Annotated in this window: 51 protein-coding genes (1 of these 51 running past the window's edge); 29 read left to right on the top strand and 22 right to left on the bottom strand. The window is 71.3% G+C overall.

Translation table 11 applies throughout. From position 1 onward, the window contains the following. The 10 genes in view from K8556_RS36225 to K8556_RS36180 are tightly spaced (at most 10 nt apart) and all read right to left on the bottom strand, a layout consistent with a single transcriptional unit that may run on beyond the window. Positions 1–163, bottom strand: partial view of a MerR family transcriptional regulator gene (locus K8556_RS36225; RefSeq protein ID WP_223744696.1) — the start only. The gene continues 698 nt to the left of window position 1, outside the view; 163 of the gene's 861 nt are visible here — the first part of the coding sequence; its start codon is at positions 161–163; its stop codon lies beyond the left edge, outside the window. Next, positions 160–837: a lysophospholipid acyltransferase family protein gene (locus K8556_RS36220; protein WP_223744695.1), complete on the bottom strand. Its 678-nt coding sequence runs from the start codon at positions 835–837 to the stop codon at positions 160–162. Before K8556_RS36220 ends, K8556_RS36225 begins: the two co-directional genes overlap by 4 nt. After that, positions 834–1,181: a lycopene cyclase domain-containing protein gene (locus tag K8556_RS36215; protein ID WP_223744694.1), complete on the bottom strand. Its 348-nt coding sequence runs from the start codon at positions 1,179–1,181 to the stop codon at positions 834–836. The genes K8556_RS36220 and K8556_RS36215 overlap by 4 nt, the downstream gene beginning before the upstream one ends. Continuing rightward, on the bottom strand, positions 1,178–1,561 hold the full coding sequence (locus K8556_RS36210; RefSeq protein ID WP_223744693.1) for a lycopene cyclase domain-containing protein: 384 nt from the start codon (positions 1,559–1,561) through the stop codon (positions 1,178–1,180). The genes K8556_RS36215 and K8556_RS36210 overlap by 4 nt, the downstream gene beginning before the upstream one ends. Next, a complete protein-coding gene (locus K8556_RS36205; protein WP_223744692.1) occupies positions 1,558–2,676 on the bottom strand; it encodes a glycosyltransferase in 1,119 nt (372 codons plus the stop codon). The genes K8556_RS36210 and K8556_RS36205 overlap by 4 nt, the downstream gene beginning before the upstream one ends. Further along, a complete protein-coding gene (locus K8556_RS36200; protein ID WP_223744691.1) occupies positions 2,673–3,632 on the bottom strand; it encodes a carotenoid 1,2-hydratase in 960 nt (319 codons plus the stop codon). The genes K8556_RS36205 and K8556_RS36200 overlap by 4 nt, the downstream gene beginning before the upstream one ends. Next, a complete protein-coding gene (locus K8556_RS36195) occupies positions 3,629–5,080 on the bottom strand; it encodes an NAD(P)/FAD-dependent oxidoreductase (protein WP_223744690.1) in 1,452 nt (483 codons plus the stop codon). The genes K8556_RS36200 and K8556_RS36195 overlap by 4 nt, the downstream gene beginning before the upstream one ends. Further along, positions 5,077–6,111 carry a phytoene/squalene synthase family protein gene (locus tag K8556_RS36190; protein WP_223744689.1) on the bottom strand — a complete coding sequence of 345 codons (1,035 nt, stop codon included), beginning with the start codon at positions 6,109–6,111 and terminating at the stop codon, positions 5,077–5,079. Before K8556_RS36190 ends, K8556_RS36195 begins: the two co-directional genes overlap by 4 nt. After that, positions 6,108–7,646 (bottom strand): NAD(P)/FAD-dependent oxidoreductase, encoded by a 1,539-nt coding sequence (locus tag K8556_RS36185; protein ID WP_223744688.1) that lies wholly within the window; start codon positions 7,644–7,646, stop codon positions 6,108–6,110. The genes K8556_RS36190 and K8556_RS36185 overlap by 4 nt, the downstream gene beginning before the upstream one ends. 10 nt (positions 7,647–7,656) lie before the next feature. Beyond that, positions 7,657–8,745 carry a polyprenyl synthetase family protein gene (locus K8556_RS36180; RefSeq protein WP_223744687.1) on the bottom strand — a complete coding sequence of 363 codons (1,089 nt, stop codon included), beginning with the start codon at positions 8,743–8,745 and terminating at the stop codon, positions 7,657–7,659. Positions 8,746–8,870: 125 nt separating this feature from the next. Between K8556_RS36180 and K8556_RS36175 the strand changes: the two genes are divergently transcribed. The 6 genes from K8556_RS36175 (at position 8,871) to K8556_RS36150 (ending at position 14,287) form a co-directional block, all read left to right on the top strand. Continuing rightward, positions 8,871–9,434 (top strand): peroxiredoxin, encoded by a 564-nt coding sequence (locus K8556_RS36175; RefSeq protein ID WP_223744686.1) that lies wholly within the window; start codon positions 8,871–8,873, stop codon positions 9,432–9,434. After that, positions 9,431–10,339, top strand: coding sequence for a TIGR01777 family oxidoreductase (locus tag K8556_RS36170; RefSeq protein ID WP_223744685.1), 909 nt, complete (start codon positions 9,431–9,433; stop codon positions 10,337–10,339). The genes K8556_RS36175 and K8556_RS36170 overlap by 4 nt, the downstream gene beginning before the upstream one ends. A gap of 21 nt (positions 10,340–10,360) precedes the next feature. Then, positions 10,361–11,413, top strand: coding sequence for an alpha/beta hydrolase-fold protein (locus K8556_RS36165; protein WP_223744684.1), 1,053 nt, complete (start codon positions 10,361–10,363; stop codon positions 11,411–11,413). A gap of 257 nt (positions 11,414–11,670) precedes the next feature. Beyond that, complete coding sequence (locus K8556_RS36160) at positions 11,671–12,279, top strand: hypothetical protein (RefSeq protein WP_223744683.1); 609 nt, start codon at positions 11,671–11,673, stop codon at positions 12,277–12,279. Positions 12,280–12,366: 87 nt separating this feature from the next. Then, positions 12,367–13,623, top strand: a complete 1,257-nt coding sequence (locus K8556_RS36155; protein ID WP_223744682.1) for a metallophosphoesterase — start codon at positions 12,367–12,369, stop codon at positions 13,621–13,623. Positions 13,624–13,642: 19 nt separating this feature from the next. After that, positions 13,643–14,287 (top strand): TetR/AcrR family transcriptional regulator, encoded by a 645-nt coding sequence (locus K8556_RS36150; RefSeq protein WP_223744681.1) that lies wholly within the window; start codon positions 13,643–13,645, stop codon positions 14,285–14,287. Positions 14,288–14,425: 138 nt separating this feature from the next. Here the strand turns inward: K8556_RS36150 and K8556_RS36145 are convergent, their stop codons facing one another. After that, a complete protein-coding gene (locus K8556_RS36145) occupies positions 14,426–19,036 on the bottom strand; it encodes an amidohydrolase family protein (protein WP_223744680.1) in 4,611 nt (1,536 codons plus the stop codon). A 241-nt stretch (positions 19,037–19,277) separates the two neighbouring features. Here K8556_RS36145 and K8556_RS36140 point away from each other — a divergent pair, with 241 nt between their 5' ends. The 3 genes from K8556_RS36140 (at position 19,278) to K8556_RS36130 (ending at position 22,448) form a co-directional block, all read left to right on the top strand. Continuing rightward, a complete protein-coding gene (locus tag K8556_RS36140; RefSeq protein WP_223744679.1) occupies positions 19,278–20,891 on the top strand; it encodes a serine/threonine-protein kinase in 1,614 nt (537 codons plus the stop codon). A 76-nt stretch (positions 20,892–20,967) separates the two neighbouring features. After that, positions 20,968–21,822: a RimK family alpha-L-glutamate ligase gene (locus tag K8556_RS36135; RefSeq protein WP_223744678.1), complete on the top strand. Its 855-nt coding sequence runs from the start codon at positions 20,968–20,970 to the stop codon at positions 21,820–21,822. A gap of 89 nt (positions 21,823–21,911) precedes the next feature. Beyond that, on the top strand, positions 21,912–22,448 hold the full coding sequence (locus tag K8556_RS36130; protein WP_223744677.1) for an FHA domain-containing protein: 537 nt from the start codon (positions 21,912–21,914) through the stop codon (positions 22,446–22,448). Positions 22,449–22,504: 56 nt separating this feature from the next. Here K8556_RS36130 and K8556_RS36125 read toward each other — a convergent pair whose 3' ends face one another. Continuing rightward, the gene (locus K8556_RS36125) at positions 22,505–23,230 is read right to left on the bottom strand and encodes a tetratricopeptide repeat protein (protein ID WP_223744676.1); all 726 of its coding nucleotides are present in this window, start codon (positions 23,228–23,230) and stop codon (positions 22,505–22,507) included. Beyond that, a complete protein-coding gene (locus K8556_RS36120; RefSeq protein ID WP_370640023.1) occupies positions 23,199–24,728 on the bottom strand; it encodes a serine/threonine-protein kinase in 1,530 nt (509 codons plus the stop codon). Before K8556_RS36120 ends, K8556_RS36125 begins: the two co-directional genes overlap by 32 nt. 407 nt (positions 24,729–25,135) lie before the next feature. On the opposite strand from K8556_RS36120, the gene K8556_RS36115 reads away from it, so the two are divergent. The 3 genes from K8556_RS36115 (at position 25,136) to K8556_RS36105 (ending at position 28,156) form a co-directional block, all read left to right on the top strand. After that, positions 25,136–25,573, top strand: a complete 438-nt coding sequence (locus tag K8556_RS36115) for a host attachment protein (protein ID WP_223744674.1) — start codon at positions 25,136–25,138, stop codon at positions 25,571–25,573. Positions 25,574–25,650: 77 nt separating this feature from the next. After that, complete coding sequence (locus K8556_RS36110) at positions 25,651–27,543, top strand: methyl-accepting chemotaxis protein (RefSeq protein WP_223744673.1); 1,893 nt, start codon at positions 25,651–25,653, stop codon at positions 27,541–27,543. Between the two features lie 13 nt (positions 27,544–27,556). Further along, the gene (locus tag K8556_RS36105; RefSeq protein WP_223744672.1) at positions 27,557–28,156 is read left to right on the top strand and encodes an HAD family phosphatase; all 600 of its coding nucleotides are present in this window, start codon (positions 27,557–27,559) and stop codon (positions 28,154–28,156) included. Position 28,157: 1 nt separating this feature from the next. Here the strand turns inward: K8556_RS36105 and K8556_RS36100 are convergent, their stop codons facing one another. Together K8556_RS36100 and K8556_RS36095 are read right to left on the bottom strand one after the other, a co-directional pair. Next, complete coding sequence (locus K8556_RS36100; RefSeq protein WP_223744671.1) at positions 28,158–28,808, bottom strand: glutathione S-transferase family protein; 651 nt, start codon at positions 28,806–28,808, stop codon at positions 28,158–28,160. A gap of 38 nt (positions 28,809–28,846) precedes the next feature. Beyond that, positions 28,847–29,458: an adenylate/guanylate cyclase domain-containing protein gene (locus K8556_RS36095; RefSeq protein ID WP_223744670.1), complete on the bottom strand. Its 612-nt coding sequence runs from the start codon at positions 29,456–29,458 to the stop codon at positions 28,847–28,849. A gap of 305 nt (positions 29,459–29,763) precedes the next feature. Here K8556_RS36095 and K8556_RS36090 point away from each other — a divergent pair, with 305 nt between their 5' ends. Continuing rightward, complete coding sequence (locus K8556_RS36090; protein ID WP_223744669.1) at positions 29,764–30,585, top strand: hypothetical protein; 822 nt, start codon at positions 29,764–29,766, stop codon at positions 30,583–30,585. A 3-nt stretch (positions 30,586–30,588) separates the two neighbouring features. Here the strand turns inward: K8556_RS36090 and K8556_RS36085 are convergent, their stop codons facing one another. Beyond that, positions 30,589–32,667 (bottom strand): S46 family peptidase, encoded by a 2,079-nt coding sequence (locus tag K8556_RS36085; RefSeq protein WP_223744668.1) that lies wholly within the window; start codon positions 32,665–32,667, stop codon positions 30,589–30,591. 130 nt (positions 32,668–32,797) lie between these two features. On the opposite strand from K8556_RS36085, the gene K8556_RS36080 reads away from it, so the two are divergent. Next, a complete protein-coding gene (locus K8556_RS36080; protein ID WP_223744667.1) occupies positions 32,798–33,940 on the top strand; it encodes a triacylglycerol lipase in 1,143 nt (380 codons plus the stop codon). Here K8556_RS36080 and K8556_RS36075 read toward each other — a convergent pair whose 3' ends face one another. After that, on the bottom strand, positions 33,941–34,432 hold the full coding sequence (locus K8556_RS36075; RefSeq protein ID WP_223744666.1) for a DUF4442 domain-containing protein: 492 nt from the start codon (positions 34,430–34,432) through the stop codon (positions 33,941–33,943). 79 nt (positions 34,433–34,511) lie between these two features. Between K8556_RS36075 and K8556_RS36070 the strand changes: the two genes are divergently transcribed. From K8556_RS36070 to K8556_RS36015, 12 genes are all read left to right on the top strand, one after another. Continuing rightward, positions 34,512–35,882, top strand: coding sequence for an FAD-dependent oxidoreductase (locus tag K8556_RS36070; RefSeq protein ID WP_223744665.1), 1,371 nt, complete (start codon positions 34,512–34,514; stop codon positions 35,880–35,882). 164 nt (positions 35,883–36,046) lie between these two features. Continuing rightward, on the top strand, positions 36,047–36,610 hold the full coding sequence (gene dps, locus K8556_RS36065) for a DNA starvation/stationary phase protection protein Dps (protein WP_223744664.1): 564 nt from the start codon (positions 36,047–36,049) through the stop codon (positions 36,608–36,610). A 91-nt stretch (positions 36,611–36,701) separates the two neighbouring features. After that, complete coding sequence (locus K8556_RS36060; protein WP_223744663.1) at positions 36,702–37,577, top strand: SDR family oxidoreductase; 876 nt, start codon at positions 36,702–36,704, stop codon at positions 37,575–37,577. Continuing rightward, positions 37,574–38,188 (top strand): glutathione S-transferase family protein, encoded by a 615-nt coding sequence (locus tag K8556_RS36055; RefSeq protein ID WP_223744662.1) that lies wholly within the window; start codon positions 37,574–37,576, stop codon positions 38,186–38,188. Before K8556_RS36060 ends, K8556_RS36055 begins: the two co-directional genes overlap by 4 nt. Before the next feature lie 18 nt (positions 38,189–38,206). Further along, positions 38,207–39,673, top strand: coding sequence for a YdiU family protein (locus tag K8556_RS36050; protein WP_223744661.1), 1,467 nt, complete (start codon positions 38,207–38,209; stop codon positions 39,671–39,673). A gap of 76 nt (positions 39,674–39,749) precedes the next feature. Next, the gene (locus K8556_RS36045; RefSeq protein ID WP_223744660.1) at positions 39,750–40,250 is read left to right on the top strand and encodes a hypothetical protein; all 501 of its coding nucleotides are present in this window, start codon (positions 39,750–39,752) and stop codon (positions 40,248–40,250) included. 76 nt (positions 40,251–40,326) lie between these two features. Continuing rightward, positions 40,327–40,866 (top strand): inorganic diphosphatase, encoded by a 540-nt coding sequence (locus K8556_RS36040; protein ID WP_223744659.1) that lies wholly within the window; start codon positions 40,327–40,329, stop codon positions 40,864–40,866. A gap of 6 nt (positions 40,867–40,872) precedes the next feature. Further along, on the top strand, positions 40,873–41,760 hold the full coding sequence (locus K8556_RS36035; protein ID WP_223744658.1) for a CHAD domain-containing protein: 888 nt from the start codon (positions 40,873–40,875) through the stop codon (positions 41,758–41,760). A gap of 76 nt (positions 41,761–41,836) precedes the next feature. Further along, on the top strand, positions 41,837–42,715 hold the full coding sequence (locus tag K8556_RS36030) for a hypothetical protein (RefSeq protein WP_223744657.1): 879 nt from the start codon (positions 41,837–41,839) through the stop codon (positions 42,713–42,715). Continuing rightward, positions 42,664–43,143, top strand: a complete 480-nt coding sequence (locus tag K8556_RS36025; RefSeq protein WP_223744656.1) for a hypothetical protein — start codon at positions 42,664–42,666, stop codon at positions 43,141–43,143. The genes K8556_RS36030 and K8556_RS36025 overlap by 52 nt, the downstream gene beginning before the upstream one ends. Beyond that, positions 43,112–43,531: a DUF4114 domain-containing protein gene (locus tag K8556_RS36020; RefSeq protein WP_255653078.1), complete on the top strand. Its 420-nt coding sequence runs from the start codon at positions 43,112–43,114 to the stop codon at positions 43,529–43,531. Before K8556_RS36025 ends, K8556_RS36020 begins: the two co-directional genes overlap by 32 nt. A gap of 324 nt (positions 43,532–43,855) precedes the next feature. After that, positions 43,856–44,743, top strand: a complete 888-nt coding sequence (locus K8556_RS36015; RefSeq protein WP_223744654.1) for an RNA polymerase factor sigma-32 — start codon at positions 43,856–43,858, stop codon at positions 44,741–44,743. 100 nt (positions 44,744–44,843) lie between these two features. Here K8556_RS36015 and K8556_RS36010 read toward each other — a convergent pair whose 3' ends face one another. Next, positions 44,844–45,701 carry a hypothetical protein gene (locus tag K8556_RS36010; RefSeq protein ID WP_223744653.1) on the bottom strand — a complete coding sequence of 286 codons (858 nt, stop codon included), beginning with the start codon at positions 45,699–45,701 and terminating at the stop codon, positions 44,844–44,846. A 159-nt stretch (positions 45,702–45,860) separates the two neighbouring features. On the opposite strand from K8556_RS36010, the gene K8556_RS36005 reads away from it, so the two are divergent. Next, complete coding sequence (locus K8556_RS36005; RefSeq protein ID WP_223744652.1) at positions 45,861–47,117, top strand: Hsp70 family protein; 1,257 nt, start codon at positions 45,861–45,863, stop codon at positions 47,115–47,117. A gap of 27 nt (positions 47,118–47,144) precedes the next feature. Here K8556_RS36005 and K8556_RS36000 read toward each other — a convergent pair whose 3' ends face one another. From K8556_RS36000 to K8556_RS35985, 4 genes are all read right to left on the bottom strand, one after another. Continuing rightward, entirely contained in the window at positions 47,145–48,038 is an 894-nt protein-coding gene (locus K8556_RS36000; RefSeq protein WP_223744651.1) for a hypothetical protein, read from the bottom strand. Positions 48,039–48,042: 4 nt separating this feature from the next. Beyond that, on the bottom strand, positions 48,043–50,661 hold the full coding sequence (locus K8556_RS35995; protein WP_223744650.1) for a TonB-dependent receptor domain-containing protein: 2,619 nt from the start codon (positions 50,659–50,661) through the stop codon (positions 48,043–48,045). 30 nt (positions 50,662–50,691) lie between these two features. Further along, on the bottom strand, positions 50,692–51,504 hold the full coding sequence (locus tag K8556_RS35990; protein ID WP_223744649.1) for an OmpA family protein: 813 nt from the start codon (positions 51,502–51,504) through the stop codon (positions 50,692–50,694). Positions 51,505–51,625: 121 nt separating this feature from the next. Further along, positions 51,626–52,129, bottom strand: a complete 504-nt coding sequence (locus K8556_RS35985; protein WP_306799744.1) for a chalcone isomerase family protein — start codon at positions 52,127–52,129, stop codon at positions 51,626–51,628. A 297-nt stretch (positions 52,130–52,426) separates the two neighbouring features. On the opposite strand from K8556_RS35985, the gene K8556_RS35980 reads away from it, so the two are divergent. Both K8556_RS35980 and K8556_RS35975 read left to right on the top strand, forming a co-directional pair. Continuing rightward, positions 52,427–53,533, top strand: a complete 1,107-nt coding sequence (locus K8556_RS35980) for a hypothetical protein (RefSeq protein ID WP_223744647.1) — start codon at positions 52,427–52,429, stop codon at positions 53,531–53,533. Between the two features lie 107 nt (positions 53,534–53,640). Further along, on the top strand, positions 53,641–55,806 hold the full coding sequence (locus K8556_RS35975) for a molybdopterin oxidoreductase family protein (protein WP_223744646.1): 2,166 nt from the start codon (positions 53,641–53,643) through the stop codon (positions 55,804–55,806). Positions 55,807–55,931: the final 125 nt, after the last annotated feature.

Below are 55,931 nucleotides of genomic sequence, written 5' to 3'. Positions count from 1 at the left end.
GCTTCGCCACCCGGCGGACGGCCTCCAACTCGTCGCGTGAATAGACGCGGTAGTTGTTCTCGCTGCGCTCCGGGCGCGGGAAGCCATGGCGGCGCTCCCAGGCGCGCAGGGTGGCCTCGCGGATGCCCGTGAGCCGGGCGATGGTGCGGATGCGCAGGCTCATGGGCCCAGGCCTCGCGCGCGGTCCCAGCGCTCCGCCACGCCTCGCGCCCCCGACAGCTTCTGCGTGAAGCCCTCCAGGCTCGTGACCTCGGACACGCGCCGCACCACCGCCTCCAGCCCGCCCTGGAAGCGCGCGAGCGGCCCGGCCTCGTGGACCTCGCCCACCTCCAGCAACACGTCCGGCCGCTCGTGCTCGAAGAAGGCGTAGCGGATGGCGATGGGCACGCACTCCGCCTTCGCCGCGCGGGCCAGCAGCTCCACGCCGCGCTCCAACTGGAGCGGGTGGACGCCGAAGGGCCGGTGCTCGCCTTCCGGAAAGACACACACGGCCGCGTTCGGCTTGCGCAGCAGCTCCTTCGCGTACCGCAGCGAGGACAGGGACGACATCGCGTCCTGCTTGCGGATGCTGAAGGCGCCCATCTTCGTGTGGAAGGGGTAGCGGCGCAGGTTGTCCTCGTCCATGAGGCAGTAGCCGTCCCAGCCCGCCACCTGGCAGAGCTGGTGCAGCACGAAGCCGTCCCACCAGTTGGTGTGGTTCAGGTAGACGAGCCGGCCCACGCCGTCGGCGGGCAGCTCGCCGCGCACCCACAGGCCCCGGAACGTCGAGCGGACCTTCCACCCGATGTACCGGTCCACCGCCCACCCGAAGGGCCCACCCTTGGCCGCGCGAATCAAGACGCCCGAGCCTCCCTGAGCCGCAGGAGCGCCGTGAACAGCGCGAGCCCCAGCGACACCAGCACGCTCGTGATGAGGAAGAAGAGGATCTCCTCCAGCGGCACGGCGCCCACGTACACGCCCACGTGGCGCCCCTCACCGAAGTTCCAGATGCCGGTGGAGATGGCCAGGTGGTCCGCGATGGACAGGTACACGCCCACGACCAGGGCCGGGGGCAGCACCGCGCGCAACACCTCCCCCGAGCGGGCCTTGTAGTGCATCACGAGCGCCACCAACTGGATGGCAATCACCGGCAGCGTCCAGCCCAGCAGGTGGATGAGGTACGCCCAGCGCGTCTCCATCATGGCGACACCTCGGAAGGCTCCAGGGTCCGCTCCGCGCGGGCGGGCTCCCGCGATGGAGCCACGGGCCGGGGCTTCTTCGCCAGCACGCGCTCCAGCCGGTCGCGCGCCCACAGGCCCACGAGCAGCGTCTGGAGGCCGAAGAAGAGGTACTCCTCCAGCGGCAGGTAGCCCAGCTTCACGCCCCAGATGCGCTCCGGGTCGAAGCCCCACAGGCCCCACTTCACGGCCATGTTGTCCCACGGCGACGTGGCCGCGTAGACGATGATGAGCAGCAGGCCCATGGGCGCCAGCCCCCGCCATGACAGCGTGCGGCGGTAGCGCACGAGCAGGAACAGGATGGGCAGGACGACGAAGAGGCCCAGGAAGCGCGCGTAGGTCATCCCGGGCCTCCACTCCACTGCGACACCACCCGCACCATGCGTCCCCCAGCCTCCAGCGCGTAGGTATGGCCGCGCCAGGTCACCCGTCCCTGCCGCGTCAGCGAGGCCGCGAAGGCCGCGAGCAGCAGCAGCTCCCCCCGCACCCAGTCCGTCAGCGCGTGGTCCCGGTCCGCCTCCGAGGGCACGCGGCTCAGCGCGGCGAGGCGCAGCGACAGCAGCGTGCGCACGGCGACGAGCGCCGCCACCGCGCTCCACACGGCGGGCTCCTGCAGCCACGCGGCGAGCAGCAGCAGGGGCACGGTGGGCGTGAAGAGCAGCGGCACGGTGGGATACAGCGCCGGCCGGTGGCTCGCGAGCACCTGCATCCAGCGCGTGAAGCGCTCCAGCGGCACCCGCCAGGACGTCCCGTTGGCGACGGGCACCCAGGCGGGCGCGGGGCACAGCGCCACGTCCAGGCCCTGCGCGTGCAGCCGCTTCGCCAGCTCCAGGTCCTCGCCGATGTGGTCGGACAGCCCGGCCAGCTCCTCCGCCGCGCGCGGTGACAGCCCGAGCGCCTTGCCGCACACGGCCTGCGCGCCCGCGCTCATCGCGTGCAGCGCGCGGAAGCTGTGGTGCGTGTAGCGGAGCAGTCCGGCCATCGCGCGGCCCGCCGCATCCACCGCGCCCACCGGCGTGGGAGCGGCGGTGCTCAAGGCGGCGCCGGCCACGAGCGGAGCGGCGAGCCCCCTCACCAGCGCGCCCGTCACCGCCACGTCCGCGTCCACCGCGAGCACCACGCGCCCGCGGACATCGAGCGTCTCCAGCGCGTAGAGCAGGTGGCCCACCTTGCGGTTGGGGCACACCGGGTCGCTCGGGAGCCAGCGCACGCCCTCGGCCAGGCGCGGCCGGTACGGCGACAGCACCACCTGCTCCAGCGGCCCCGCGTAGTCGATGGGGAGCTCCAGGTTGTCCAGCTCCAGCGGCGTGGGCGCGTCCACGGGGCGCAGGAGCAGCACGGAGGGCAGCGCGCCCGTGGCCGTCACGGGCGCGCGGCGGTACAGCCGCGCCAGCGCCACCGCGCTGAAGCCACCGGCCATCACCGTCCACCCGAGCGTGAAGAGGCCGAGCGCGTTCATGCCGCCTTCCCCATGCGCGTGCGGAAGTGCGCCATCCAGCGGATGAACGGGGAGTGGAAGCGGCGGAAGTCCGCCACCTCGCCCATCGTGTCCAGCGTGTCCCGCCTCGACTCCAGCCGCGCGTAGAAGGGCGACGACTCCAGCAGGCGCGGCGCGCCCACCACCTCGTTGCCCGTGTGCAGCTCCGCGGGGACGCGCAGCCCCCAGCCCGTCAGGCTCGTGGGACGCGCCTCGGGGCTCGGGCCGCGCTCGCACACCACGCCATTCGCCCCCGCCACCATGCGCACCGGCGCCACGCCGTCCGGCAGGTGGTAGTCCACCACCGTGTGGTTCGCGTGGTGCGTGCGCGCCCAGTGCCAGCCGGACAGCCGCGCGCCCAGCAGCTCCTGGCCGTGGTTCGTGTCGTGGTAGCCCAGGCCCTCCGCCGTCACGCCCAGCGTGGACACCTCCAGCCGGGCCTCCGCCCGGGGCGCCAGGGGCTGCCAGTAGTGCGGCAGGCCCGGCATGAGCTGCACCTCCGTGCCCCGCCCCGTCAGCGGACGCAACGTCAGGCTGGCGCGCACCGGACGGCCCCACGGCGCCGTCCCGTCATCCACCTCCATGCGCACCGTGCCATCCACCGCGTGCGTCAACGTGGAGTTGCCGATGCGCAGCCGCCCCGGCCCCTGCAGCTCCACGCGCGGGTACTCGCTGAGCACCCACAACTTGCGCACACCCTGGTGGTAGAGCGCGAAGTTCACCGCGCTGTACGCCAGCGGGTGGCCTCCGCGCCTCGCCGCGACGGAGTAGCGCGGGGAGAACAACGACCCGAGCATGAAGATGCACACCGCGCTGTACGGCCCGGCGCTCACGTCCGCGTAGAACCAGCGGTACGCCCCCGCCATGTCCGGCAGCGCCGGCAGCGCGCAGGACTCCGCCGCGCCGGACAGGAGGTTCTGGGCAAGCACGGCCTTCATGCGACCTCCCGAAGGTGCGCGGACGCCATCTGCGCCGCGAACCGGCCCGACAGCATCACCAGCGGCACCCCTCCGCCCGGATGCGTGCCGCCGCCCGCGAAGAACAGCCCCGGCGTGCCGCCCCGGATGCGCGGCCTGCGGAACGGACCGAAGCGGCCGTGCGGCAGGAAGCCATAGATGGAACCACCCGGCGCCCCGCGCGCCGCCAGGTCCACCGGTGAGCGCTGCCCCACCACGCGCACGCGCCCCTTCAACGCCGGGTAGTGCCGGACGAGCTTCTCGAACATCTGCTCGCGCACGCGCTCCGCGCCGGACTCCCAGTCGCGCCGGGCCTGCTCCGCCCTGCCCTCCTCCAGCGGCATGGCCGGCGCGTTCACCATGACGAACAGCCCCGTGCGGCCCGGCGGCGCCATGCTCGAGTCCGTGGCGGACGGGTTGCAGACGTACACCGTGGGGTCCGCGGCGAGCTGGCCCGCGAAGAGCTCGTCGAACTCCTTGCGGTAGTCCCCGCCGAACATCACCGCGTGGTGCGGGACCGCCGTGCGCCCCTCGACCTCCAGGAGGAGCACGAAGCCGGACAGCGACAGCGGCTCCGACTCGCGGCGCAGCGACGCCAGCGGATCCGCGTTCACCACCACGCTGTCGAACAGCTCCGCGACCGGCTCCACGCGGTAGCCTCCCGTGACGCGCTCGAAGCGGGCGCGCGTGTCCAGGTGCACCGTCACACCCAGCCGCCGCACCGCCTGCCCCAGCGCCTCCACCAGCGCGCCGATGCCGCCGCGCACGTGGTGCACGCCATACGCATGTTCGATGTGCGGGATGAGCGCGAACGCCGCGCTGGACGCGTACGGCGACCCGCCGGCGTAGGTGGCGAAGCGCCCCACGTACTGCCGCAGGTGATGCGTCTGGAAGTGCTTCGCCGCCAGCGCGTGCAGCGTGTCCAGCTTCATCCCCGCCAGCATCGCGCCAATGCCCCTGCGGGCCACGCGCGCCATGAAGCCGGCCATGCCCTCGAAGGGGGCCTCCAGGTAGGGCTCGCCCGCCGCGCGCCAGATGGCCGCGGCCTCCGCGTAGAAGGAGTGCACGCCCTTGCGCTCCACGGGGCGCAGCTCCGCGGCGCTCTCCGCCATGCGCTCCAGGTCCTTGTACGCCGTGAAGCCGCACCCGTCCGTGAAGTGGTAGGTGCACTGCGGCTCCAGCTCCGTGAACGGCGGCAGCAGGTCCAGCGCGCCCAGTTGCTCGAAGGTGCCGCGCACCAGCGCCGGCAGCGTGAGCAGCGTGGGCCCCGTGTCCAGCGTGAGCCCCTCCACCGTCACCGCCTGCGCCTTGCCGCCCAGCGACGGGCCGCCCTCGAACAGCGTCACCGCGTGGCCCTCCTTCGCCAGGAGGCCCGCGGCCGTCAGCCCGCCAATGCCGCCGCCAATCACCGCCACGCGCGAGGCCTTCATCGCGAGCCTCCCGTGCCCGTGGGCAGCAGCGGCACCGGCGCGGACGGCAGGGCCAGGGGCGCGTCCGGCAGCGCGGCGCGGGGCCGCAGGAACACGGTCGCCGCCAGCTCCAGCTTGCGCCCCGTCGTCGTGTGGGCCCGGCCGCTGAAGACGTCGTAATCCCGCGCTTCGATGTCCCGCAGGATGTCGCCGTAGATGGCGCCCATCAGCCGCACCATGCGCTGGCTGCCGAAGCCGGTGAGGTAGCGCACGCCCGCCGCCGCCCGCGCGTAGTACGCCCGCGCGCGCTGGATTTGAAAGCGCATGAAGTCGCGCCACTTCGCGTCCACCCGCCCCGCGCGCAGGTCGTCCCCGGTGATGCCGAAGGCGCGCAGCTCCTCCGAGGGCAGGTACACCCGGCCGCGCTCCAGGTCCTCGCGCACGTCGCGCAGGATGTTGGTGAGCTGCATCGCGCGGCCCAGGTCCGCCGCCGGCTCCACCGCGCGCGAGTCCTCGCAGCCCAGCACCGGCGTCAGCATCAACCCGACCACACCTGCAACCCGGTAGCAGTACAGGTCCAGCTCCTGCCACGTGTCGTAGCGGACCTTCGTCAGGTCCATCTCCATGCCGGAGATGAGGTCCTGGAAGGGCTGCTCCGGGATCCGGTAGTGGTGGATGGTGTGGCGCAGCGCCGCGAACTCGCTCGGGTCCCACGGCGACGGCGCGTCCGCGGAGGGCTGGCGCGCGGACGGCGGGCCCAGCTCCTCCGAGGCCAGCTCCGGCAGCGGCAGGTACACCTGCGCCACGCGCTCGCGCGCCCGGGCCAGCCGCGTCGCCAGGGCCATGGGCGCCTCGCCCGGCAGCGCGCTCTCGCCCGCGTCCACCAGGTCGTCCAGCCGCCGGCAGAAGGCGTACAGCGCGAAGGCCGCCTTCCGCCGCTGTCCGAAGAGGAGGTACGACGCGAAGAAGAAGCTCTTCGCGTGGTGGCGCGTGACGACCCGGGCCCGCCGGTAGCCCCGGGCGATGAGCGCTGGCGACTCGGTGACGCTCATGCCGCCACCTCCACCGGGGCGCCCGCGCGAGGCGACAGCGCCACGCCCTGCTTGTGCGCCCACTCCGTCAGCCGCTCGGTGACGAGCCGCGCGGAGATGAGCACCGTGGGCAGGCCCGTGCCCGGCTGCGTGGAGGCGCCCACGAAGAAGAGGTTCTTCACGCGGGGGTCCACGTTGGCCGGACGGAAGGGGCCAATCTGGAAGAAGTTCTGCGCCAGCCCGAACGCGCTCCCGCGCGCCAGGTTGTACGTGCCCGCCCAGTCATCCGGGGTGAAGACGCGCTCCACCTCGACGTCCTTCTCCAGGTCCGGGTAGCCCAGCTCCGCCATGCGCTGGAACACCTTCGCGCGCACCTTGGGGCCCTCCACCTTCCAGTCCAGGTCCGCGTGCTGGTGCGGCACCGGCACCAGCACGTAGAGCGAGTCCTTCCCCTCCGGCGCCAGCGACGGGTCCGTGCGCGAGGGCACGTTGATGTAGAAGCTGGGGTCCTCCGGCACGCGGAAGCGCTGGAAGATGTCGTCGAACGAGCCCGCGTAGTCCCGGCCGAACATCACGTTGTGATGCAGCAGGCCCGGCACCTTCTTCTTCATGCCCAGGTAGAGCATGTAGCCGCTGGAGGTGAAGCGCAGCTTCTCCCCCCGCTTGAACGGCGCGTCCTTCGGATCCAACAGCTTCTCGTACGCGTACGGCAGGTCCGCGTTGCACAGCACGGCGTCCGCGGCCACCACCTCGCCGCCCGCGAGCCGCACGCCCGTGGTGCGCCCGCCCTCGGTGAGGATGCGCTCCACCGCCTGGCCGTAGTGCAGCGTCACGCCCTCCTCACGCGCCAGCCGCTCCAGCGCGAGCGGGATGGCGTACAGGCCGCCCTTGGGGAACCAGATGCCCACGCCCAGCTCCGTGAAGGGCAGCAGGCCGTACACCGCGGGCGACTCGAAGGGGGACACGCCCAGGTACATGGTCTGGAACGTCATCGCCGCGCGCAGCCGGTCGTCCTGGAAGTAGCGGCTGACGTCCGCGTACATGCGGCGGTGCGCGCGCGCCTTGAAGATCTTGGCCAGCACGCCGGGGGAGAAGTAGTCGCTCACGCCGTTGAAGTTGCGGCCCACGAAGTGGTCCAGGCTGATGCGGTACTGCTCGCGGCCCTGCGCCATGAAGGCCAGGTAGCGCTGGAAGCACCCCGGCTCGATTCGCTCCAGCTCGCGGCCCATGGTGCACAGCTCGGACGTGAAGGTGACGTCCGAGCCGTCGCGGAAGTGCACCCGGTAGTTCGGGTCGCACCGCACCAGCGTGAGGTAGTCCTCGATGCGGCGGCCCAGCGCGCGGAAGGTCTCCTCGAACACCTCCGGCATCAGCACGATGGTGGGGCCCACGTCCCAGGTGAACCCGTCCACCTGGAGCTGGTTGCACCGGCCTCCCGGGCCGTGCGTCTTCTCGAAGACCTGGACGTCGAAGCCCTGCCGCGCGAGCCTCGCCGCCGCGGCCAGTCCTCCCACCCCCGCGCCCACCACCACCACCCGCTTGCCCTGTGCGCTCATGACGGTGTCCTCAGGAAGCGCGGCGCGACAGCCGGGTGATGAGGGAGTCCAGCAGGTCCCTCAGGCCATGGGGGTTGGGCAGCGCCTGCAGGCTCCGCCGCGCCGAACGCGACGCCCGCTCCACCGCGCGCTCGCACGCCGCCCGGCCGCCGAAGTGCTCCACCAGCTCCCGCGCGCGGGCGAGCGCCGCGTCGTCCTTGCGCTCCACCGGCAGCGCCCACAGCCGCTCCAGCTCCTCGCGGCCCGCGGGCGTGGCGCGCACGTACGCGGCCACCACCGGGAAGGTGCGCTTGGCCTGCGTGAAGTCGCCGTCGGAGGCCTTGCCCGCCACGGCCGCGTCGCCGAACAGGCCGATGAGGTCGTCGCGCAACTGGTACGCGAGCCCCACCGAGCGCCCCACCCGCTCCAGGCCCTCCAGGAGCCCCGCGTCCGCGCCGCCCAGCATCGCGCCGCACACCAGCGGGGCGCAGAAGCCGTAGCGCGCCGTCTTGAGGTGCGCCACGCGCAGCGTCTGGAAGAGCGACATCTCCGCCAGCGGCACGCGCGCCAGGTCCAGGTCCAGGTACTGCCCGGCGGCCGTGTGCCGGCACACGCCCAGGTAGTAGCGCGCCACGCTGGACGCGCCCGCCAGCCCCGACTCCAGCATCGCCTCCAAGGAGCGCGCGAAGAGGTGGTCCCCCATCACCACCGCCAGGTCCTCGCCCGGGCGGCCCGGGGCCAGCATCCGGTGCAGCACCGGCCCGCCCCGCCGCAGCTCCGCCTGATCCGCCACGTCGTCGTGGATGAGCAGGAACGTGTGCAACAGCTCCAGCCCCGCGGCGAAGCGCCACAGCCCCGGCGGCACCGCGGTGCTCTCGCGCGCCAGCCCGTGCCCCGCCAGCACCAGCGCCGGCCTCAGCCGCTTCGCCGGCCGCAGCGCATAGGCCCTCGCCTGCGCCGCCGCGTGTGTCCAACGTGCGTCCAGGGCTTGTTCGTCCGGCAGCTCGAACAACTGGGCGAGCGCGGCCTCCACCTGCGCCTGCACGAGCTGCAGCCAGGCGTGTTCAGGGGGGGCGGCTCCGGCGGAGGTCTGCTGCACGTTGGAAAGCAGGGTGGCCATACAGCGGATCTCCGAAGTCGGGAGCACGGCGGCAGCAGCCTTCGCCCCTAGAGGTAGCGTTTGCGTCCAGAGATTGTCAAGGCTATGTCTAAGGTTTGCAAAAACCTTGTACACGGAGACTCCCAATGAAGGCGTGGATCGCAGGCGCGTTGACGGTGACCCTGGCGGCGGGGAGCGCGGGCGGCGCCCCTCCGGAGCCGGAGCCCGTGGACGCGACGTTAAGCACCTCCAGTGGAGAGCGGACCCAACTGGCGCGCTGGCGTGGGAAACCCGTCATCCTCTTCTACGAGGACAAGGACTCCACGACACTCAACGCGTCGTTGAAGGCAGAGCTGTTCAACCGGGGACGCGAGCGCGGCCTGCTGGAGAGCGCGTTCGTGGTCGCGGTGGCGAACCTGGAGAAGTACGACTTCTTTCCCGCGCGGGAGATCGCCCTGTCGTACGTGCGTGACGAGGAGAAGAAGGCAGGCGTGCCCATCCTGGTGGACCTGAAGGGCACGCTGGGCCAGGCGCCCCTGAAGCTGCCCACCAAGACGTCCACGGTGATGCTCCTGGACGCGGAGGGCACGCCGGTCTACCGCCACTCCGGCCGCATGAAGCCGGAGGAGCAGGCCCGCTTCTTCACCGCGCTGAGCCAGTTGGTGGGCCAGGACCTGACCGCGGAGCGGGAGAAGGAGGTCCACCCTTGAGGGTGACCTGCACGGGCGCCACCGGCTTCCTCGGTCCAGGCCTTGTTCAAGGTTTGTTGGAGGCCGGCCACACGGTGCACGTGCTCAGCCGGAGCGTGGAACACGCGCTCGGCCGGCTGCCCGCCGGGGTGACGGGCTCCTACTTCGACGGGAGCACGCCGCTGTCGCCGGACGCGCTCGCGAGCGCGGAAGGGGTGGTGCACCTGGCCGGGGAGCCGGTGGACCAACGTTGGACACACGAGGCGAAGCACCGCATCCACCAGAGCCGCGTGGAGGGCACGCACGTGCTGGTGGAGGCCATGAAGCAGGCGGGCACCGTGCGGCACTTCGTCTGCGCGTCGGCGGTGGGCTTCTACGGCGGCGCCCGGGCGGGGCAGACGCTGACGGAGGAGGACGCGCCCGGCGACGACTTCCTCGCCCACGTGTGCCAGGGCTGGGAGGCGGAGGCCCTGCGCGCGGAAGGAGCGGGCATCCGCACGGTGCGCCTGCGCATCGGCGTGGTGCTGCACCCGGCGGGCGGCGTGCTGCACCGGATGCTGCCGGTGTTCCGCATGGGCGCGGGCGCGAAGGTGGGCCACGGCCAGCAGTACGTGAGCTGGGTGCACAGGGAAGACCTCTTCCAGTTGATGCGCTTCGCGCTGGAGCACCCCACGCTGTCCGGCCCGGTGAACGCCACGTCGCCGGAGCCCGTCACCAACGCGACCTTCGCGCACACGCTGGGCGCGGTGCTGGAGCGGCCCGCGGCGCTGACGGTGCCGGGCCTGGTCCTCAGGGCGCGCTTCGGGGAGATGGCGCGCGTGGCGCTGGAGGGCCAGCGGGTGATGCCCCGGCGCGCGCTGGAGGCGGGCTTCCAGTTCCGCCACCCCGACCTGACCGGCGCGCTGCGCGACCTGCTGTCCCCCTGACCCCCACGGAGCGAGCCACGCATGGACGACACCCGGACGCTGGAAGCCCGCGCGCGCAAGGAGGGCACGCCGCTCATCGACGGAGACACCGCCACCTTCGTGTGGAAGGGCCCCCGCCCCGTCTTCCTCCAGGGGGACTTCCAGGACTGGCGCGGCACGCCCCTGCCGCTGGAGCGCGTGGGCAAGGGGCTGTGGGCGCGCTCGCTGGCGCTGCCCGAGGACGCCTACGTCGAATACGCGCTCCAGGACGCGAAGGGCCGCCGCGTGCGCGACGCCTTCAACCCGCGCCGCTCCGACAACGGCTTCGGCGGCTTCAACCACTGCTTCTGGATGCCGAAGGGCGAGGCGACCCCGCCAGGCAGGCGCATCCGGAACGTGCCGAAGGGCCGCGTGACGCGCCACGCGGTGGCGACGCACGAGTGGGCCGTGGGCACCAAGCGCGCGGTGGCCCTCTACGCGCCGCCCGTGAAGGGGCCCGTGCCGCTCCTGGTGGTGCTGGACGGCGACGACTACCTCCGGCGCGTCCAACTGCCCGGGGTGGTGGACAACCTCGTCGCCGCGGGCCGCATGCGCGCGGTGGCCATGGCCTTCGTGTCCAACGGCGGCCCGGCCCGCACCGCCGAGTACGCGTGCAGCGAGGCCACCGTGGCCTTCCTGCACCAGCGCGTGCTCCCGCTGGCCCGCGAGCACCTGCCGCTGGTGGACGAGCAGCGCACGCCGGGCGCGCACGCGGTGCTGGGCTCGTCGCTGGGCGGCCTGATGGCGCTCTACGCGGCCCAGCGCCTGCCGCGCGTCTTCGGCCGCGTCCTGTCCCAGTCCGGCGCCTTCTCCATCGAAGGCACCGACATGGTCGTCTTCGACCTGGCCCGGCGCACTGGCCAGCCGCCGCTCCACGTCTGGATGGACTGCGGCCGCTTCGAGGGCCTCCAGGACGGCAACCAGCGCCTCCTGCCCCTCCTCCAGGCGGCCGGGCACCGCGCCACGTACCGGCCCTACAGCGGAGGCCATAATTACCCCGCGTGGCAGGCGAGCCTCCCGGCCGGCCTGGAAGAAATCTTCTCGCCCGCCGGGTGACGCATCGCGGCGAAGCGCCGGATTTCCGTCCGGGATGAAAGCCCCCTGGAATCAAGGGGTTGGCTCATCCAGAAGGCGGCCAAGGCTGGATGATCCAGGATTGGGAGGGGCCCGTGACGCGGCAGGCGGGCGGCCGGGCGGGGCTTGTGGACCGGGGGGCTACGCAACCCGGGGGAAGGACGGACCGATAACGGATGTAGGTGCGCAACCCGGCGCGAGTACCGCGACGGGCCTTCCCCCGCGCTTGGAGTCCCCTCATGTCTCGCGTCGATGGTGGCAATCGCCCGTCCCTTCCCCCGAAGCGCTCGGAGTTCGAGCGGTCCGAGCGGAGCGACGTCACGCGCGACACGAAGCCGGGGGCCGCGCAGGGCCGGACGCCCGCCAACGCCAACGTGCGCTCCTTCCAGGGCCGCAGCGACTTCGAGCCCGCGCGCCCCGCCCCTGCTTCCTCCCGCCCCACGCCCGCGCAGACGCCGGCCGTGAAGGCCCCGCCCTCGCCGGCGGACGCGGAGTCCATCGCCCAGGCGGACATGGAGCTGGGGCTGCTGGAGGAGTTCCCGGACGCGGACGCGCAGAGCGGCATCGCCTCCGCCATGCTGCACGCGCACGCGGACGCGCCCGTGTCGCAGAACCGCATCGTGGAGCGGCTGAAGCAGGACGGCCGCCTGGAGACGCTCTTCGGCGAGGTCTTCCGCGAGGACAACCCGTACGTCGAGCAGCCGCACAAGAACGCCATCGTGAAGGCGCTCGACACGGCGCTCTCCCGGGGCACGGTGACCGGCGACGACCTGCGCGCCTTCTCCCGTGGCACCTACGCCCAGGAGTGGCAGCAGATCGGCGCCGCGCTGGGCACCACCCGGAAGTAACAGGGCGCCGGGCTCCCGGCCCGCTTCACGCTTCTTCACGCGCATGCCGGTTGCGCCGGGGCGCGCGCGCGCGAGGATGGGCCTCCCATGGTGGAAAGCCCGTTGCGCATCATCCTGTTCATCCTCCTCGTCAGCGTCGCGTCGGTCTGGGTCCACGTCTACCTGTACCGGCGCCTCTTCCGTGACACGTCCACGAGCCGAGCCTGGCGCGCGGCCGGCAAGGTGCTGCTGACGGCGCTGTGCGTGCCGCTGCTGCTGTCCTGGGTGGTGACGCGCATCATCCCCTCCGCGTTCATCGTCGCGGTGTTCGCGTGGACGTGGATGGGCGTCGCCGTCTACCTGCTGCTCTTCCTGGTGCTGCTGGGCGCGGTGCGCTGGCTCGTGGCGCGCACGCGAGGCCACCGGGGCGTCGCCGCGCCGCTCGCCACGCCCGCGCCGGACCCCGCCGCGCCGCCGTCGCTGGCGGACCTGGCCGTCACCGTGCCGCCCGCGCATTCCCACGTGCCCCCCGTGGATGAAGAGCGCCGCAGGTTCCTCGCCCGGGCCACCGCGGGCGGCGCGGTGCTCGCGGCGGGCGGCCTCACGGGCTACGGCATGTGGAGCGCCTTCCATCCGCCCGTGGTCAACGAGATCGCGGTGCGGCTGCCCGGCCTGCCCAGGGCGCTGGATGGCTTCACCCTTGTCCACATGAGCGACATCCACGTGGGGCCCGTCATCCAGCGGCGCTTCATGGACGAGCTGGTGCGGCGGGCCAACGCGCTCAAGCCGGACCTGGTCGCCATCACCGGCGACCTGGTGGACGGCACGGTGGCGGACCTGCGCCACTCCGTCGCCGCGCTCCAGAACCTCCAGGCCCGCGCGGGCACGCACTTCATCACCGGCAACCACGAGTACTACTGGAACGCCAGCACCTGGGCGGACGCGCTCACCGGGCTGGGCGTCAACGTGCTGCGCAACCGCCACGTGACGATTGGCGACGCGGGCGGCGCGTTCGACCTGGTGGGCGTGGACGACTGGTCCATGCGCAGCGGGCCCCGGGGCTACAACCTGGACGCCGCCCTCCAGGGCCGCCAGCCGGACCGCGCCGCGGTGCTGCTCGCGCACCAACCATCCAATTGGGATGTCGCCGCGAAGGCGGGCATGGGCTTGCAGTTGTCCGGCCACACCCACGGCGGGCAGTTCTTCCCGTTCACCGTGGCCGTCTCCGCCATCTGGAAGCACGACGCCGGCCTCTTCCAGGACGGCGACAAGCACCTCTATGTCAGCCGGGGCACCGGTTTCTGGGGCCCGCCCCTGCGCGTCGCCGCTCCGTCTGAAATCGTTAAGGTGACGCTCCTGGCGTGAGGTGTAGATTTACCTGGAAATGAGCAAGGAACCTGCGAAGCGCGAAATCAAACAGGAGCGGGCCGCGCGAACGCGGGTCGAAATCCTGGAGGCCGCCATCACGTTGTTCGCCCGGCGGGGCTACCTGTCGACGACGATGTCGGACCTGGCGAAGGCCATCCGGATGACTCCGGGCGCGCTCTACTGGCACTTCCCCACCAAGGAAGACCTGCTGCTGGCGGCCATCGATGAGCTGCACCAGCGCTACCTGATGGAGTTCGCGCCGCTGCTCGCCGAGCGCCGCGTCCTGTCCGGCCGGGAGCAGTTGGTGTTCGTGGTGTCGCGCACGTCGCAGTTCCTGCGCTACCACCGCGAATACGGCATCTTCTTCGGGATGCTGTCCGCCGAGTCCGCGGAGTCCAACGACCGCGTGGCGGAGGCGCTGCGCGAGAAGATCTCCCTCTACGTGGCGGTGCTGGCGGGGATGATCCGCTACGGCCAGAAGCGCAACGAGTTCCGGCAGGAGGTGGACCCGGTGCACATGGCCCACACGATGATGGGCGGCTACCTGGGCATCCTGCTGCACCACAACCTGTACCGCGGCATGGTGAGCTACGACCCGCTGATGGCGTCGCTGGACATGATCCTCTCCGGCGGCCTCCACGTGCGCGGCCCCCTGGGCTGAGGCGCTGAGCCCACCGGGCCGGGCGGCCCGGAAGAACAGACGCCCGGTCCCCCACGCGGGGGGACCGGGCGTTCTCATTTCAGGGAGGCCTTCGTCCCCGCTCCCCCCGGGTGAGGAGAGCGGGGCGGGGTGCCGGGACTACGGCATCTCGGTGGGGCTCGACGAGTTCTGCGGCTGGCGCTCGGTGCGGGGCAGGAAGTCCGCCGCGTTGTTGTCGGAGTCCTGGCCGTTGCCCGCGAGCTCATCCGCGCCGCCCACGCCCATGGTCGCGGCGGTGGAGGTCGCCCGGGCCTTGCGCTCGATGCTGCCACCCTTGCCCGCGGGCGCGGGGGCCGCGGCGCCCTCCACGACCGTGCGGCCATTGCCGAAGCCCACGGTGTCCACCACGCCCGTGGCGGACGTGGGGTCCACCGTCACGTCCGCCGTGCCCAGGCGGACGTTGCCCGTGGAGCCGGAGATGTCCGTGTTGCCCCACAAGTGGTCCGCGGGGACCGCCGACGTGGAGTAGCCGCTGGCGGCGACCAGGTAGTAGCCGTGGGCTTTGATGGTCGCGGCGGGCAGCGTGGCCAGCACCGTGAAGTTCGTCGTCGTGCTGGTGGTGTTCGCCGTGCGGTAGAGCAGCTTCCAGCCGGTGATGTTCACGTCGGCGTCCGTCGGGTTGTACAGCTCGATGTAGTCGTCCGCGTTCACGGTGAGGCCCTGGCCGGAGATCTCACTGATGACGACGTGGCCCTGCACCGCGGCCACCGTCACGGCCGCCTGCTTCGTCACGCCCTGGTAGGACGCGGTGAGCTGGCCCGCGCCCGTGGCCTCCGTGGCGGTGAAGACGACCGTGGCGGTCGTCTGGCCTTCCGGCACCGTCACCGTGGAGGCCGACAGCGAGCCCAGCTCCGCGGGCGCGAACGCCACGTCCACGGCCGCGCCGCCCGCGGGGGCCTTGCGGTCCAGCGTGACGGTGAACGTCTGCGTCTTGCCCACCGTCACCGTCACCGTGTCCGGCGTGACGGTGGCCAGCTTCGCGGGCGGAGGCAGCACGGTCAGCTCCGCCGACCGCGTGATGCCGTTGAGCCAGGCGGACACCGCGCCCGTCCCCTCCCCGTCCGCGGCGGCGGTGAACGTCACCGTCGCCGTCGTCTGGCCCACGCCCACCGTCACCGACGTGGCGGACAGCGCGCCGAAGGGCGTGGCCGGCGAGGCCAGGGCCAGCAGCACCTGCACGGGCTCCGCCGGAGCGGACTCCAGCGTCACCGTGAACATCTGGGCCGCGCCCGCGTTCACCGTGGCGGTGGACGGGGTGAGCGACACGAGCCGCGGCACGTCCGTGATGACGTTCACCGTGGCGCTCAGCGAGCCCAGCGTCACCGTGCCGGAGCCGGTGCTGGCCTCGTCCACGGTCACGTCGAAGGTGGCCGTCAGCGCGTCCGCCGTCACGGCCTGGGCCGTGATGGTGCCGAAGCCCGCGGGCGCCACGGTCACGTCCAGCGTGGTGCCCGCCGGCACCGGCCGGTCGAACGTCACCGTGAAGCGCGCGGTCCCGCCCTGCGCGATGCCCTGCGTCGCCGGGGTGAGGTCCGTGGCGATGGCCGCCTCGGTCGCACCCAGCACGCGCAGCGTGGCCGTCTGGGAGGACGCGCCCAGCGTCGCGGTGAGGGTCACCGAGGCCGCCTGCGCCTTCGCGTCCAGCGCCACCGTGGCGCTCGTCTGGCCCGCCGGAATCACCACCTGCCCGCCCACCGCGGCCAGGGCCGCCGCGTCGCTGGAGGTGACGTTCACGGTGACGTCCACCGGGTAGGCGTTCGCCATGGTCACGGTGAGGGGCTGGGGAATCGCCTGGGCGCCGCCCACGCGCGCGAAGCCGCCGGACGTGAAGCCCGTCAGCGCCGGCAGCGGCGGCAGCGGGATGACCATGTCGGCCGCGCTCCGGGGCAGCAGCTTGTGGTCGCTGAAGGTGAAGTTCAGCACGCCGCGCAGCGCGGTGTACTCCTTGCCCAGCACCTGCGTGGGGTAGGCGAAGGCCTGGTCCGCCACCATCAGGCCCGAGGCCGCCGGGTCACCGGCCTTGTTCTCGTCCACGATGAACTCGCGCTTGGTGTTCTCCAGGCGGGTGGTGAAGACGTCGCGGACCTCCACCAGCGCGCCCTCCAGCGCCTTCGCCCGGGGGCCGTTGGTGCGGACGTCCTCCGTGCGCACCACCACCGGGGCCGGCAGCGGGTTGGCCGCGCTGTGCTTCGTCACCTTCGCGTCGACCACCTCCAGCAGGCCGAAGTAGTCCGTCAGCGTGCCCTCCACGCGGAGGTTGTCGCCCACCGCGACCGCGGCCTTGGCGCTGTAGATGAAGAGCCCGGAGTTGTCCGCGCCCTGGCCCGAGGGGTAGTTCGCCACCTGCACCCAGTAGCCGTTCGTCGCCTTCGCATCCACCGCGGTCACCACCACGTCGTCCACCGCCACCTTGCTGCCCACCAGCGACAGGTTGCCGAAGCGGGGCGTCGTCTTCACGTCGTAGACGGAGGTGACGCACACGCCAGCGGTGATGGTCCCGCCGCACGCGTCGCACGCGTCGCCCACGCCGTCGCCGTCCGTGTCCTTCTGGTCCGGGTTGGCCACCAGCGGGCAGTTGTCGGTGGGGGTGGTGATGCCGTCGTAGTCGAAGTCGGACGGGTCCGCGACCTCGCACGTGGCCGCGTCATTCGGGCAGCCGTCGCACACGTCGCCCTTGCCGTCGCCGTCCGTGTCCTTCTGGTCCGCGTTGGCCACGAAGGGGCAGTTGTCCTTCCAGGTGGGCACGCCGTCGTGGTCGTCGTCCTCGCCGCGGAAGGCCTGGCACGCGGTGGTGCCCGCCTCCAGGGGGCACGGGTCGCACGCGTCACCCACGCCGTCGCCGTCCGTGTCCAACTGCCGCCCGTTGTCCATGGGACGCACGGGGTTGAAGATGGCGGGGCAGTTGTCGGCGGCGTCCTCGATGCCGTCCGCGTCCGCGTCCGCCGCGCTCGCCACGCCCGTGTAGACGGTGGAGCCGTTGACGGCGGCCACCGGGAAGGTGGTGTTCACCGCGCTGCGCGAAGGCTCGCAGGTGGGCTCGTTCTCCGGGGTGCCGCACGCGAACAGCGGGTAGAGGCCCTGCGTGTCCGGGGAGGCCTGGAACTCCGCCAGCGTCTTGCCAATCTCCGACTTCACGCACGCGGCCTTCTGGGCGCCGCACACCGTCAGCGTGTCGCAGGTGTCCGCGCCCTTGAGGCCGTTCACCAGCGCCTGGTCGCCGTAGAGCGGCTTGCCGCCGCGCATCGTCAGCACCACGTCCGCCGGCTCCGCGGCGATGACCGCGCGGAAGGGCGAGGCCATGTTCGTGCCCACCCGGAAGATGGCCAGGTCCGCCATCTTGCCCGGCGCGATGCGGCCCACGCGCTCATAGAAGTCCACCACGTCCGCGGCGTTGGTCGTCACCATGCGCCACAGGTCCTCGTCCGTGAACGTCTTGGCGTAGCGCGTGGTGTTGAGGTGATCCGCGCAGCGCAGCTCGCGCAGGATGTTCATGGAGCCGGAGCGGATCCAGTCCGTGCCCAGGGAGATGGACGCGCCCATGCGCTTGTAGGTCGTCACCATCGCGGTGTCGCCGTACAGCGAGATGTTGGAGCGCGGCGACCAGACCAGGCCCGTGCCGTGCGCCACCATCTGCGAAATCTCCGCCGCGGTGAGGCCCACGCCGTGGATGATGGCCGAGCGCGGGAACAGCACGTTGCCGGCGCCCGTGGACAGGCAGCGGAACTCGTTCTGCGCCGTGGCGGCGATGCCCTCCGCGATGTGCGGCAGGTACGCGGACATGCGGCTGGTGAGGGTGGCCGAGGACGGGAACGAGGCGTAGGAGCAGGAGTCCGTCAGCGTGGTGCCGCTGCTGTCGCTCAGCGGGAAGGTGTCCGAGTCCGCCCACGGCTCCGCCAGGCCCTCCTGCAGCGGGACGCCGCTGTTGTTGCCCACGTCCAGGTTGCGCAGGAAGCCGGCCTGGCCGCCCGCGCCCGCGATGGAGGTGGTGCCCGCCATCACCTGGCGCAGCTCCGACCAGCGGATGGCGTCCGCCTTGGAGTTGGACGGGTTGGTCAGCCGGGTGTGCTTGTTGTTGCCCGTGCGCCAGTCGTGGCGGTGCTCGTAGCGCTCCGCGCTGGTGCTCGCCTGCGGCGCGCCCGGGTAGGTGATGTGGTCATGCGGGTTGATGAGGCCCGGGGAGATGACGCCCCGGGGGCACATCACCGCCGTGGCCTCCGCGGCGCCCGCCGCCTGCGAGCAGTCGCACGCGGCGCAGGTGATGACGCCCTGGGCGTCCACCAGCACCTGGCCGCCCGCCAGCGTCTCGCCGTCCTTGAGCACGATGCCGGTGAGGAGCGTCCCCGCCGTGCCCGCCTTCGTCACCTCGCAGGTGGCGCCGTTCGCCAGCGGCGCGGGAATCGTGGGCCAACACTGGGTCATCTGGGTGGGGGTGACGGTACAGTCCGCCTCGCACCCGTCGCCGCCCACCGTGTTGCCGTCGTCACACGCCTCCGGGGGCGCCAGGACGCCGTCGCCGCACTTCGTCCCCGGCAGGGTGCAGTTCGCCTCGCACCCGTCCCCGCCCACCGTGTTGCCGTCATCGCATTGCTCGGCGCCTTCCTTCTTTCCGTCACCGCAGACCGCGTTGACCTCTGGATCGGAACTACAGGCACTGCCCAACAGAAGGACCGCGCCCAGGGCGGCGAGCAATAGACGGGGGGAGCTGCGCATGAAGCCTCCTGCCCGAAGGCAGTGCCGTGATGAAAGGAACAAGGTGCGACGAGGAAAGCCCGCCGTGCCTCGCATGCGGCGTGGAACGGGGGTGCAACATTTCAGCGATACCTGACCCCCGAAGTCCACTTCGTGGGGCCCCAAGGGTCTACCGTGTGGCGGGAGGTATGGTAGGAACACACCCAACGTGTGGGGGAGCAGGCGGATGACGCGTCCTGCCACGTTCTAGAGTGGGGGGGACATGATTACCCGGAATCCATCCAGCACCGTGTCGCGCTTCCTGGACGCGCACCTGCGCCGTGACGCGCAGGCGCGGGAGCTGTCAGTGGCGCGCTTCATGAGCATCCTGTCCGCCATCTGCGTGGTGGTGGCCGCGGCGCTGGGGCCCGCGATGGGCTGGGACCTGACGCTGGCGCTGATGGGGCTGTCCACGGTGCTGTCGGGCTACTACGGCTGCATGTGGTGGGTGCTGCGCTCCGGCGCGTTCCACCCGGCCATCCCGTGGCTGAACGTGTTCATCGAGGTGAGCATCCCGGCGGTGGTGCTGGCGTTCGACCTGCACTTCAAGGGCCCGGTCTACGCGCTCACCGCGCCCACGCTGGTCATCTGGGGCACGCTGGTGACGCTGGCGGGCCTGCGCAGCAACCCGCGCCTGGGGCTGGCCGCGGGCGCGCTGGTGGCCACGGAGTACCTGGCGCTCTACTTCGGCTTCGTGCGGCCGCTGTTGCCGGAGGAGCCGCTCGTCACGCTGGCGCCGCTGTTCATCTGCGTGCGCGCGTTCTTCTTCGTGGCCACGGGGGCGCTGACGGCGACGCTGGCGCGGCACTTCCTGGAGCGCACGCGGAGCGCGCTCGCGGCGCTGCGCGAGCAGGAGGTCATGGGCAAGTACGTGCTGCACGAGCGCGTGGGCGCGGGCGGCATGGCGGAGGTGTACCGGGCCACGTACTCGCCGGAGGGCGGCTTCGAGAAGCAGGTGGCGCTCAAGCGCATCCTGCCGTCGTACGCGGACGACGCGGCGTTCGTGACCATGTTCCGGCGCGAGGCGGAGCTGTGCTCGTCGCTCTACCACCCCAACATCGTCCAGGTGTTCGACCTGGGGCGCCACGGCGGCACGTACTTCCTGGCCATGGAGTACGTGGACGGACTGCCCTTGAGCGCGCTGCTCAAGCCCCAGAACCGCCGGCCGCTGCCCCTGGCCGCCGCGACGTTCCTGACCGCGGAGCTGGCGTCCGCGCTGGACTACCTGCACCGGCGCACCAGCGCGGACGGCGTGCCCCTGCGGCTGGTCCACCGCGACCTGAACCCGCCCAACGTCCTGGTGTCGCGCATTGGCGAGGTGAAGCTGTCGGACTTCGGCATCGCGCGGGACGCGGTGCGCGCGAACCTCACGGTGGCGGGCAGCGTGCGCGGCAAGCTGGGCTACATGGCGCCGGAGCAGGCCATGGGCAAGGACATCGACGGGAGGGCGGACCTCTTCGCCCTGGGGCTCACGCTGCACGAGGCCCTCACCGGCCGGCGCGCGCTGAGCGGCCACTCGGAGGAGGTGCTCCTGCGCGCGGCGGTGGACCAGGAGGTCGTCCCGCCCTCGCAGCTCAACCCCGCGGTGCCGCTGGCGCTGGACCTCATCGTCATGCAGTTGCTCCAGAAGGACCCGGCGAAGCGCACGCCCAACGGCGCGGCGCTGCGGCAGCAGTTGCTGGCGCTGGACGGCCCCGCGGCCCCCTTCCCGCACGGACAGGCGGAGCTGGCGCGGGTGGTGCGCGAGGCGAAGACGCTGGCGGAGCAGTTGACGCAGGAGACCGTGGAGACGGCGGCCGTGGGGAGGCCGAATCCCCCGCTGGCGCGCTCGGCCTGAACCCGGGGCGCGGCTGCGCGGGGCGCGGGAGCGCGTTAGAAGGCGGCGCGCTTCCCATCCCCTGGAGCCCGCCGCCTTGGACATCGCCGTCATCACCTACGCCGGACTGCCACAGTTGAACCCGCTGGACGCGCCGCTGGTGCCCGCGCTCCGGGCGCTGGGCCTGGACGCGCGGCCGGTCATCTGGGACGACCCCTCCGTGGACTGGGGCCGCGTGCGCGCGGCGGTGGTGCGCAATGCCTGGGACAGCCACCTGCGCCGCGAGGAGTTCATCGCCTGGGCGGACCGCGTGGGCGGCGTCACGCGGCTGTTCAACCCGGCGGACGTGCTCCGGTGGAACACGCACAAGGGCTACCTGAAGACGCTGGAGGCGCGGGGCCTGCCCTTGACGCCCACCGTCTGGGTGCCGCCCGGCGGGACGCTGGACGTGGCGGCGACGGCGCGCGAGCGCGGCTGGGACGCGGTGGTGCTCAAGCCCGCGGTGGCCGCAGGCGGGCTCAAGGTCTTCATCGTCCGGCGCGAGCAGTGGGACGACGCGAGCGCGCAGGTGGCCCAACTGGCGAAGGAGGGCGACGTGATGGTGCAGCCCTACCTGCGCGCCTTCGAGACGGAGGGCGAGCGCTCGTACATCTTCTTCAACGGCGTCTTCAGCCACGCGGTGCGCCGCCCGCCCACGCTGACCACCGCGCCCCGGGGCTTCGCGGAGCCGCACGGCTTCACGCCGGAGGACGCGGCGGAGGCGCGGATGGCGCACGAGGTGATGGAGGCGTCCGGGGGCGCCCGGCTGCTGTACGCGCGCGTGGACGTGGCCACGGACAACGAGGGGCGCACCCGGCTGCAGGAGGTGGAGGTGACGGAGCCGTGCCTCTTCCTGCCCATGGACGCGGGCGCGGCGGAGCGGATGGCCAAGGCCGTCGTTGCCCGGTTGTAGCCTTCCGGGCCCGCCCATTCGCCCACTCGTGGACACCTGTGGAGCCGTCAGGGCGACGCGGAAGCGGCGGATGGGGTTATGACTGGGCCATGCGAGCCCTGTTGCTCTCGCTGCTCATCCGGCAGCACATGGCACTCCAGGAGAAGTTCAACGCCAAGTACCCGCACGCCTGGCTGGTGTGGGAGGCGGGCGCGTGGAACGTCCCCGAGGAGCAGAACGTGGCGGCCACGCGGCTGCCGATGATGGACCTGCGCGACTGCCTGCCCGCGGGCGACGCGCTGTGCTTCGAGCTGATGGGGGTGGCGGACCGCGGCCCCCTGAAGCTGGGGCGCGCGTCGCACAACACCTTCGTGGTCAACGACGCCACGGTGTCGCGCGAGCAGTTCGCCCTGCACTCCACGCCGGACGGCGGCTGGAAGGTGGAGCGGCTGGCGCAGTCCCGGCCGGTGACGGTGAACGGCGAGGCGCTGGAGGCGGAAGCGCCGCGCCTGCTGCGCACGGGCGACGAGCTGAAGGTGGGCGACGTGCGCCTCACCTTCCACGACGCCCCGTCGTTCCACGCGCGCATCGGCCGCATCGCCGCGCAGGTGCTGGCGCAGGCCGCCACGCCACTGCCACCGCGCTGAAGGCCCGCCGCTCCGCCGGGCGTGTCGCGACCGCCCTGGCGGCTCCGGGAAGCCGCCTACCGACCCACGGTGCCGAGCGTCGTGTCCCGGGGATTGGGCGCCGTGGCGAGCCACACCGCGCCGCCCGCGAGCACCGCCACCGCGCCCGCGCCCGCCCAGACGTACCAGCGGCGCGTCCACGGCTTGGAAGGGCCCGCCTCCGCCGCCTTCACGGACGCGTCCGGCACCTGCAGGGCCAGGGCCTGGGAGGCCCCGTTCTGCTCCGGCGCGACGGGCGGATTCGCGGCGAGCCTCGCCTCGTTGGCGCGCGCCTCCGCCAGCGCGGCCTGCTCCCGCGCCTTCTGCAGCTCGCGGTCCCTGGCGAAGCGCTCGCGCTCAAGGCGCTGCTCCTCCTGGACGCGGGCCTGGGTGTCCATCTCCGCGATGAGCTCGCGCACCACGTCCGCGTTGGCCGGCTCCTCCTGCGACAGCGACAGGTAGCGCCGGTAGAAGAAGGCCGCGCGCGACGGGTTCTTCAACTGCCGGTGGCACTGCGCGATGTTGAAGAGGAACGCGGGCAGCGGCTTGAGGCGGTACGCCTCGCTGAAGGCCTTGAGCGCCCGGTCGAACTCGCCCAGGTCGTACGCCAGGTTGCCCTCGGAGAACCGCTCCCGCGCGGCGTCCTCCGTGGCGCTCGCCGCCGCGTCCTGCGCCACCGCCGGGACCGGCGTCCCCAGCGCGAGCGCGAGCGCCAGGCTCAGGGCCCTGGGCTCAATGCGACGCGAACGGATCAATGACCGCATCCCGGCTTCCTCCCTTGCGGCCTGGCGCACGCGCGGGGGCGCGGCGCGGTCCCGCGCTCGCCTTGACGAGCGGCACGGTCAGCTCCGCGGCGGCGGCATCCTGCTTCAGCTCCACCGCCCGCTCCAGCGGGACGTAGCCCGCGAGTTCCACACGCAACTGTGGCGGCACCGCCTGCCGGCTCAGCGCCTTCGTCAGCGGCGTGACGCCCAGCTCCTCGCCGGTGTCCACGCGCACCACCTTCGCGCCCGGCGGCGACGAGTGCACCGTGAGCGTCACCGCGTCCGCGGCGCCCGCCACCGGCGTCCCCTGCCCGGCCGCCTCCGAGGCGGACGCCACCGCCTCCGGAGCCTGTCCGGCACGGGACGCGCGCATCGAGTGCAGCCCCGTCCACGTGGTGAGGCCGGACACCAGCGCGAGCGCCGCCAGCCCCACGGACACCTGCAGCCGCCGGGAGCGCAGCAGGCCCGGCACGCGCATGCGCAGGGTGGGCCGCTCCGCCTCCTCCACCAGCGGCTCCGTGCGCGGCTCCGGATCCGGCGCGGTGGGCATCAGGAGCAGCGCCGTGGTGACCTCCGCCAACTGCTGCGGCCGGCCCTCCGGCTCCTTCGCCAGGCAGCGCATCACCAACTGCGCCAGCTCCTGCGGCACCCGCTCGCCCGAGGGCAGGTGCGACGGCAGCGGCGGCGGCGGCTGGGTGATGATCTGCACCACCAGTTGCCCGAAGGCCGGCGCCTGGAAGGGCGGGTGGCCGGAGAGCATCTCGTAGAGGATGTTGCCCACCGCGTAGATGTCCGCGCGCGCGTCCACCGGCAGCCCGGCGGCCTGCTCCGGCGCCATGTACGCCGGCGTGCCGATGATGGTCCCGTCCAGCGTGCCGGTGAGGCTCACGCCCGTCTGCGTGGTGATGAGCTTCGCCACGCCGAAGTCCAGCACCTTCACGAAGTCCTGCTGCCCGGAGCGCTGCGTGATGAAGAGGTTGTCCGGCTTGATGTCCCGGTGCACCACGCCCACCTGATGGGCCGCGCCCAGCGCCGCGCACACCTGCACGCCCATGCGCTGCACGCGCTCCAGCGTCAGCCCCTCTTCCTTCAGGAGCGCCGCCAGGCTCTGCCCGCGCAAGAGCTCCATCACGCAGTAGACGTGCCCGTCGGGCGACTCGTCCACGAAGTCGAAGACCTCCACGATGTGCTCGTGGTTGATCTGATTGACGGTGCGCGCCTCCTGGAAGAAGCGCTGCACGAACGAGCTGTCCCGCGCGTGCTCCGGCTTGAGCACCTTGAGCGCCACCTGGCGGCCCAGCCGCACGTGCCGCGCCTGGAACACGCGCCCCATGGACCCTTCGCCCAGGAGCTTCTCCAGTTGGTAGTTGCCCAGCACCGCCCCTTCCTGGGCCTCCTGTCCGCTCGGAGACATCACGAGCGGCGCTCCGCCACCGTCGGTCACGGCGTCACCCGATTCGGACAGGACTGTGTGAGCGAGGAGGTCGTCGGTGCCCATGGGGGGATCAGGTTTCCATGACGGGGCGACCCTGCAACCCAGGGGAGGGCATCTATCGCGCGAGAAGTGGAAAAACTTTCGGCACGTGACGATTCACCCGCCGTGCGCCGCGTGGACAGGTGGCATGTGCGGCGACCGCGCACCGTGAGTCCACGGACATTGAAATACTTCTCCATACAGCCCACTCCCGTCCAAATCCCCCGGCGCACGATGGTCGCCGCTTGGATGCGGCGGGTCAACGTGGTCGGAGGTCGTCAGCACCGGGGGGCACGCGGAGTGTTCCTGTTCCACAAAGGAAGCGGCGGGCGGGCCGCCTGGGCTGCGCGCGACGGGGAGTCGGCTCGCTGGGGGAAGCTTGCCGGGGCCCGTGGGGCTCCGCATCCCTCAAGAGACAAGGAGGCGTGAAGATGGCGGACAAGAGGCTCTGGATCCTGGTGGCCAACGCGAGTCGCGCCCGGCTCTTCGCCACGGATGCGAAGGCGGAGAAGTGGGACCTCATCGAGCAATTCCAACATGACGAGAGCCGAGCCAAGCCCGTCGACCTGTTCAACCAGGCGGACAACCCCAACGCGGGCACGCTGCACGGCCCGGTGCCGGAGAACGAGCCGGACGGCCGGCGCCAACTGGAGCACGAGCGCTTCGCCCGGGAGCTGTCCGCCCGCCTGGACAGGGGCGTGGACTCGCACCAGTTCGACCAGGTGGTCATCGCGGCCCCGCCGGGGTTCCTGGGCATGCTCCGGGGGCTCCTGAGCACGCGCGTGAAGCAGCGGGTGCGGCTGGACCTGGACGCGGACTACTCCAGCCTGCCCGCGCGCGAGCTGCCTGACCGGGTGCCCGTGCTGTAGGCAGCCAGTCGGCCAGGGGGTTCAGGGCCCGGGTTCTGGTATAGGAATCCGGGTCCTCCTCTTCGCGCCGGCGTGCCATGCCTTCTTCCAAACTGCCGTCCCTGACGCTGCGTGGGCGGCTGCTGCTGTACATGACCCTGGTGTCCTGCGTGCCCTTGCTGGCCCTGACCGGCTTGCAGGACAAGCTGATGCGCCAGCAGACGGAGGCGCAGATCGACGCCTCGCTCCGCATGGAGGCGGAGGGGTTCAAGGACCTGCTGGAGTCCACCCTGGCGGAGCGCGAGTCGAGCGCGCATAGCTGGGCGGAGGACCCGGTCCTGCGCCAGGCGCTGCGCACGAAGGACCCCACCGCGAGCGACGCGATGCTGTCGCTGCTCCAGCGGCGCTACCTCACCCTCAACGGCATCGTGCTCTTCAGCGACGACGGCGCGGCGGTCTCCGCCAGCACGCCCGCGCTGCGCGAGGCGTACGCCGGGAGCGCGGAGGAGGTGCGCAAGGCGCCGTGGTTCCAGAAGGCGCAGTCCGGCACCACCACCGCGGAGGGCGTGGAGGCGGAGGACCCCATCTACAGCGTGCACGTGCTGCCGCTGGCGGTGCCGGTGATGGACGAGCGCGGCCAGCGGCTGGGCGTGCTGCTCGCCGCGTTCGACTGGGGCCAGGTGGGGGAATTGGTGAAGCCCGCGCTCGCCCGCGCCCAGTTGCGCGGCCACGCCAGCTTCTCGCTGGAGATCCAGGGCGCGGACGGCCGCCCCCTGTTCGACACGCGCCAGGGCGCGCATGACGACGCGGGCCGCGTGGCCGTGACGGCGGTGAACGGCGCGGAGGTGCGTGACGTGGGGGACGGGTGGAGGTTCGTCGCCCAGGTGGACCCCTCGGAGGCGTACGCGCCCCTCAACGGGATGCGCCGGCTGGTGCTGGGGCTGGCCGCCCTCTTCGTGGCGGCGGTGGGCCTGGGCTCGTGGGTGCTGGCGCGCGGCATCACCCGGCCGCTGCGCGCGCTGGGCGAGGTGGTCCGCCGCGTGGTGAAGGAGGGCGACCTCACGCAGGAGATGGAGGTGAAGGCGGGGCGGGACGAGGTGGGCGAGCTCACGCAGGCCTTCGCGCAGATGATGAAGAACCTGCGCGAGACGGCCACCAGCCTCCAGGAGGGCACGCACGTCCTCAGCGAGACCGTGGCGGAATTGAACCTCGCCTCCGAGGTCCAGGAGCGCAACGTGGCCCGCCAGGCCGCCGCGCTCCAGGAGACGCAGGTGACGGCGCAGGAGATCAAGCAGACGTCGCTGCTGGCCGCGGAGAAGGCGGAGACGGTGCTGGGCGTGGCGTCTCGCGCGGAGGAGGTGGGCCGCGCGGGCGAGGTCGCCATCCGCGACAGCCTGGGCGGCTTCCAGGGGCTGCACGAGCAGTCCGGGGAGATGGCCATGCGCATCGTGCAGCTCAACGAGCGCACGCAGCAGATTGGCGGCATCACCCAGACGGTGAAGGACCTGGCGGACCAGTCCAACATGCTCGCGCTCAACGCGGCCATCGAAGCGGTGCGCTCCGGCGAGCACGGCAAGGGCTTCAGCGTGGTGGCGCGCGAAATCCGCAACCTGGCGGACCAGTCCATCCAGGCCACGGAGAAGGTGCGCGACATCCTGGGGGACCTGGGCCACGCCATCATCTCCACGGCGAAGATGACGGAGCAGAGCCACTCCAGCGTCGCGGAGGGCCTGGAGCAGGTGCGCACCAGCGGCGAGCACCTGAAGGAGCTGGCCACCATCGTCCAGGACAACGCCGCGGCGGCGCGGCAGATCGCCGGGGCGGTGAACCAGCAGAACGCGGGCATCGCGCAGATCTTCAGCGCCGTGACGGATTTGTCCTCCATGATGACGGAGACGCAGACCAGCCTGAAGTCCACCACCGGCGCGGCGAAGCGGCTGCAGGAAGTCGCCAGCCAGATGGAAGGCGTCGCGCGCGCCTACCGCATCTGAAACAGGAGCCACCGTGTCCGCTGTGAAGGCCGTGCTGCTGGACCTGGGCAACGTGCTGGTGTTCCACGACAACGCGCTGCTCTTCGCGAGGCTCGCCGCGCGGGCCGGGCTGGAGCCCCAGGAGGCCGCGAGGCGGCTCACCGGCGCGGGCTGGACGGCGGCGAACCGGGGCCTCCTGGACGCGGAGGGCATCCGCCGGGACGTCTGCGGCGCGCTGGGCGTGGACCTGCCCATGGAGGAGTTCGCGCCCCTCTGGAGCAGCCACTTCCAGGTGCACGACGCGGTGCTGCCGCGCGTGGAGGGGCTGGCGGGCCGCGTGAAGCTGGTGCTGGTGTCCAACACCAACGCGCTGCACGTGGCCTACCTGAAGCCGCTGTTGCCCGTGCTCCAGCGCTTCGACGCGCTGGTGATGAGCTGCGAGGTGGGGCACGTGAAGCCGGAGCCGGCCATCTACCAGCTCGCGCTCCAGGAGGCGGGCTGCGCGCCCCAGGAGGCCGTCTTCTTCGACGACCTGCCGGAGTTCGTGGACGCGGCGCGCGCGCTGGGGCTGCGCGGGTTCGTCTTCACGGACGCGCCCGCGTTCGACGCGCGGCTCCAGTCGCTGGGGCTGTGAGCTAGCGGTAGCGCGCGAGCGGCGGCTCGCCCTGGGCGGCCTCCGTCCACTTGAGCATCGCGGGCAGGCCCAGCACCGCGTCGCGGTACGCGGCGTTCTCCGGGCGGAACGGGACGCCGTAGGTGACGAAGCGGGTGATGACGGGCGCGTAGAACGCGTCCGCGATGGAGAAGGCGCCGAAGAGGAAGGGCCCGCCCTTGCCGTAGCGCTCGCGGCAGCCCGCCCACAGCGCCTGGATGCGCGCGATGTCCGCGTGCACGCCCGGCGCGTCCACCCCCGGCACCGTCTTGCGCGCGGTGAGGTCCATGGGGAGGTTCGTGCGCAGCGCCGTGAAGCCCGAGTGCATCTCCGACGTCACCGAGCGCGCCATCGCGCGCATGGCGCGGTCCTCCGGCCACAGCTTCGCCTCCGGGAAGGCCTCCGCCAGGTACTCGCAGATGGACAGCGAGTCCCACACCACCGTGTCGCCGTGCTTGAGCACCGGCACCCGGCCGCTGGGCGAATGCAGGGCGATGAGCGCCGCCGTCTCCGGCGTGTCCAGCGGCACCAGCACCTCCCGGAACGGCTGGCCGGTGTGGGCCAGGGCCAGGTAGGGGCGCAGCGACCACGAGGAGTAGTTCTTGGAACCAACGACCAGGGTGAGCTCGGACATGGCGCGGCACCATACCGCCGCGCGTCCGGCCGTCAGCTTCAACCGTCCGCGCGCGCGCGCTTACGGCCCAGCAGTGAACGCACGCGCGACAGGAGCGCCCGCTCGTCGCGGCCCTCCGCCGGCGAGTCGATGCGGAACACCGCCACCGGCAGCCGGATGTTCTTCAATTCGTTGCGGCCCAGCTTCACGGGGGGCGCCTTCAGCCGTCCCTCCAGTTGCGCGGCCACCGTCTCGCTGACGTAGACGGTGCCCGGACGCGCCAGGGACTCGATGCGGGCCGCCAGGTTGACGCCCTCGCCGAACACGTCGCCGTCGCGGTGCACCACCATGCCCAGGTGCGCGCCCGCGCGGACGGACATCCGGCGCTCGGTGGGGACGGCGCGGTTGCGGGCATCCACGGCGGCGCGCCACTCCAGCGCGAAGGCCACCGCGGGCAGGCCCGACTCGAACTCCAGGAGGAAGCCGCCCTCCTCCATCCGCTTCACCTCGCGGCCACCGTGTCGCGCGAGCAGCCCGCGCACCAGTTGGCCGTGCTCTTCATGCAGCGCTTGTTGTAGCGACTCATCTCGCCAGCGTTGACCTGCGGGGGCCTCCATGTCCGTGAACATGATGGCCGACATCGTCCGGGGCTCCGGGGCCTCCACCACCATCGTGCATCCTCCCTCCCCCCGGCGTGAGACACCACGATGCTACCGCACGTCGGGCGCCGGCTCCCAACCACGCCAGGAAGGCGACCGGACGGAAGACGTTCCGGGGAACGCAACCGTGCGAAGACAGAGGCGGATTGAAGTCCGCGACTCCACGGTAACGACTTCCTGACGCGACGCACCAAGCACCCGGGAGGTTCTGTGCCGCGGCTGTCCTGCACCCGACGCGATGCGGTGGGAGTGCGTCCAGTGCGAGTCAGGTGATGGGTGCGCGCCACGTCCGCGCGGCCACGAAAGGTCCACGCGCGATGATCCACTCAGACGAGAAGGTCCGGCAGATGGCGCGCTCGCTGCTGCCGTCGAAGCACCGGAAGCCATCGCGCGAGGCGCGTGAGCACATCCACCGCGCGGCCCGCCAGGAGGTCCGCCTGGCGCTGGCGCGGTGGAGCCGGTTCGGCGACGTGGAGTTGGACGTGCCGCCGCTCGCGCCGTGGGAAGGGCCGCGCATCCGCCAGCAGGTGGACTGGCGGCGCGCTGGCGACAAGGTGATGCCGTTCATCCGCTGGGCCACCGCGCGCACGCGCCACCTGCCGCGAGAGTCCCGCCTGAGCCACGTGCGCGGCCTGCTGCCCCAGGGCGTCATCGGTGAGCACGCGCTGGGCCACGTGAAGCACACGAGCGCGTTCGAGGACCCCGTCGAGAAGGCGTGGCGCAATCGCTACTGGCTGGGCAGGCAGGCGTGGCGCAAGGGGGCCCTGGAGGATCGAGGGGAGCAGGCGCGACTGCTGCGCGCGCTCCTCCAGGAGCCCGAGGGCCACCGCACCTTCAACCGCTTCCTGCGAGGACGCCACACCGCCGCATCCGCGCCGCGCAACCAGGGGTGCTGGCCCCGGCAGGGGCTTCCGCCGCACCGGCCGCTGCTGGGCCTGCATGACGTGCTCCCCTTCCTGGACACCCTGACGCGGCATCCCTGGGGCAACGCCGTCCGCACCTGGGGACAGCAGGAACCGCCGGCGCACTGGGTGCGGCTGTTCCTCCAGCGCTTCAAGGAGCACCGGGGCTCCATCCCTTCGGTGCGCGCCGCGCTGGAGGCGGAAGGGCTGCTGTCTCCTTCCGCCTCGGCGCGTTGAGCCTCAGCGCGCCGGAGCCGCGGGCGCCGCCTGCGCGCCCTTCAGCTCGTGGACCACGCGGGTCGCGCCGTAGACGTGCTCCAGCGCGGCCATGATGCCGTCGCCGTGCACCGCCACCGCGCGGTTCGTCTCCGGCACGTAGAGGTAGCGGCCTCCCAGCGACGGGAGGTTGCCGTCGAAGATGAGCCCCACCACCTGCCCGTCCCGGTTCACCACCGGCGAGCCGGAGTTGCCGCCGATGATGTCGTTGGTCGTCGCCATGTCCAGCGGCGTCGCGTCCGGCACCTTCCCCTTCGCCTTCACCCACGGCGCCGGCAGCTTGAAGGGCTCCTTGCCCGTGTCGCGCCCGTACGCGCCGCCGAACGTGGTCAGCGCCGGCACGGCCTTGCCGTTGTCATCCCAGCCCTTCACCTGCCCGTGATTGAGCCGCAGCGTGAACGTCGCGTCCGGGGCGCCCTCCGTGCCGTTCACCATCAGGTACGCCTTCGCCAGCCGCTCGCCGTTGCGCTTGAGCACCGCCTCCACCGTGTCCTCGTAGCGCTTGCGCGACGCGCGCGTCTCCGCGTCCACCTTGCGCGCCAGGACGATCATCGGATCCTTCGACGCGTCCACCGCCGCCTTGCCGCCCTCCAAGAGCGCCTTGCGCACCTTCACGTCGCCCAGCCTGGAGCCCTTCACCAGCGCCTTCGCCAGGTCCGCCGGGGCCTCCTTCTCCAGCACCAGCCGCACGAACGGATCATCCGCGCCCAGCGTCTCGCGCAGCTTGTTGAAGCCGAACGTCAGCGTCAGCGTCTCCAGCTCCGCCGGGATGGGCGCCTCCCGCAGGAGCCGCTGCCTCAGCGCCGGCAGTTGACCGTCCGTGTACTCGCGCAGGCGCTCCGCGTTGGCCTTGGGCAGTTCATCCGCCGCGCGCACCAGCGCCTGGGCGTAGGAGAACAGGTCGGAGCGGAACGCGTCCCCCGCGCCCTTCATGCGGTGGTCGTTCATCATCCGGCGCCACGCGTCCAGCGCCTGCGACGTCTCCTCCCACATGCCCTGCGTCAGCGCCTTCGCCTGGGGGTTCGCGTCGATGCGCTTCTTGAGCTCCGCCTCCTCCTGCCGCTTGCGCGCGAGCACCGCCGGATCCGCCAGCGTCTCCTGCCGGCCCTTCAGCGCCTTCAGTCCGTTCTCCACGCCGCGCAGGCTGGAGCGCGCCACGCGGAAGCGCTCCGGCGACGCGCTGGTGAACTCGCGCAGCGCGCCCCGCATCTCCGCCAACTGGAGCAGCGTCTGGGGCAGCGCCACGTCGCGCTGGAACTCCAGCTCCGCCACCGTGCTCTTGCGCTCCGTGCCGCCCGGGTGGCCGGAGACGAAGACCAGGTCGCCCTCCTTCGCGCCCTCCTTCGCCCACGGCAGGTAGTCCGGGCTCTTGGCCGGCGCGTCGTCCTGCCACACGCGCACGAAGGACACGTCGTAGCCGTAGCGCGGGAAGTTGAAGTTGTCCGCGTCCCCGCCGAACGCCGCCATGGAGAACTCCGGCGCGAAGACGAGCCGCACGTCCTGGAAGCGGCGGTACTTGTAGAGCTGGTACTTGCCGCCGTTGTAGAGCGTCACCACGTCGCAGCGCACGTCCGCGCCGGTGGTGCACGCGCCCTCCACCGCGGCCATCTCCTTCTTGAGCGCGGTGTTGAAGGCCGCGCCGGCCAGGCCCTTCGTCGCCGCGTTCATCCGCTCGGTGACGTCCGTCATCTCCACCAACTGGTTGGCTTCAATCTTGGGACAGCGCCGCTCCTCCTTCGCTGACTTCGCCTGGAAGCCCTTCGCCAGCAGGTCGTCCTTCGCGGTCGTCAGCTCCTCGATGCAACCGCGCACGCAGTGGTGGTTGGTCATCACCAGGCCGTCCGGCGACACGAAGCTGGCGGAGCAGCCGCCCGCGAGCCGCACGGAGCCCAGGCGCACCTTGTCCAGCCACGCCTGGGTCGGCTCGAAGCCGTAGGCCTTCTTCACCTGGGCGGCGGGAAAGGCGTCGTAGGTCCACATGCCCTCCTCCGCCGCGGCGGGGAGGGACGACAGCAGGCCAAGCGCGAGCAGTCTGCGGTACACGGGGAGTCTTCCTTCGGGGTTGGGGGAAACGGGCGGCCGGTTTTGTCAATGCGGCCGGGCGAGCGTCAACCCCGTGCGACGCCGGGTATTCCAAGCCCATCCCGGGAGCGTGGGGTATGCTGGGCGACCCATGTCCGTGAAGCACCACGTCTACCTCGTCCCTGGATTCTTCGGCTTCACCAACCTGGGCGAGCTCCTCTACTTCGGCCACGCGTACGAGTTCCTGAAGCAGGACCTCGCGCGCCGGGGAGTCGACGCGGAGGTGGTGACGATCGTCTCCCACCCCACGGCCTCCATCCGCCAGCGCACCGCGGACCTGCTCAAGGCCGTGAGCGAGACGGCCTCCGGGGACGACGGCCCCATCCACCTGGTGGGCCACTCCACCGGCGGGCTGGACGCCCGGCTGTTCGTGTCTCCCGGCGCGCAGGTGTCGGACGCGCTGGAGCTGGAGCCCTTCGCGCGCCGCGTGCGCTCCGTGGTGACGCTGTCCGCGCCCCACGCGGGCACGCCGCTGGCCACGTTCTTCCTGGGCCTCTTCGGTCAGCAACTGCTGAAGCTCCTCTCGCTGTTCACCATGTACGTGCTGCGGTTCGGCCGGCTGCCCCTGAGCGTGGTGTTCCGCTTCGGGCACCTGATGGCGCGGGCGGATGATCAGTTGGGCTGGAAGGCCACGCTGCTGGATCAGCTCTTCGACCAGTTGCTGGGGGACTTCTCCAGCGAGCGGCGCGACGCGGTGACGAAGTTCCTCTGGGACGTGGGCCGTGACACGTCGCTCATCCCCCAGCTCACGCCGGAGGGCATCGACCTGTTCAACGGCGGCACGCATGACCGGCCCGGCGTGCGCTACGGCTCCGTGGTGACGCAGGCCCGGCCGCCGTCCTTGCGCACGCGGCTGGCGGCGGGCCTGGACCCGTACGCGCAGCTCACGCACACCATCTACGCGTTCGTGTACGGCCAGACGCAGCGGATGCCGCTCACGCAGCTCCCCCTGCACACGCCCGCGCAGACGGCGGCGCTGGTGCAGGCCTACGGCGCCATGCCCGGCCCCACCGCGTGTGACGGCATCGTGCCCACGCGCTCGCAGGTGTACGGCCGCGTGCTGGCGGCGGTGCGCGCGGACCACCTGGATGCGATTGGCCACTTCGACCAGCCGGCGCACCAGCCCCCGCACGTGGACTGGCTCATCTCCGGCTCCGGCTTCCGCCGCCCCCAGTTCGAGGCGATGTGGAAGACCATTGGCGACTTCCTCATGGAGGAGGAAGCGCCGCGGTAGCTACCCGCGCTTGAACACGGCCAGGAAGCGGGACTCGGCGACGCACTGGCCGTCCGTGCCCAACAGGCGCACCGGGATCCACGCCTCCGCCTTGTCGCCCGTCGCGCGCAGCTCCGACGCGAGCTTCTGGAGCAGTTCCTCCCCGGGTTCGCACACCGCGCTCACCGCCGTCTTCGCCTTCGCGTGGAAGGCGACCTCCATGCGGTTGACCAGCATCTTGTACTGGCCGGGCGGGAAGCGGCGGAAGAGCATCACGCCCATGGTCAGCTCCATCACCGTCACCTGGGCGCCCAGGTACACGCTGCCCACGTGGTTCTTCGTCTTGCGGTCCAGCGGCACCGTCGCCTTCACGCGCGAGTCCGTCACCTCGTCCACGCGGTAGCCCATGGCCTTCGCCAGCGGGACGATGTTCTTCACCGCCAACGTCGTCAGCGCGTTCGCCGCGCCCGGCGACACCTGCCGCACCTTCTCCACCAACTCCAACGCGAACATCCGGTCCTCCACCCTTCCCGTCTGACGTCCCGCGCGCATCCTAGCCACCCGCCGCCTCCGGCGTAGAGTCCGCCGCACCATGGGTGAAAGCGCGGACGTGGTCGTCATCGGCGCGGGCGTCGCGGGGCTCACCGCGGCCCGGGACATCGCTCGCACCGGCGCCACCGTCGCCGTGCTGGAGGCGCGCGACCGCGTGGGCGGACGCACCCTCACCCGCGAGCTGGGCGGCGGGCTCGTGGACCTGGGCGGCCAGTGGGTGGGTCCCCGGCAGCGCCACGTGCTCAAGCTCGCGGACGGCCTGGGCCTCCAGCGCTTCCCTCAGCACCACCAGGGCACCAAGGTGCTGGAGGTGCGCGGCGAGCGCCGCACCTACCAGGGCAAGGTCCCGTCCCTGCCCCTCCTGTCGCTGTTGGACCTGCAGCGCGTCGTCTGGAAGCTGGATGGCCTGGCGAAGCGCGTCCCCCGGGAGAGGCCCTCCGCCGCGCCGAAGGCCGCCGAGTGGGACGCCCTCACCGTGGAGGACTGGAAGCAGCGCCACGTGCCCACCTGGGGCGCCCGCGCCGCGCTGGACATCGCCACCCGCGCGGTGTTCGCGGCGGAGCCCTCGGAGCTGTCCTTCCTGCACTTCCTCTCCTACGTGCACTCCAACGGCGGCCTCATGCCGCTGACGGAGATTGAAGGCGGCGCCCAGGCGGAGCGCTTCGTGGACGGGGCGCAATCCCTCTCACGGCGGCTGGCGGACGGCCTGCCCCCGGGCCGCGTCGTCCTCTCCGCCCCCGTGAAGGCCCTGCTCCAGGACGCGCGCGGCGTCACCGCCACCACGGAGGACGGCCGGACCTTCCGCGCGCGCTACGCGGTGGTGGCCACGCCGCCCGCGCTCGCGGAGCGCATCGGCTTCGGCGCGGACCTGCCGCCGGGCCGCCGCCGCGCGCACGCGGACATGCCCATGGGCAGCGTCATCAAGGTCGTGGCCACCTACGCCACGCCCTTCTGGCGCGAAGCGGGCCTGTCCGGCGAGGCCGTCAGCGACGCGGGCCCGGTGCGCCTGTGCTTCGACGACTGCGGCCCCCACGGTCACCACCCCGCGCTCGTGGGCTTCTTCCTGGGCGACACCGCCCGCGCGTGGACCGGCCGCCCCTCGGAGGAGGTTCATCGCGCGGCGCTCGCGGACTTCGCGCGCTTCTTCGGCCCCCAGGCCCTGTCGCCCGTGGCCATCGCGGCGCTGGACTGGAAGCAGGAGGCGTTCAGCGCCGGCTGCTACGTGGGCCTGCCCCGCCCCGGCGCCCTCACCGCCATGGGCGACGCGCTGCGGGCGCCGTTCGGCCGCGTGCACTGGGCGGGCACGGAGACGGCCATCGAAGGGTGCGGCTACCTGGACGGCGCGGTGGAGTCCGGCGGGCGCGCCGCCACGGAGGTCGCCGCCCGGCTGACAGCTCCCGACGCGGGCTGAGCACCGGAGGACGGACGGCCGCCCGCCCTCCGGGCCAGCCGGGCGGCCAGGCGACGCACGCCGCGCCATGGCCAAGGGCCCGGCCCATCCCCACCCTGTGGGAAGCGCCGCGACGTCATGCCGACGGCCTGCCGCGCGCACACCACCCACGAGGGAGCAGGACCATGTACACGACCAGCCACGTGAACCTTCCCCAGGACGCGCGCGAAGAGCTCATCGACATGCTCAACACGCTGCTCGCCAACGCCATCGACCTGCACTGGCAGGTGAAGCAGGCCCACTGGAACATCCGGGGCACGCACTTCTACAGCCGCCACCTGCTCTTCGACGAAGTGGCCAAGCACGCGCGCAAGCACGCGGACTCGTACGCCGAGCGCGCGGGCGCGCTGGGCGGCTACGCCCAGGGCACCATCCGCCTGGCCACCAACAACAGCCAACTGCCCGAGTACGACCTGCAGGCCGTGGACGGCGAGGCCCACATCCGCGCGCTCGTGGAGCGCGTGGGCCGCTACGCCGCCAGCGTCCGCGACGGCATCAACAAGTCGGATGACGTGAACGACCCCGTCACCGCGGACCTCCTCACCCAGACCCTGGGCGAGACCGAGGAGGACCTCTGGTTCCTGGAGAGCCACCTCAACGGCGACGCGCGCGCGGGGGTCTCCATGCCCCCCAAGGGCGGCAGCCGCCGGGGCCGTCAGGCCGAGGACATCAGCCAGGCCACCACCTGACGTCCGTCCCCCCCTCCCTGGCGGGTTCTCCTGCGCGGGGAGGGCGGGGAGCGTATAGAACGCGTCCCCGGATTCCAGGAGGACGCGTCCCATGGCGGCAGGGCTTTCCGAAGACCGTCTCGACGGCAAGGTGTGCCTCATCACCGGGGCCACCGGTGGCATCGGCCAGGAGACCGCGAAGGCGCTGGCGCGGCGGGGCGCCACGCTGGTGCTGTCCGGAAGGGATGAGGCCCGCACGGCGGCCACGGTCGCCGCGGTGCGCGAGGCCGCCCCCGGAGCCCCGGTGGAGTCGCTGCTCGCGGACCTGTCCTCGCTCCAGTCCGTGCGCGACCTGGCGGAGGCGTTCCGCGCCCGGCACTCGCGGCTGGACGTGCTCATCAACAACGCGGGCCTCATCATCGACCGGCGCCAGGTGACGGTGGACGGCTACGAGGCCACGTTCGCCACCAACCACCTGTCCCACTTCCTCCTCACCCACCTGCTGCGCGACCTGCTGGTGGCGAGCGGACCGGCGCGCATCATCAACGTGTCCTCGGAAGGCCACCGGCTGGCGTACCCGGACTTCCTGGACGACCCGCAGACGGAGCGGCGCCGCTACGACGGCATCCGCGTCTACGGCAACGCCAAGCTCAGCAACATCCTCTTCTCGCGCGGGCTGACGAAGCGGCTGGCCGGCACGCAGGTCACGGCGAACGCGCTGCACCCCGGCGTGGTGGCCACGGGCTTCGGGCACAACAGCCAGGGCGTCTTCAAGCACCTCGTCAAGCTGGCCGGGCCCTTCATGCTCTCCCCGGAGAAGGGCGCGAGGACGTCCATCTACCTGGCGTCGTCGCCGGAGGTGGCGGGCGTCAGCGGCGAGTACTTCATCAAATGCCGCAAGGCGAAGCCGTCGTCCGCCGCCCGGAACGACGCGCTCGCGGAGCGGCTCTGGCAGGTGAGCGAGCAGCTCACGGGAGTGAAGGCATGATCGACCTGTACACGTTCAAGACCCCCAACGGCCGCAAGGTGTCCATCGCCCTGGAGGAGCTGGGCCTCCCCTACAAGACGCACTCGGTGGACATCACCAAGGGGGAGCAGTTCAAGCCCGAGTACCTGGCCATCAACCCCAACAACAAGATTCCGGCCATCGTGGACCACGACGCGCAGGGGGGCCCGCTGACCCTCTTCGAGTCCGGCGCCATCCTGCTCTACCTGGCGGAGAAGACGGGGCGGCTGATGCCCACGGATCCGCGCGGCAAGGCGGAGGTGACGCAGTGGCTGATGTTCCAGATGAGCGGCCTGGGCCCCATGCTCGGCCAGCTCAACCACTTCGGGCACTTCGCCTCCACGAAGGTCCCCTACGCCATCGACCGCTTCCAGACGGAGGCGAAGCGCATCCTGGGCGTGGTGGAGCAGCAACTGTCGTCGCGGGACTACCTGGCCACCACGTACTCCATCGCGGACATCGCCACGTACCCGTGGCTGAAGGGCGCGCGGGATTACTTCCCGGAGCTCTTCAGCAACACGCCCCACATCCTCCAGTACCTGCACCGCGTGGGCAGCCGTCCCGCGGTCCAGCGGGGCATGCACATCCCCTGACGTCTGTTGTGTCCATCCATGGCATCGCTCGAACAGCTCGTCTTCGACAACAGCTATGCCCGCCTGCCGCCCGGGTTCGCCGCCCGGGTGGCCCCCGCGCCCTTCCCGGACGCGCACGTGGTGAGCGTGAACCCGGCGGCCCTGCGGCTGTTGGGATTGGACGCGGAGGAGGCCGCGCGCCCGGAGTTCGCGCGCGTGTTCGGCGGGGCCACGCCGCTGCCCGGCATGGAGCCCCTGGCCATGGTGTACGCGGGGCACCAGTTCGGCGTGTACGTGCCGCGCCTGGGGGACGGCCGCGCGCTGCTCCTGGGCGAGGCGAGAGGCCCGGACGGAGGCAGGTGGGACCTGCACCTGAAGGGCGGCGGGCCCACGCCCTTCTCGCGAGGCGGTGACGGGCGCGCGGTGCTGCGCTCCACCGTGCGCGAGTACCTGGCCGGAGAGGCCCTGCACGCGCTGGGCATCCCCACCACGCGGGCCCTGTGCATCCTGGGCAGCCGCACGCCGGTGTACCGCGAGGACGTGGAGACCGGCGCCATGCTGGTGCGCCTGGCCCCGTCGCACGTGCGCTTCGGCACCTTCGAGTTCTTCCACCACACCGAGCAGCCCGGCCACGTGGCCACGCTCGCGGACCACGTCATCGCCGCGCACTTCCCGCACCTGGCGGGCCAGGAGGGCCGCCACGCGCGCTTCTTCGCGGAGGTGGTGGAGCGCACCGCTCGGCTCGTCGCGCGCTGGCAGGCGGTGGGCTTCGCGCACGGCGTGATGAACACGGACAACATGTCCATCCTGGGGCTCACGCTGGACTACGGCCCCTATGGCTTCCTGGACGACTTCGACCCCGGCTTCGTCTGCAACCACTCCGACCACCAGGGCCGCTACGCGTTCGACCAGCAGCCGCGCGTGGCGCTGTGGAACCTGGCCTGCCTGGGAGAGGCGCTGCTCACGCTCATCACCGAGGACGAGGCGCGCGCCACGCTGACCCTCTTCCAGCCCACGTTCGCGCGGCACTTCCTCACGCACATGCGCGAGAAGCTGGGCCTGAGGGAGGCCCGCGACGAGGACCGCTCGCTGCTGGAGGACCTGTTCGCGCTGATGGCCGGCTCGCACGTGGACTACACGCGCTTCTTCCGCGCGCTGAACCGGTTCGACTCGCGCCCCGGGGCGCGCAACGACGCGCTCCGCGACCCCTTCCTGCCGCCGGAGGGCTTCGACGGGTGGGCGGAGCGCTACCGCGCGCGGCTGGAGGCGGAGGGGAGCGTGGACGCCGAGCGCCACGCGAGCCTGGACCGCGTGAACCCGAAGTACGTCCTGCGCAACTGGGTAGCGCAGCAGGCCATCGCCCGGGCTCAGGAGGGGGACTTCGCGGAGGTGGACCGCGTGCTCGCGCTGGTGTCCGCGCCCTTCGACGAGCACCCCGGCCAGGAGGCCTACGCGGCCTCGCCGCCCACGTGGGGCCGGCACCTGGTGGTGAGCTGCAGCTCCTGACGCGCCGGCATGCCGGGCAGGCGGGCGGGCGCACGGGGGCGGGAGTCCCGGGCGCGCGGTGCCTAGCTTGGGAGGCATGATTGAACCTCCTGCTCCGCCCCGCATCGTGTTCCGCGCCCTGGGTCCTGGCCTCCATGGCGCCGCCGCGCTCACGCTGGTCCACGAGAGCGCCCGGCGCGTGTTGAAGCACCCGCCGCGCATGGACGTGCTGGGCATGCGCTCGCTGGAGAAGGGCATCCGTTTCTTCGGCGGCGAGCCCGCGAAGGGGCGCCGGCTGCATCGCCAGACCCTGGTGGGCGACCTGCTGTCCAACGGGCTGTTCTTCTCGCTCGTGGCCCTGGGGCGCCCCAGGCGGCCGTACCTGCGCGGCGCGATGCTGGGCCTGCTCGCCGGCCTGGGCGCGGTGGTGATGCCTCCGAAGCTGGGATTGGGCCGCAAGCCATCCCAGGCCCGCCCGTCCACGTCTCTGCTCACGGTGGCCTGGTACACGTTGGGGGGACTGGCCGCGGCCCGCGCCACGCGCAAGCTGGTGGCGCGCCGTCAGCCGGAGCTGACCCCGGGCCCGCCCCTGCACTGAGCCAGGGTTGGCGAGTGAAACTCCCGGCACGGGGGCACTTGCCGGAGGCGGAAGGGCGACCCCAGCCTGAGGGTCCATGGCCACCGACTTCACCCGCCTGCCCCTGCGCGGCGAACAGGATGCGTTGCACGTCGTCGTCGAGTCGCCCCGCGGTTCGACGGTGAAGTTGAAATACGACCCGAAGCTCCAGGCCTTCACGCTGTCCCGGCCGCTGACGCGAGGCTTCCGCTACCCCTTCGACTGGGGCTTCATCCCCAGCACCCAGGGCCCGGACGGAGACCCGCTGGACGCGCTGGTGTACTGGGACGTGCCCACCTGGCCCGGCGTGGTGCTGCCCTGCCGGGCACTGGGCGTGCTCCTGGTGGACCAGAAGCCTCGGGGCGCGACCAACGGCGAGCGCGAGCGCAATGACCGCCTGCTGCTCGTCCCGGTGAACGCCCTGCGCTCGGACCACCTCAATTCCTACCAGGACCTGTCCCGGCGCGAGCGCGAGGAGCTGGAGCACTTCTTCCTCGCGGTGGTGCACTTCGCGGACAAGGACGCGCGCATCCTCGGCTGGGAAGGCCCGGACGCCGCCGAGCGCATGGTCCAGCAATACGCCTTGAAGGAGGACTGACCCGCGATGCCCCCTCCCACTCCCATCCGGGGCCTGGGCCCCGACACCGCGCTGGGCGACGCCGCCCGCCGCATCCTCGCCGGCCGGCTCGCGGACGTGCGCCACCCGGAGAGCCAACTGGACGGGGAGCTGGACGAGGACGGCGTGCACGACATGCGCGTGGCCACCCGCCGCCTGCGCGCCGCGCTCCAGGTGTTCCAGGCCACCGGCAAGCTCACCCGGCTGGAGGCGGACGTGAAGCGCCTCCAGGACGCGCTGGGCGACGTGAGGGATTTGCACGTCCAGGACCAGTGGCTGGACACCGCCGCGAAGGGCAAGAAGGACGCGGGCAAGGCGCTGGCCGGCCTGCGCGAGTCCCACCTGTCCGGACTGAAGTCCAAGGAGAAGAAGCTGCGCGCGGAGCTGGAGCGCTGGACGGACCGCACCGTGCCGCGCCTCCTGAAGAGGCTGGACACGCTGGAGGACCCCCACCGCTTCGCCGGCAAGGGCGTGCGCAGCCACCTGCGCCAGCGCCTGCGCCGCGTGGAGAAGCGCCTGGAGCGCTACGCGGACGCGCCGGACGCCGCCTCCGCGCACGCCCTGCGCAAGGACCTGAAGAAGCTGCGCTACGAGCTGGAGATCTTCCAGCCCGCCTTCCGCCGCACCGTGAGCGCGCTCCTGGAGGTCCTGGTGCCGCTCCAGGACGGCCTGGGCGAGCTGCACGACGCGGACGTGCGCCTGGAGCTCTTCGAGCGCGCCGCCGCCGAGGCCCCGCCCGGCCAGCGCAAGGCCGCGCGAAAGCTGCTGCCCCAGGCCCGCGACGAGCGCGCGGAGCGGTCCGCTCAAATCGCCCGCGAGGTGCAGCGCTGGCACGCGGAGGCCATTCCCAAGCGGCTGCGCAAGGCATTGACCTGACGCACCCGAACACAATCATCCTGTCAGGCATTTCTGGTAGACCCTCGGGGCTGTTCCATCCCGAGGGGGTCTGTCCTTGCACCTGAAACGCTTCCCGCTTCCGGCCCTGGTGGACGGCCCGCCCCAGGTGAGGGCCACCGTGACCAACGGCTACGGCCTGTCCACGGAGGCGCTGTTCGACTTCGACTTCACGCAGTCGCTGGACGTCGACCGGCAGCCGGACTTCACGCCGTCGGGCTTCGACGAGCTCACCAACATGGTGTTCAAGCCCGGCGGGGCGCTGAGCCTGAACGTCTACCAGGGACCGCTGACCAGCGAGCGCATCCAGTTCCCCAATGAGCAGCGCCTGTCGGTGGCGTTCGTGCACGAGTCCGCGGGCGCCAGCCACGCGCTCGGCTATGTGTTCTACGACGACCTGGTGGCGCGCGGTTACGTGAACACGCAAGGCACGCCGGACTCATCGGATGACACGCTGGTGGATGCCAATGGCAACGGCATCGCGGACCTGCACGAGGACCTCTACAACCTGGCGCCGCCCTCCGGCGCCCAGGCCCGCCCGTACATCGGGGCGGCCCGCCGCTGCGCGCCCCGGACCTTCATCTCCCAAGGCGTCACGCTGCCCCAGCCCGAGCTGGCGCTCAACGCGACCTGTGCCTCCATCCGCGCGTCCCCAACCTGCTGGAGCCCGCCCACGCCTCCAACAACCAACGGGGCCTGGGACACCTGCTGTTCCTCCTGGCCGACGACGACGACGACCCGACGACCTTCAACCAGTTGGGCGTCGTCCCGGACATCCAGCCGCTGGAGGATGGCATCCCCGACTACGACGTCTCCCGGTACGACACGAACGGCATCCTCAGGGCCGTCAACCCGGATCCGGGCATCACCCCCAACGACCGCATCGTGGACCTGGGCGTCGTCCCCGCCGGGAAGGAGCTCGTCTTCTTCCTGGTGACCCAGTACGAGTCCCGCCACGACCTGGACCAGGACTGGGTCTACCCGTGCCTGCGCAAGGCCTCCAACGGGCAGTGCACCCTGCACCTGAAGTCCCCCATCCAGGTGTTCTTCTCCAAGGCGAAGTGGAACCTGGACCAGGACCCCAGGGGCCAGGTGCCCGTGGCGCAGCGGAACATCGGCTGCGCGTACAGCGACCTGTGCAACCCGGACCTGCCCCAGATGAACTCCTGCCCCGTGCTCAACTCCACGCAGCGGCTGTGCGGGTGGCTGAGCGCGGACACCCTCACGCGCCTGCAGCAGCCCGCCTACCACAACGTCGTCCTGCCCAGGGTCTCCGCCGGGGTCCTCCCGTCCGGCAACGGCAACATGCCGCACCTGCTTGGGCTTCGAGGACATGCCGGGCGGCGGCGACCGGGACTTCAATGACGTCGTCTTCCTGCTGCGCGGCACCCAGGAGGGCCGCGTGCGCTCGCGCGTGCTCAGCCAGGACGACGCGAGCTGCCGGATTGCCCAGGTGTCCTTCACCAAGCGCGACGTGCTGGGGACGGGCTGCGACGCCACGGCCGGCGTCACCTACGCGGTGGCCACCGACTGCGGCCTGTGCGGCGCGGGCACGTGCGTCCCCAACCCCACGCCCACCTGGCATCCCCTGTCGCTGCCGCCGGGCGCGGCCGGGACCACCGTGGACGTCTCCGGGACGCCCGGGCAGCAGCTCTGCTGGAAGGCCCAGGTGGCGCAGGGGGCGAGCTTCGGCTGCCTGCCCGCCATCGTCACCGTGGACGTGGGCTACGTCTCCGAGCCCGTGGCCCCCTGACGCGGCCTTCACCTCCGCACCCCCGCCTCCCTGCTCTCCAGGCAGGGAGGCCGGGGCGGGCCCACAGCCCTGGGGGATGTGATCCGCCCTGTGTCCGGGTCGCAGGGTTGGCAACCCTCCCTGCGAGGCATCCGGAAGAAGTGTCGAAACCCGGCGCTGTAAAAACTGCCGGGTTCCGCCCTAAGCATTGAAGCTGTTTCGCGCAACACCCTGGAATCATTGAGGTTGCCCGTCGGCTGGCATTGGCCCGTGCGTTGCTAAAGGTCTCCCCGTCGCAGCAAACGGCGGTCACGCACACCGCCCTCTTCCCCGAGAGAGACCCCCATGCAGGCTTCCAACTCCTTCTCTTCCGCTGACTCGCTCTCCACGTACCTCTCGGAGATCAACCAGTACCCGCTGCTGAACCCGCAGGATGAGCAGACGCTGTCGCGCGCCTTCCGCGCGGGCGACCTGTCCGCGGGCCACCGGCTGGTGACGAGCAACCTGCGCTTCGTGGTGAAGGTCGCCTACGAGTACCGCTCCTACGGCCTGAAGATGTCCGACCTCATCCAGGAGGCGAACATCGGCCTGATGAAGGCGGTGCAGAAGTTCGACCCGGAGAAGGGCATCCGCCTCATCTCCTACGCGGTGTGGTGGATCCGCGCGTACATCCAGAACTACGTGCTGCGCAACTGGAGCCTGGTGAAGCTGGGCACCACGCAGGCGCAGCGCCGGCTGTTCTTCAGCCTGGCCCGCACGCGCCGCGAGCTGGAGAAGCTGGGCGCCGGCGACGGCCACATCGTCAACGCGGATGAAATCGCCAAGAAGCTGAACGTGAAGCCCACGGAAGTGCGTGAGATGGAGCAGCGCATGGGCGGCCGGGACCTGTCCCTGGACGCGCCGGTGGGCGAGGACGGCGACGCCACGCACCTGGACTTCGTGGAGTCGGAGTCCGCCTCGCACGCGGACGAGGTCGCCGACCGGCAGCAGGCGGGCCTCACCCGCAACCTGGTGCAGCGCGCGCTGATGCGCCTAGACCCGCGCGAGCGCTTCATCATCGAGCAGCGCGTGATGAGCGACACGGAGATGACCCTGAGCGAGCTGGGCGAGCACTTCGGCTTCTCCCGCGAGCGCGCCCGCCAGTTGGAGATCCGCGCCAAGGACAAGCTGAAGGCGGAGCTGGCCAACCTGATGGCCGAGGCCGGCCTGGACCAGGCCGAGCTGGCCGCGTAGTCCCGCGGCAGTCCGTCAAAAGGCTGCGACACGGCACGGCCCCGGACCCTCGCGTTGGGAAGCGCGAAGGCACGGGGCCGTGGCATGTCCGGAGTCCCGCCTACCGGGGCACACCGGGCGAGGACTCGCCGCTCTCCGCCGGTGCGGGCGCGGCCGGCTGCGCGCGGGACGTCGCGTCGATGCGCAGGGCCTGCGGCTCGCCGCTGCTCGCGTCCGTGCGGTAGGAGGCGCGGACCTGCGCGCCCTCCTGGATGTCCGCGGCGCTCGCGGCCCGGCCGTCCACCTGCACCTGCGTGCCGGGGCCCACCTTCAGGCGCAACTGGGGCTCGCCGCGCTGGCTCACCAGCACCTCCTGGGCGCTCGCGCTGAGCACGTCACCGGAGATCTGCTGCTCCTGCCGAGGGGCCTGCGCGGTGGGGGCCTGCGAGTTCCGGGCGATGGCCGCCTGCTGCGTGGCGGTGTTCTGGTTCGCGGCCTGCTGCTGCTGGGCGCTCTCATCCGCGAGGCGCTGGTTGGCGGCGGCGCTCTCGTTGGAGGCCTGCTGCTGCTGGGTGGCGAAGTTCTGCTGCGCCTGGCGCTGGGCGGCCAGCGCGCTGGCCTGGGCCTGCTGGGCCACGGACTGGGCCTGCTGGGTGCGCGCCTGCGCCTGCTGCTGGCTGGCCTGGGCCTCCTGGGCCTCCTTCTGGGCCTTGGCCTGGGCCTCCTGGAGCTCCTGCTGCTTGCGCTGCACGTCCTCCTGGGCGCGGGCGGCCTCGCGCTGCTGGCTGGACGCCTCCTTCTGCGCGTCACGTGCGTCGTCGAAGGCCTTCTCCGACTGGAGCTGGGCCTGCTCCACCCGCTGTCCGGGGGTGTCCTTCGCCTCGGAGTCCTGGCGGGAGCGGTCTCCGTCCTGGCAGGCGGTGGTGCCCACCACCAGTGCGGCGACTCCGGCACCCAGCCATGCTGCGCGCGATTTCATGCGGTTCTCCTGTCAAAGGGATGACAGGGCAAAGATGGCGGTGGCCCGTGAGGCGCCAAGCCATGCCGCGGCGGGCGCCCGCCTGGCCGCACGCCCCACGGCGGGGGAGCACTTTGGGGCTACCGCGTCCGGAGGAATGGCGATAAGGGGCGCCCCCCCATGCGCGCCTGCGGACTCGACTTCGGAACCAGCAACACCGCCCTGGCACTGCCGGACGGCACCGTGTTGCCGCTGCAGCCCCACACCGCGGAGCCCCGGCTGTTCCGCTCCGTGCTCTTCTTCGCGGAGGAGGAGCGGGAGGTCTTCACGGGCGCGGACGCCATCCAGCGCTACCTGGAGGACAACAACGGCCGGTTCATCCAGTCCGTGAAGTCCTTCCTGCACAGCTCGTCCTTCCGGGCCACGCAGGTGAAGGGGCGCACGTTCACCATCGAGGACCTGGTGGCCATCCTGCTGCGCCGCGTGCGCGAGGCGGCCGGGGCGCACCTGGGCGAGCCGCCGGACGCGGTGGTGCTGGGCCGGCCCGCGGTCTTCACCCCGGACGCGGAGGCGGACGCACTGGCGGAGAAGCGGCTGCGCAAGGCGGCGGAGCTGGCGGGCTTCACGCACGTGCAGTTCCTGATTGAGCCCATCGCGGCGGCGCTCGCGTACGAGGCGCGGCTTGAGAAGGACGAGCTGGTGCTGGTGGCGGACTTCGGCGCCGGCACGACGGACCTGACGTTGATGCGGCTGGGGCCGTCACGCCGGGGGAACCTGGACCGCAAGCCGGACGTGGTGGGGTCCACGGGCGTGCGCATCGGTGGTGACCGGTTCGACGCGGAGATCATGCGGCACAAGCTGCTGCCGCGCTTCGGGGCGGGGTCCACGTACAAGGTGAAGGGCTTCAGCCACAAGCGGCTGCCCATCCCGCAGCACGTGCTGGCGAAGCTGCTCAACTGGCACGAGATGTCCTTCATCCGGGAGAAGTCCACGCAGGAGCTGCTGGAGGTGATGCTCGACACAAGCGACCACCCGGCGGAGATCCAGGCGCTCTACGACCTGGTGATGGACAACCTGGGCTACCGGCTGTTCCGGGCGATTGAAGCGGCGAAGGTGAAGCTGTCGAGCGAGGACGTGGCGACCATCGACTTCGAGGACGCGCGCATCCACCTGCACGAGCCGATGACGCGCCCGGAGTTCGAGGCGGCCAGCCGCACGCTGTTGGATGAGCTGTCGCAGTGCACGGAGGGGCTGCTGGCGAAGCACCCGGAAGCCCGGGACATCGACGCGGTCTTCCTGACGGGCGGCTCGTCGCAGATTCCGGCGGTGCGGGAGCTGTACGTGAAGCGCTTCGGAGAGGACCGGGTGCGCACGGCGGACGCGTTCACCTCCGTGGCGGAGGGCCTGGGCCGCGCGTCCGCGTGGCTGACGGGGTGACGCCAGCCCAGGCGGCCCGGACGGCGCTCAGGGCCCCACGTCCACCGTGCGCGTCGTCCAGTCCGTGCCGCCGCGGCCGTCCCGGGCCACCACCCAGACCGTGATGCGCTCGGGCGTCTTGGCCGTCGTGTACGTCGTCGTCGGGTCGCCGGGCTTGCCGTCCACCGGCTCCAGCGAACGGAACGACCCCACCTCGCCCTCGCCCGTCGCGAACCAACTGAAGAAGACCTGCTCCGTCCTCGGCCCGTCCGCCGTGGAGTAGGTCTCCTCGCTGCCCGCCCCCAGCACCGGCGTGAACGTCACCTCCGTGCCCAGCGGCAGCGGCCCGGAGAGCGGCGCGTCGTTCCACAGCACGTCCTGCATCACCGGGTTCTGGTTGGGCGTGGCCGTTGAACGCAGCGTGATGCGCCGCACGCCCCGCTCCACGCCCTCCGGCGTCCCGCTGCCGTCCGTCGCCTCGTAGCCCACGAACAGCGGCAGCCCCGTCTGCAACACCTGCTGGACCGCCGGGTCGTTGAAGTCGAACGTTCCCCCCTGCCCTCCGCCCGTGCCGCCGGTGGCCGCCTGGAACGATTCGATGAGCAGCGCCTGCACCGCCGGGTCGCTCAACGACAGCACGCCGTTGCTCAGCGCCACCCCGCTGTCCCCCGGACACGCCACGTCCCCGTAGGGGTTCACGTCCGGGCGGCACAGCGCGTACGTCACCGTCACCGGACGCGCGTCCGGCGTCACCGCCAGCGCGCTGAACGTCACCGGCGGCGGCAGCGTGGTGGCGTTCGGCTCCAGCGCCAGCTCCGGCGGCTCCGCCTTGATGCCGAGCACGCGCACGCTGCGAATCTCACTCTGGGCGTCGAAGTCGGGGCCGCTGCACGCGCTCGACCCCAGCAAGGCAATCACAGACAGCAGGACGGGAGTGCGCATGGCGTCAGAAGGCTCCCTTCAAGCCGAGCACGGGCAGGATGGGCAGGCCCTTGAAGTACTCGCGCTTGGAATAGTTGTAGTTGTAGGCCACGCCCTCGACCGACTGGTTGTTGTAAGCGTTCGTCAGGTCCAGGTAGAGGTCCAGGTTCCACGTGTCGAACACCAGGTTCTTGTCCACGCGGATGTCCAACTGGTTGAACGACGGCAGCCGCTGGGAGTTGACCAGCCCGTAGTACGGGATGAACACGTCCGTCGTGTCGTCGCGTTTGGCGCCCAGCACCGGCGTCGTCGGGTTGCCGGACGCGAAGCGGAACCGCGCGCCCACCTCCCAGCCCTTCGGCAGCTTGTAGCTGGCGATGGCCGTCAGCACGTGCGTCTGGTCATTGTCGAACTTGCGCCAGCGCGCCCCCGGCGCGTCCCGCCGCTCGCTGCGGGACAGCGTGTACGAAATCCAGCCGAACAGCCGGTCCGTCAGCGCCCGGCGCACCAGCAGCTCGAAGCCGTAGATGCGCCCCACGCCGCCGTTCTTCAGGTTCTCCGGCACGGACTCGCCGTCCCGCACGATGCGCGCGTTCGAGCGCACGATGAGGTCGTCCAGGTCGTTGTAGAAGACCTCGCTGCCCACGAACCACTCCGGCCGCGCCTGCCACTCCGCGCCCACGCTGTACTGGAGCGACCGCTTCGCCCCCAGGTCCGGGTTGCCGAACCCCGTCGACGGCTCATCCTGCACCGGCGGGCTGTGGTAGACGCCCGCGCCGCCCTTCAGCGTCAGCGTCTCCGTGAGCGCGTAGCGCACCGCGAGCCGCGGGTTCACCGTGCGCTTCACCTCCTGCTGGTCCGTGAAGAGGTAGCTCTCCGTGCGCACGCCCGGCACCACCAGCAGGTCCTTGATGGGCCGCCACCGCACCTCCGCCCAGGCGGACGGGTAGTACTGGGTGAACTTCCCGTCGATGTTGATGAGGTCCTCCGTCACCAGCGGCGACGGCGGCTCGCCCTCGCGCGGCGGCTGCTGGATGCTGGCCCTCACGTTCGCCAGGTTCGCCACCACGTCCAGGCCGCCCGCCAGCGTCACGCTGTCGTTGAACGCGAACTCCACCGTGGGCCGCAGATACAGGTCCGTGGACGCGATGCGCAGCCCGCGCTCGCCAATCTGGAAGTCCAGAATCGTGTTGCCAATCAACCCGTGCGTGTCGAGCGTCAGCCGGCCCTCGCGGAACTGGTGGCGCAGGCGCAGTTGGTTGAAGCCCGTGGTCACGTCCAGGCTGCCGTTGACGGACGGGTCGCCGTCCGCCGGCTGGTCCAGCAGCAACGCCAGCCGGTCGCGAGACGTCAGGCCCTGCAGCGTGAAGGTGTGGCGGCTCGACGGCTTCCACACCAGCTTCGCCTGCGCGTCGTAGTAGCGCGGCGCCACCTGGAGGCTGTCGTCGTCGAACGGCACCGCCTTGAGCACCAGGTCGATGTACGAGCGCCGGCCGCCAATCGCGAAGCTCAGCGTGTCCGTGATGGGGCCCTCCACCACCGCGTTGGACTCAATCAGGCTGATGCCCACCGTGGCGTGGAGCCGGTCCGTGCGGGGCTCGCGGCTGCGCACGTTGATGACGCCGCCGGTGATGTCGCCGTAGTACGCGGAGAAGTTGCCGGGCAGGTAGTCCACCGCCTCCAGCAGGTCCGAGTTGTACACGGAGGTGAGGCCGCCGAAGTGGTACAGGATGGGAATGCGCAGGCCGTCCAGGAAGACGCCGGACTCCTGCGGGCTGGTGCCGCGGATGACCAGCGCGCCGCCGTTGAACGCGGGCCGCGCCACGCCCGGCAGGTTCTGCACCACCTTGAGCGTGTCACCCTGCGTGCCCGGCACGCGCTGCACCTCCGCCACGGTGATGGTCGTGCGCGTCACCTCCTTGCGCTCGCGGTCGCTGCGGACCACCGTCTCGTATTGGCTGAAGATGCGCTTCTGCACGTAGTACGTGGCCCGCGTCTCCTTGCCCTCTTCAATCGTCTCCTGCGTCTTGAAGCGGTCGTAGTTGCCCATCACCACCACGACCGGGTGCGTGCCCACGGGGACGCCCCGGAAGGAGAAGCGCCCCTCGGCGTCCGTGACGGTGGAGCGGTCCAGCTCCGTGAGCACCACCTCCGCGCCCACCAGGGGCTTGCGCGTGCCGCGCTCCAGCGCCTGGCCGCTGAAGTTCACCGGCCCCTGCGGCTCCTGGACGCCGCCGTCCGTGGCGGCCTCGGGCGGCGCTTCGGGCGCCCGGAAGACGAACTGGTAGGCGTACTGGATGCGCACCGGCGCGGGGACGTGGTCCACCTCCGCGGGCTCGAACTGGAACTGCTTCACCGCTTCGGTGGCGGCCTCGTCGAAGCCGTGGCCCGCGGGCTGGGTGATTTCGACATTCGTGACGGCGCCCGTCTCCGAGATGTCGATGAACATCACCACCGTGCCCTCCAACTGCTGGGCGGCGGCCTCCGGCGGGTAGGTCGCTTCGACCTGACGCAGGAGGGCGGGCGGCTTCGTCAGCACGCCCGTGGGAGCGCCAGCGTCGCTGGCGGGGGTTCCTGCGTCCGGAGCCTGTGCCACGGCTCCGGTCGCAAGCAGCAAACAGACGACGCAGAGGAGCGTTCTCATGAAGGGTGCGCGGGTCTCCCGCGCACCCTCCTAGCGCCCCCCGAGGCTGGGCGCGAGCACGATTTCGATGCGCCGGTTCTGGCTCTTGTGCTCCGGCGTGTCGTTGGGAACGAGCGGCTGGTACTGCCCGTAGCCCGCCGCGGACAGCATGGTCGGGTCCACGCCGGAGTCCTGGAGCGAGCGCACCACCGCCATCGCGCGCGCCAGGCTCAGCTCCCAGTTGGTGGGGAACTGTCCGCCACCGGTGGGCACGTCGTCCGTGTGGCCCTCCACGCGCACGATGCGGCCCTTCACCGTCTTGAGCGCGTCGGCGATCTTCACGAGCGCTTCCTGACCTTCCTTGCCCACACGCGCGGAGCCGGACGCGAAGAGGATCTTGTCCTTGAGCTGCACGGTCATCCGGCCCTTCATCTCCGACAGTTCAATCTTGCCGTCGGAGATCTCCTGCTTGAGGGACTGGGCCAGGTTCTCGTACTCGGCGCTCTTCTTCTCCAGCTCCTCCTTCGCCTGCGCGAGCTTCTTGGCGTTGCGCCCCAGCTCGTCGTTGAGCGCGGCCAACTGCGCGTTCTTGTCCTCCAGGGCGCGGCGCTCGGCCGCGGCGGTGGTGAGGCGGTTCTCGGAGGCGTCCAGGCGCGTCTGCAGCGCGGCCTTCTCCTGCTCCAGCGCGGCCTGCTTCTCCTCCAGCTCCTTCACCTTCGCCTCGGCCGCCGCGCGGGCCGCCTTCTCGTCCGTGAGGTTCTTCGTCAGCCCCTCCGCCTCCAGGGCCTTCTCATTGAACTTCCCCTGCGAGACGCAACCCGTGGAGAGGGCAACGAGGGCAGCCAGAACCAGACGTGTCCGCATAGGTGCGATTCCTCCTGACAAGGATGTTGGTGGGTCCGAGAGTACCGCTCTCGGGCCCGCAGCCTAGGAGAAACGCGCATCCAATTTGAGGCCCAACTTCCCGGCTGGACGAGCGGCCAGCCTACTTGGGGAAGATGGGGTGGGTGTCCAGCCAGGAGCTGAAGAGGGCGTCGGCGAAGGACTTGCCGGGGATGTGGACGCCGCCGGACGCGCCGCCGGAGACGTGGAGGCCGGAGCCGGGCAGGTAGGTGAGGACGAGGTCGTCGCCCTTGCGCACGTCATGGAGGGACGACAGGAGCTTCTCCAGGGACTGGCTGAGGGCGTCCTGGCGCATGGCCGGGTTCTGGCGCAGGCCCTCGCGGAAGCTGCCCACGAGCTGGTCCTTGGTGATGGTGCGCAGAAACCGGAAGTGCAGCCGTTTCAGGCTGTTGGAGGCCACGGCCTCCTTGAAGCAGGTGGGCTCCTCCTCCATGTAGAGGCTCCACACGTACACGTTGAAGAAGAGCTTCTTCTTCAGCTCCATGTGGGTGAGCGCCAGCGTCTTGCCCTCCACCTGGAGGGAATCCGGCATGTTGACCCCGCCCGCCTGTCCCGCGTGGGCCGCAGCGCCCACCAGCAGGAGCATCCCCAGCGCGACCCCTCGCGCCCCCTTTGTCCACGCCGTCCCCGTCATCGCCTTCCCCTTCACCCTCTTCCCAAATCCGGTGATCGCAACGGTGTGCATGCTCTGGAAAACCGCCACCGGCGGCGATCATTGGTTTGTGCACCATTGGACGGCAACCGGAGGCCCAAGGCAAGGCTGTTGGGGGTTCAAGTGACTCCCCGGCCGTCGGGCGGACAGCGCGGATGGCGCGGGACGTCATGAAACCCGGGAGGCGGGTTTAGCCCGGGAGGCGGCCTCCAACCAGGGCAGAATGGCGGGATGGACCTGGCACGTGGGTTTCGGGCGCTTCTGGCGTGGGGCGTCGTGGTGCTGACGGGCTGCGCGGGGGCGAACTATGAGGGGGTGGGCCGCCGCTGCACCTCCTGCACCGTGGAGCCCATGCCCACGTCCCTGCCTCCGGGGACGTTCGTCGAGTACCGCATCGACACGCCGTATCTGACCGACCTGCGAGCGACCTTCACGGTGCTGCGCGAAACCCAGACCGAGCGTTGGGTCGAGGTGCGGATGCGGCGCGAGGCCCGCCCCGAGGAGTTGCTGAAGGGGCTGTACGACCGGCCGCTGATCTTCGTCATGCAGCTCCAGCCGCTTCCGACAGGACCCTCCCATCCTCCATTCCATACGCGGTTCGCCACGGATGAAGAGCGTTTCGTGGGCCCGGAGCGGATCCACAGGTCGGTGACCTCCACGCCCATGAAGCTCCAGGTGAACGGAAAGACGTTCGAATGCGAGGACTTTGCGTACCAGATGGAGCCACCGCGCTCCGGGCGTGGATGCATCCGCGCGAAGGATCCCCGCGTCCTGTTCGCGGGCGGGGTCTTCTTCCTGGAGGAGCACTACAACGATGCGCGGTGGCCCTCACTGCGCATCCAACTGCTCGATATGGGGCAGCGGAAGGTGGAGGCCTCGGAGGGAGTCGTCGCGGTCCGTTCAGGTCAATCCGCGACCTATGTCCGACCCGACGGCTTGAGTGTCACCCATACCTGGACGACAGGTCCCACGCGCGTGCGCCACGTCCAGACGTACCTGACACAGGACATGCCCCTCCCAGGTAACGACTTTGATTGGGATGGCACCCTGCTGGAGATCGTGACAGCGCTTGCGGACAAGAGCGGTTGGCGCTTCCGCCCCCTGCCGGACTCCGATGCTCGAACGGAGCTCCAGGTGAACGGAGAGAGCATTCGCGTCTTTCAACGCAGGCTCGCAGACCGGAACGGAGGGGATGAGCCTTATGACCTCACCTACTCCTATGTGGAGGATATCTGGCAGATGAAGGACGCCCCCATCTGGATCCGGCTCTGGCCCCTGACGGCGCAAGGCCACATTGGACCGAGACCCGTTCATCACTGGTTGAAGGAATGGAAGTAGCCGCTGTCATCCCTTGTCCGCTTCCAACCAGGTTCGAGGTGGAAGTCGATTTCGATCTGCCCCCCAGCGGCCCCACGTAGGGAGAAGCCGGCGTAGGCTCATGGCCCATGAGCGCTTCCGTCCATTTCCGCACCTGCAATCTCTGTGAAGCCATGTGCGGCGTGCGCATCGACGTGGCGGACGGGCACATCACGTCCATCAAGGGGGACGCGGAGGATCCGTTCAGCCGGGGCCACATCTGTCCCAAGGCCGTGGCGCTGCGCGACCTGCACGAGGACCCGGACCGGCTCCGCCATCCCATGAAGCGCACCGCCGCCGGCTGGGAGCGCGTGTCGTGGGAGGACGCGTTCCGCGACATCAGCCAGCGGCTCCATGCCCTCCAGAAGGAGCACGGTCCGAACGCCGTGGGCGCGTACCTGGGCAACCCCAACGTCCACAACCTGGGCGCGATGATGTTCGGCCCCCGGCTCCTTCGCGCGCTGCGCACGCGCAACCGGTTCTCCGCGACGTCCGTGGACCAGCTTCCCCATCAGCTCGCGGCCCACCTCATGTTCGGCCACCAGTTGCTGGTGCCCATCCCGGACATCGACCGCACGCGGTACATGCTCATGCTGGGCGCGAACCCGCTCGCGTCCAATGGCAGTTTGATGACGACGCCGGACGTGCGCGCCCGGCTGCGTGCCATCCAGGAGCGCGGCGGCAAGGTCGTTGTCATCGACCCTCGCCGCACCGAAACGGCTGTCATCGCGGACCAGCACGTCTTCGTCCGGCCCGGTACGGATGCGCTCGCCCTCTTCTCCCTGCTGCATGTCGTGCTGGAGGGAAATGTGCACCGCATGGGCCGGCTCGCGGCGTTCGTGGATGGGTTGGACACCGTGCTGCCGCTCGTCCGCGACTTTCCTCCGGAGCGCACGGCGCCTCACACGGGCATCTCGCCGGACGTGCTTCGCGGCATCGCCCGGGACTTCCTCGCCGCGGATGGGGCCGTCTGCTACGGGCGCGTCGGTGTGTCCACGCAGCCGTTCGGCTCGCTCTGCCAATGGCTCATCAACGTCCTCAACATCGTCACCGGCAACCTGGACCGCGAAGGCGGCGCCCTCTTCACACTGCCGGCCTTCGACCTCATCGGCGGGCCTCGCGCGTTCGGCGTCAGCCCTGGCAGCCATGGGCGCTGGAAGAGCCGGGTCCGAGGCCTGCCGGAGTCCTCCGGTGAGCTTCCTGTCGCAGCGCTCGCGGAGGAGATCCTCACTCCTGGCGAGGGCCGCATCCGCGCGCTCATCACCCTGGCCGGCAACCCCGTGCTGTCCACGCCCAATGGCACGCAGTTGGACACCGCGCTGGGGCAGCTCGACTTCATGGTGAGCGTGGATCCGTATCTCAACGAGACCACCCGTCACGCTCACTACATCCTGCCGCCCGCGTCCCTGCTGGAGCGGGGACACTACGACCTCGTCTTCCACGTGCTCGCCGTGCGCAACACCGCGAAGTATTCGCCGCCGGTGTTCCCCGCTGGTCCGGACTCGCGTCAGGACTGGGAGATCCTCCTAGAGCTCCAGCACCGGCTGGAGACGTTGCGCAAGGGACGAAGCGTTCGCGCGACGCTCCAGTACCAGGCCCTCAAGCGCATGGGGCCGGAGCGCATCCTCGACCTGGGCCTTCGCATGGGGCCGTATGGCTCGCGCTTCCATCCACTCAAGAAGCACAGCCTGTCGCTCGCGAAGCTGCGCGCCGCGCCGCACGGCATCGACCTGGGCCCGATGAAGCCCAGCCTGCCCGGCAGGCTCCGCAACCGCTCCAAGCGCATCCAACTGGCTCCGGAGCTGCTCGTCGCGGACGTGGCCCGGCTTCGCGCCGCGTTCCCGGACGACGCGGCACCTCGCGAAGGCGAGCTGCTGCTCATCGGCAGGCGGCACCTGCGCGACAACAACTCGTGGATGCACAACGTGCCGGGGCTCGTGAAGGGCCGTCCCCGCTGCACGCTGATGGTCCATCCGGACGATGCCTCACGCATCGGGCTCGCGGATGGCGCCAACGCCACCATCCGCTCGCGAGTGGGGGAGGTCACCGTGCCCGTCGCCGTCACAGCCGATGTGATGCCCGGCGTCGTCAGCCTGCCGCACGGCTACGGACACCAGCGCCCTGGCATCCGCCAGCAGGTCGCCAGCGCGCACGCGGGCGCCAGCATCAACGACCTCACGGATGATCAAGCGCTGGACGTCGTCAGCGGCAACGCCGCCTTCAGCGGGACACCGGTCCAGGTCCGGCCAGCCTGAGGCCTTGAACGTCCGGGGTGTACACCGCGGGTCTGACACGGTTCCTCGAAACCTGTCCGACTGGAGGTCTGCGCGGAATAAGCAGTCCTACGAGCCGCATAGAGGTGGGGTGACATCGCAAGAAG

Source organism: Corallococcus sp. AS-1-12 (assembly GCF_020036995.1).
Classification (GTDB): Bacteria; Myxococcota; Myxococcia; order Myxococcales; family Myxococcaceae; genus Corallococcus.
Note: the sequence above shows the minus strand (reverse complement) of the source record. Positions and strands in the feature narration are given on the sequence as shown.

What these genes read in the sequence shown, in the direction of transcription:
- K8556_RS36215 (WP_223744694.1), bottom strand. Translation starts at nt 1,181, where the DNA reads ATGATGGAGACGCGCTGGGCGTACCTCATCCACCTGCTGGGCTGGACG.
- K8556_RS36210 (WP_223744693.1), bottom strand. Translation starts at nt 1,561, where the DNA reads ATGACCTACGCGCGCTTCCTGGGCCTCTTCGTCGTCCTGCCCATCCTG.
- K8556_RS36205 (WP_223744692.1), bottom strand. Translation starts at nt 2,676, where the DNA reads ATGAACGCGCTCGGCCTCTTCACGCTCGGGTGGACGGTGATGGCCGGT.
- K8556_RS36200 (WP_223744691.1), bottom strand. Translation starts at nt 3,632, where the DNA reads ATGAAGGCCGTGCTTGCCCAGAACCTCCTGTCCGGCGCGGCGGAGTCC.
- K8556_RS36195 (WP_223744690.1), bottom strand. Translation starts at nt 5,080, where the DNA reads ATGAAGGCCTCGCGCGTGGCGGTGATTGGCGGCGGCATTGGCGGGCTG.
- K8556_RS36190 (WP_223744689.1), bottom strand. Translation starts at nt 6,111, where the DNA reads ATGAGCGTCACCGAGTCGCCAGCGCTCATCGCCCGGGGCTACCGGCGG.
- K8556_RS36185 (WP_223744688.1), bottom strand. Translation starts at nt 7,646, where the DNA reads ATGAGCGCACAGGGCAAGCGGGTGGTGGTGGTGGGCGCGGGGGTGGGA.
- K8556_RS36180 (WP_223744687.1), bottom strand. Translation starts at nt 8,745, where the DNA reads ATGGCCACCCTGCTTTCCAACGTGCAGCAGACCTCCGCCGGAGCCGCC.
- K8556_RS36175 (WP_223744686.1), top strand. Translation starts at nt 8,871, where the DNA reads ATGAAGGCGTGGATCGCAGGCGCGTTGACGGTGACCCTGGCGGCGGGG.
- K8556_RS36165 (WP_223744684.1), top strand. Translation starts at nt 10,361, where the DNA reads ATGGACGACACCCGGACGCTGGAAGCCCGCGCGCGCAAGGAGGGCACG.
- K8556_RS36160 (WP_223744683.1), top strand. Translation starts at nt 11,671, where the DNA reads ATGTCTCGCGTCGATGGTGGCAATCGCCCGTCCCTTCCCCCGAAGCGC.
- K8556_RS36155 (WP_223744682.1), top strand. Translation starts at nt 12,367, where the DNA reads ATGGTGGAAAGCCCGTTGCGCATCATCCTGTTCATCCTCCTCGTCAGC.
- K8556_RS36150 (WP_223744681.1), top strand. Translation starts at nt 13,643, where the DNA reads ATGAGCAAGGAACCTGCGAAGCGCGAAATCAAACAGGAGCGGGCCGCG.
- K8556_RS36145 (WP_223744680.1), bottom strand. Translation starts at nt 19,036, where the DNA reads ATGCGCAGCTCCCCCCGTCTATTGCTCGCCGCCCTGGGCGCGGTCCTT.
- K8556_RS36140 (WP_223744679.1), top strand. Translation starts at nt 19,278, where the DNA reads ATGATTACCCGGAATCCATCCAGCACCGTGTCGCGCTTCCTGGACGCG.
- K8556_RS36130 (WP_223744677.1), top strand. Translation starts at nt 21,912, where the DNA reads ATGCGAGCCCTGTTGCTCTCGCTGCTCATCCGGCAGCACATGGCACTC.
- K8556_RS36125 (WP_223744676.1), bottom strand. Translation starts at nt 23,230, where the DNA reads ATGCGGTCATTGATCCGTTCGCGTCGCATTGAGCCCAGGGCCCTGAGC.
- K8556_RS36120 (WP_370640023.1), bottom strand. Translation starts at nt 24,728, where the DNA reads ATGGGCACCGACGACCTCCTCGCTCACACAGTCCTGTCCGAATCGGGT.
- K8556_RS36115 (WP_223744674.1), top strand. Translation starts at nt 25,136, where the DNA reads ATGGCGGACAAGAGGCTCTGGATCCTGGTGGCCAACGCGAGTCGCGCC.
- K8556_RS36110 (WP_223744673.1), top strand. Translation starts at nt 25,651, where the DNA reads ATGCCTTCTTCCAAACTGCCGTCCCTGACGCTGCGTGGGCGGCTGCTG.
- K8556_RS36100 (WP_223744671.1), bottom strand. Translation starts at nt 28,808, where the DNA reads ATGTCCGAGCTCACCCTGGTCGTTGGTTCCAAGAACTACTCCTCGTGG.
- K8556_RS36095 (WP_223744670.1), bottom strand. Translation starts at nt 29,458, where the DNA reads ATGGTGGTGGAGGCCCCGGAGCCCCGGACGATGTCGGCCATCATGTTC.
- K8556_RS36090 (WP_223744669.1), top strand. Translation starts at nt 29,764, where the DNA reads ATGATCCACTCAGACGAGAAGGTCCGGCAGATGGCGCGCTCGCTGCTG.
- K8556_RS36080 (WP_223744667.1), top strand. Translation starts at nt 32,798, where the DNA reads ATGTCCGTGAAGCACCACGTCTACCTCGTCCCTGGATTCTTCGGCTTC.
- K8556_RS36075 (WP_223744666.1), bottom strand. Translation starts at nt 34,432, where the DNA reads ATGTTCGCGTTGGAGTTGGTGGAGAAGGTGCGGCAGGTGTCGCCGGGC.
- K8556_RS36070 (WP_223744665.1), top strand. Translation starts at nt 34,512, where the DNA reads ATGGGTGAAAGCGCGGACGTGGTCGTCATCGGCGCGGGCGTCGCGGGG.
- dps (WP_223744664.1), top strand. Translation starts at nt 36,047, where the DNA reads ATGTACACGACCAGCCACGTGAACCTTCCCCAGGACGCGCGCGAAGAG.
- K8556_RS36060 (WP_223744663.1), top strand. Translation starts at nt 36,702, where the DNA reads ATGGCGGCAGGGCTTTCCGAAGACCGTCTCGACGGCAAGGTGTGCCTC.
- K8556_RS36055 (WP_223744662.1), top strand. Translation starts at nt 37,574, where the DNA reads ATGATCGACCTGTACACGTTCAAGACCCCCAACGGCCGCAAGGTGTCC.
- K8556_RS36050 (WP_223744661.1), top strand. Translation starts at nt 38,207, where the DNA reads ATGGCATCGCTCGAACAGCTCGTCTTCGACAACAGCTATGCCCGCCTG.
- K8556_RS36045 (WP_223744660.1), top strand. Translation starts at nt 39,750, where the DNA reads ATGATTGAACCTCCTGCTCCGCCCCGCATCGTGTTCCGCGCCCTGGGT.
- K8556_RS36040 (WP_223744659.1), top strand. Translation starts at nt 40,327, where the DNA reads ATGGCCACCGACTTCACCCGCCTGCCCCTGCGCGGCGAACAGGATGCG.
- K8556_RS36035 (WP_223744658.1), top strand. Translation starts at nt 40,873, where the DNA reads ATGCCCCCTCCCACTCCCATCCGGGGCCTGGGCCCCGACACCGCGCTG.
- K8556_RS36020 (WP_255653078.1), top strand. Translation starts at nt 43,112, where the DNA reads ATGCCGGGCGGCGGCGACCGGGACTTCAATGACGTCGTCTTCCTGCTG.
- K8556_RS36015 (WP_223744654.1), top strand. Translation starts at nt 43,856, where the DNA reads ATGCAGGCTTCCAACTCCTTCTCTTCCGCTGACTCGCTCTCCACGTAC.
- K8556_RS36010 (WP_223744653.1), bottom strand. Translation starts at nt 45,701, where the DNA reads ATGAAATCGCGCGCAGCATGGCTGGGTGCCGGAGTCGCCGCACTGGTG.
- K8556_RS36005 (WP_223744652.1), top strand. Translation starts at nt 45,861, where the DNA reads ATGCGCGCCTGCGGACTCGACTTCGGAACCAGCAACACCGCCCTGGCA.
- K8556_RS36000 (WP_223744651.1), bottom strand. Translation starts at nt 48,038, where the DNA reads ATGCGCACTCCCGTCCTGCTGTCTGTGATTGCCTTGCTGGGGTCGAGC.
- K8556_RS35995 (WP_223744650.1), bottom strand. Translation starts at nt 50,661, where the DNA reads ATGAGAACGCTCCTCTGCGTCGTCTGTTTGCTGCTTGCGACCGGAGCC.
- K8556_RS35990 (WP_223744649.1), bottom strand. Translation starts at nt 51,504, where the DNA reads ATGCGGACACGTCTGGTTCTGGCTGCCCTCGTTGCCCTCTCCACGGGT.
- K8556_RS35985 (WP_306799744.1), bottom strand. Translation starts at nt 52,129, where the DNA reads ATGCTCCTGCTGGTGGGCGCTGCGGCCCACGCGGGACAGGCGGGCGGG.
- K8556_RS35980 (WP_223744647.1), top strand. Translation starts at nt 52,427, where the DNA reads ATGGACCTGGCACGTGGGTTTCGGGCGCTTCTGGCGTGGGGCGTCGTG.
- K8556_RS35975 (WP_223744646.1), top strand. Translation starts at nt 53,641, where the DNA reads ATGAGCGCTTCCGTCCATTTCCGCACCTGCAATCTCTGTGAAGCCATG.